This is a genomic window from Priestia megaterium (genome assembly GCF_009497655.1).
GTDB classification, from domain to species: Bacteria; Bacillota; Bacilli; order Bacillales; family Bacillaceae_H; genus Priestia; species Priestia zanthoxyli.
Genome location: NZ_CP023317.1, coordinates 645,172 through 702,842, shown reverse-complemented (window position 1 = coordinate 702,842; position 57,671 = coordinate 645,172). Strand labels below are relative to the sequence as shown.

Below are 57,671 nucleotides of genomic sequence, written 5' to 3'. Positions count from 1 at the left end.
ATTAATTTCTAAAAATACTTTCATATCTTTATGTAAGACGTGCTTTAAATTCGCCCAAATATTATCACTAAGGCCAACATACATAAATTGATCATTAATATCTACAACATATACAAATGACATGTTATCTGAGTCAACAAGCATTTGTTTTGTATCTTCCAATTGTTCAATTTCCGTCTCAATAGGGTCTGCTTTTAAATGTAATTCATTTGATTTCATCACACAGGTAGTGATGTCAATTCGATTGTGCATAAATAAACTCCTTCCAACTATACAATTCGTTACTATTTTAACACATTCCAGGAACGTTTAATAAAGGTAAAACCTAAACAATCCGTATTTCTTCATTTTCCAAGTTCCCCATATGGATATTCCTGTTAGGAAATGTAGTTTTACTGTCTCAAAAAGTGTGATAAATTAAGATGGAAAGTGCCTTACCAAAAGACCTAAATTAAAAGGATGATTTCATTGAAACAAGAAATTGAAATTGAATTTAAAAATATAGTAACGAAAGAAGAGTTTGATCGTCTCCGCTCACACTTTCAATTAACTGAAGATCAGTTTATTTCTCAAGAAAACCACTATTTTGATACACCTGCTTTCTCATTGAAAGACTGCGGAGCTGCCCTGCGAATTCGAAGCAAAAAAAATAAATCCGTTCTCACGCTAAAACAGCCTCATCAAGAGGGCCTTTTAGAAACACATGAAGCATTAACAAATGAACAAGCTAAAGAATTGCTAGATGGCAGCGCCAAGATTCCGTCAACAATTCAACAGCTTATTACTGATTTACAAGTCGATAGCCATGCGCTAACTTATTTTGGCACTTTGCGTACAAGTCGAGCAGAAATTCCATATAAGAACGGGTTACTTGTACTCGATCATAGCTTTTATCTAGGTGCTGAGGACTATGAACTCGAATACGAAGTAACCGATGCCAATGAAGGGGCAAAATATTTTGAGCAATTGCTTACGGAGCTTGATATTAAAAAGAAACCAACGGAAAACAAAATTCGACGGTTTTACAAGCGAAAGTATACGTTGATGGATGGAGAGTAAATTCATGAGCATGAATATTAACCATTACATGTCTTCCGTTCAATTTCCTGGAACTCAGCCATTTTCAGTTAACAACCAGCTGCCAACAGCTAACGTGATGCTTGGTACAACTTTACTCTCTGTATTTGCTCAGCTTTTTCAAGACTACGTCAATCAAGAGCCTCAAATGAGTACCAATCTTTACTTGCAGGCAGCGCAGATGTTTCCAGCTACAGCGGTTCAAACGCAATCCCAGCCATCTGTTTCTTCTTCAGATAAGGCAGCCGCTTCAACTGCTGCCTTACCTGCACAAAAAAACGAAATGGCAAAGGCCAGTTCTCATGATGTACAAACGATAATTAATGAAGCAGCTGCACGCTACCAGCTGGATCCTAAACTTATTCGTTCTGTTATTAAACAAGAGTCAAATTTTAATCCCTCTGCCAAAAGTTCTGTCGGAGCGGCTGGGCTTATGCAGCTAATGCCAGCAACCGCTAAAGCTCTTGGTGTAGAAGATCCGTATGACTCCAAGCAAAATGTATTTGGAGGAGCCAAATATCTTCGACAAATGTTAGATAAATACGACGGAAACGTGAAATTAGCGTTGGCAGCCTACAATGCTGGACCAGGTAATGTCGATAAATACGGCGGAGTACCTCCTTTTCAAGAAACGCAAAAATATGTAAATAAAATTATGTCTTCTTATCTCGTGTAAAAGAGTCCAATCATTCGCGACTCGACCATGGAATGACTGTAGTTTGTCGAGGTTACACTATATAAATAGAAGGAAACGTTTGTGAAAGGATTCCTTTGTTTCTCATACTAAGTGATTCGCCACAGCATCATAGACTTTTCTTATGTAAAATTCCACTTTATCTCTTTTCCAGTAGAAGAAGTAAGCGGATAGTTTGAGTTAACGAAATGACACTGCTAAAATTAAGGAAAGTAAAAAACACCAAAGAGTTAAGACGTATATTTCTTATAACAAAGGAGTTATCAACATGAGAGAAAAAATCCACTCCCCTTACGAATTATTAGGCGGTGAACATACGATTTCAAAACTTGTTGATGCTTTTTATACACGCGTTGGACAACATCCTGAGCTCGCGCCAATTTTTCCTGATGATTTAACAGAAACAGCACGAAAGCAAAAGCAATTTCTGACACAATATTTAGGAGGGCCTTCGCTATACACTGAAGAGCATGGTCACCCTATGCTGAGAGCTAGGCATCTTCCTTTTGAAATTACACCGTCAAGAGCCAAAGCCTGGCTGACGTGTATGCATGAAGCAATGGACGAAATTAATTTAGAAGGCCCTGAGAGAGATGAACTTTATCATCGTCTTATTTTAACTGCCCAACACATGATTAATTCACCGGAACAGACAGATGAGAAAGGATTTTCACATTGAGTAATCTAAACAGCCAATACCCATCCTTGCATCAGCTTTGTCAAGGTTCAAATAAAAAACCGCTTGAAATCTATGTATTTGTTGACCCTCTTTGTCCAGAGTGCTGGGCACTCGAGCCTATTCTAAAAAAGTTACAAATAGAATATGGTCAGCTGTTATCCCTCAAGCATGTGCTTGGCGGAAACTTGCAGCAATTAAATATTGGAGCACAGCAGAGATTTGAACATATTGCAAAATCGTGGGAGAAAACTGGAAGCCGCTCCGGCATGTCATGTGACGGCAACCTGTGGCTTGAAAACCCCATCGATACTCCTTACGCTGCATCAATTGCAATTAAAGCGGCCGGGCTGCAAGGAAAGAAACAGGGCATTCGCTTTTTGAGAAGACTTCAAGAAGTAGTATTTTTAGAAAAACAAAATGTTACAGAAGAATCTGTCTTAATACAATGTGCAAAACATGTGGGGCTAGATGTTAATGAATTTGTAAAAGATTTGCATTCAGATTACGCTGCGAAGGCTTTTCAATGTGATTTAAAAATCACATCGGAAATGGATGTCGATGAGATTCCAACTCTTGTGTTCTTTAACGAAAAAGTTGAAGAAGAAGGCATTAAGATATCAGGATACTATTCGTACGAAACATATGTACACATCATTAAAGAGATGTTAGAAATTGACCCAGATCCAGCTTGTCTTCCGCCTCTTCGTTCATTTTTAAGCTATTTTCAATTTGTTGCTTCAAAAGAAGTTGCAGTTGTGTATGGTTTATCATTAGAAGAGGCTGAAAAAGAATTGAAAAAACTTCAGCTTCAGCAAGTTGTTGAAAGAGTTCCTGTCAAATATGGAACCTTTTGGAGAAGTACTGAAAAGAGCTGTTAATTATTAAATGTTGATGCTTATCCTAAGCATCAACTACACAAAAAAGACTTGGCTTTCGCCAAGTCTTTTCGTTTGTCTTAAGACAACAAGGGGATGGGAGAAATTTTTCACGGTCAAACAAAGGGGTATATGTTTGTTTTGTGATAAACTTCACGATTAATACTATAGCAAATTATGTCGACTTTTGGCAACCCCTTTTTTCAATTTTATTCACTTTTTTATAAAAAAACTTCATAAACAGCCAGATTCACTCATATAGTACAACCAATTATGCTTTTAATAGAGGTGTTAACTATGAAAATTGCTGGAATTACTCTAGGGGTTGTGATTCTTTTATTTTCTTTTTTATTCTATATTTTATCTCTTATGCAGCTTGTTCCTCTCATTATCGCAGGCCCTCTCTTATTTTTAGCTATTCTTATTATTTTTACATTGCTTAACAATCACAACAAATTTCGGGGATTTAAAAAATGAAGCAGGATACAGCTCCTGCTTCATTTTAATTTTATTGATTTAATAAACGTTCCATTTCCGTTAACTTCTCTTCAAATACGGCTAGCGCTTCTTCGATAGGCTGAGATGTTGTCATGTCCACTCCTGCTTTTTTCAACACTTCAATTGGATAATCAGAGCTTCCTGACTTTAAGAAACCTACATAGCGCTCAACAGCTGCATCTCCTTCTTCAAGGATTTGCTTGCTTAATGCCGCTGCTGCACTGAATCCTGTAGCATATTGATAAACGTAGTAATTGTAGTAGAAATGCGGAATACGAGCCCATTCTAACCCAATCTCTTCGTCAATTACTAAGTTGTCTCCAAAATATTTTTTATTTAAGTCATAATATAATTTTGTTAATAATTCAGGTGTAAGCGGCTCTCCGTTTTGAGCACGCACGTGCACATCGTGCTCAAATTCAGCAAACATCGTTTGACGGAATACCGTACCGCGGAATCCTTCTAAATAATGGTTAAGCAAGTACAAACGCTGCTTTTCATCATCAATCGTTTTTAGTAAATAATCGTTTAGAAGCGCTTCATTACATGTGGAAGCTACTTCTGCCACAAAGATTGAATAATCTCCGTAAGGATATGGCTGCGTTTTTCTTGTGTAATAACTGTGTACAGAATGGCCAAATTCATGGGCTAGTGTAAACAAGTTATTTACATTATCCTGCCAGTTCATTAAGATATAAGGATTGGTGCCGTACGTTCCTGAAGAATAAGCACCGCTTCGCTTGCCTTTGTTCTCATGAACATCTACCCAACGATTTTCAAATCCTTCTTTTAACACATTAAGGTAGTCTTCACCTAGTGGTTTCAGACCTTTTAAAATATAATCTTTTGCTTCTTCATACGTTACTTCCATTTTTACGTCTTTTACTAAAGGCGTATAGAGATCATACATATGAAGCTCTTCAATTCCCAATACTTTCTTACGTAAATCAATATATCGATGCAATAAATGCAAATTATCGTTCACTGTTTTAACTAAGTTATCGTATACTTCTTCTGGGATATTATTTGTGCTAAGAGCTGAGTGACGAGCTGAATTATAGTGACGAACGCGGGCGCTAAAATTATCTTTCTTCACCGTGCCGCTTAATGTACTTGCAAACGTATTTTTAAATTTACCGTACGTTTCGTACACCGCTTTAAACGCTTCTTCTCGTACGCGGCGATCGCTGCTTTCTAAAAAACGAATATATCGTCCGTGCGTAATTTCTACTTCTTCTCCATTTTCGTCTTTAATAGAAGGAAATTCTAAATCCGCGTTGTTTAACATTCCAAACGTGTTGCTTGAAGATCCTAATACTTCAGAAGCCTGAGCCAGAAGCGCTTCTTCGCTTTCTGATAAAATGTGCGGACGCTCGCGAGTAATTTCATCTAATGCATGAGCATATAACGTTAGCTCTTTATGTTCCGCCATGTATTGTTTAATTTTTGATTCTTCAATAGACAAAATTTCTGGTGTTACATAAGATAGTGCACTTGCAATTTGAGTATAAAGTGTTTTGATGCGATCATTTAACCCTTGATAAAAAGAATTAGTGGTATCTTGATCGTAGCGCATATGAGCATATGTATAAAGTTTACTAACGCGCATTGTGAGCTCGTCTTGCTCTTGAAGAGCGTCGTATAAAGTTTGAGCGGACTCTCCAAGTTTCCCTTTGAATTTTTCCATTTTTGGAATAAGAGCTTTTACTTCTTCAAATTCTTTTTCCCATGCGTCATCTGAAGCAAAAATATCTTCTAGTTTCCACGTATCTTCTACTTTTATCTCGCTTCTACTTGGTAACTTTTTTACTTTTGATTGTTCACTCATGGTCATCCCTCCATCTTTTTCTACCTGTCTATAACTGTTCGCTTTTTCTAAGGCGAATCCTTTTTATTTCTTTCGTTATTGTATGTTGTTTTAAAAGAATTAATCAAAAGTCAGTACGCTTTTGAAAAAAGGATTCTTTCTTAAGCGTACTGATTTTCAGTGGTTATGTCACTTCTTTTGCTTGATTTAACCACTTTTTCATCATCTGTCCATCTTCTAAAAAAGCATCGGATGTTTGCTTTGGAATCGTATAAGGCCTTCTGATTTTGTATAACCCAGAAGTTATAGACGTTAGTATCCCTAACCGGCATAATACCTCTATATACTCAAACAAGGGCTGTTCCACAACAACAGGGGCCATCGGCAAAGACCGAAACACAATATGCCTCTGATGAATTCTGTAGAGCCATAGCCTGCATAACTCTTTTTCTGTAACTAAATCCCCTACCTGCTTCTGCTGCATTAAATCAAGAAGCAGCCACGTTTGCCATATAGTAGCAGACGTTTCAATCATGTATAAAGAAGGCAGCGGCATGCCCGCTTCTGCTGGAATATGAGAAGGAGGAATATTGTTTTCATAAAGAGCGTGTAAAAAAGGCTGAAGCTTCTGATTAGGATAGAGGATATAATGCGTTCTCCATGCCTTCTTTTTCTTTACCCATGAAGAGAAAAATTGAGGCTGTGTATGTGTAGAAAAAAGATCATGAAAGGTATGCTCGTGAGGAGAGAGCACGACAAGCTGTGCATAACAAATTTGAGATGAAAAAGGCATAAGATGTTCAAGTTTCAACAGCTGATTAGTAGAAGGTGAAAAATAAAGAAGTGTGGGCGTATAATCGGAAAGAGTGAGAAACTGCCACTCTTGAAAAGAAAGTTGATACATATAAGTGGATAAGCGTTTCATTCTTTTTGCCCCCATAATCCAAAGAGGCATATAATTTCCTTTCTCATAGTGAATAGAACGTTTGGTTAGCACTGAGGAAGATAAGGACGCACATTGAAATTCGATTGCATATTTTTGTGAAGGGGTACCTATAAGAAGATCTGGACGCTGCATAATGGCAGGAAGGTAACTTTCTAACTCGACTTCAAGATGAGAACTAAACCAGTGAAACAGCTTTCGCTTTCCGTCAAGATGATAATCTGTTTCACCTTCATGCTGAGCGACGCACGTTTTTTTCAGGTGAGCAAAATGAGGGATTTTTTTTGTACCTACCTTTAACTGTACAGGGGATTGACAAGAGGGACAGTAGAACTGCTTTTCTTTTTTCCACAGCTTAAGCTGTTCAAGCGAAAAGCGCTGAGCTAGTGAAATGAGGCCTTCTTCTGTTCGGGCAACTAACAATCGTACATTTCTCCTTCCTATAGTAGCGAGCTATACCCTTGTATTCGACATCTTTCTACTAAACCCTTTTCTTTCAAAAAAAAAACCACATTGCAGCATACGCAATGTGGTTTACAGCGATTATAATAGCGGTGAAAGCAAACGAGCTGTTGATTCAAACAGCCGCTGTATAAATGGCCGCTTTTCAAAGTCTTTAAAGTGAAGCTCACTCGTTTCTTCTAAATCTTGCATATATTCATATACGAGCTTTTGGGTACTAGCTGTGCGATATAAAAAAGCATTTACTTCAAAATTCAGATGAAAGCTTCTCATATCCATGTTAGCTGTTCCAATAGAGGCAATTTCTCTATCAACAATCACAATCTTGCTGTGCATAAATCCTTTTTTATACTCGTAAATTTTCACACCTGCTTCTAGCAGCTCAGGAAAATAAGAGCGTGATGCATGAAAAACAATTTTTTTATCGGGCTTCTGAGGTACAAGAAGCCTTACATCTATACCGCTTAAAGCAGCTACTTTGAGAGAAGTAAAAATATCTTCATCAGGTATGAAGTAAGGAGAAGCAATCCAAATGGACTCTTTCGCAGACGTAATCATCGAAAAAAATAAGTGTTTAATAATTTCCCACTCACGGTCTGGTCCGCCGGCAATCATTTGAACACCGCCGCACTTTTCCATATCAATGTCAATTAAATCCGGCGATAGATATGTTTGAGTAAGCATTGTCTGTCCTGTCATATAATACCAGTCTTGTAAGAAAATAAGCTGTAATGAACGGACTGCCTCACCCTTCACCATCAAATGAGTATCTCTCCAAAAGCCAAAATGCCGACTTTTTCCGAGATATTCATCACCAATGTTCAAACCTCCTACAAATCCAATTGTTCCATCAATGACTACAATTTTACGATGATTACGGAAGTTGATTTTATTATTGAGAAATGGAAGTCTCACCGGCAAGAACGGAATCATTTCTACGCCCGCGTTTCTTAACTCGTGAATATAATGCGGTGAAAGCTGAAAACTGCCCACGGCATCATACAAGAAACGTACATAAACTCCTTCTTGTACTTTCTGAATTAAAATATCTTTAATTTGTTCTCCTAAGTGATCATGTCGTACGATGTAATACTCTAAATGGATATGATGCCTTGCATGCTTTAAAGATTCCATAATTTCGTGAAATGTCTCTTTTCCATTCGTCAATGCGCGCGTATCTGAAGAAAAAGAAATGGGACTCTTGCCAAGCCTCACGGCTAGCTTCAGCATTTGCTTCCTACTGGTGCCCAACTGTTCAAAGTGATTTTCTAATATACCAGAATCTCTTTCCATCTTTAAAAGCACCTGTTCATCCAGCTTTGCTTTTTTAGCAAATAAACGCCGTTTTCGCGTATTGCGTCCAAATAACAAATAAAAAAAGAACCCTATTACTGGAAAACCGCCTAATACTACGAGCCACGTTAGCGTTTGAGTTGGATGACGGTTTTCTAATGAAATAACAAGACCGATGAAAACAACACTAATCGTAATTAAGATACTTAGCACGCCAATAAATTTACCGTCCCAATACCCTTTTGTAAAATAAAGCAAGGCAATAATACCAACAACAAAAATTAAAAGCTGTAATCTATTTTTCAACTTGTTTTCACCTATCCTAAAACCAATCTTTCATCATTCATAACAGGTCTCTATACTGTTATTATCCTCAAACTTGGTATTTTAACACTACACTTTCCCGTGTAGGAACCAGCCGCCTGCTTTTTCTACCTATACTGTTCGATATGAGCGGAGAGCTTTTCCAAAAAAGAGGACAAAACAAAGACCGATTTCATATACATGAAATCGGCTGCTATTATCGTAAAGGAAAATACTGTTTTACTTGTTCAAGTGCATTTTCACTGATTAATTCTTTTCCATATTCCATTAAACGATGAACTGTTACATTTGATTCATTTGCATATTCTAAAATGATACTTAAAATGTTATCAATTTCAGCTACAAAGTCTTCATCATCTGTAAACTCAACGTATAAATAATATTTCCCTTCAAACACGTACATGCTGTTGATGATATCATCTAACTCTAAATGGTGACTTAAGGAAATTAAATGTTCTAAGTCTTGAAAGCGTGCGACGAACTGTAGCCCTTCGTCTTCTATAATTTCTTCTTCAAAATCAGCTTTTTTATTTTGATTCGCTTGATGATCAAGCAACGCTTCAATTTTTCCATCTACAGGGATATCGATTTTATCATTTTCACCAACAGGTACTTCGAACTTTTGACCGTCTTTTGAAACTTGTGCTCTTGTTACGATAACCTCTAGCCCCTTCTCAAGCGCATGTACTTGAATCCAAAGAGGACCTTCCGCTACAAACTCTTCTTCTTGATGAATTTCGTCCATCATCTCCCAGAATAGCTCTTCACTGCGCTCACGGCTAAACCAAATTTCATTGCGATCAAATCCACGTTCTTCAATATCTACGTAAGTGACAAAGAATTTTACTGTGTTTTCATTAATGCGTTCGATTTCCATTATCATCTCTCCCTTCGGAAAAATCAGTGAAGGTAATCCGGCCATTTCGAACATTACCCCTAAACGATGAAGGGACTATTTTACCCCCGTGTTAAAGCAATATTACATGTACTTTCTCACTTTGTAAAGCATTCTAACTTGGGATATACAAGCATACACTATTTGAGTGAACCTTGTATATCTATTTTATGACAAAATGCGAAAGAAAGGAAATAAAAAATACTCTGACAACTCATAGCCACCTTACACCTTACTTTGTTATATACATAATCTCTTTACCCTATGAACGCTTTTTGTTAAAAATGAACACAGATAAAGCAATATGAGCTACTTATCCTTACATATTGGGAGGGAAGACTATTGGATTTAGAATTAATAACCTCCATTCTTCTTATTATCGGTATCGATATTGTATTAGGTGGAGACAACGCTATTGTTATTGCCTTAGCAAGCCGCAATTTACCTGAACATCAACGAAATAAAGCTATTTTTTTAGGGACTGGCTTAGCTGTGATCGTTCGCATTGTACTTACTATTTTAGCTGTTTATTTACTAACTATTCCTTACTTGCAGCTCATCGGCGGTTTTTTATTAGTGATCATTGCCTTTAAGCTGCTTGTATCAGAAGGTGACGATGCATCTTCAATTCGTGCAGGTGTGACGTTAGGCGCCGCTGTGAGAACGATTGTATTTGCTGATATTGTAATGGGACTAGATAATGTAATAGCTGTGGCAGGCGCAGCTCATGGAAATATTATCTTGGTTGTCACGGGACTACTCGTATCCGTCCCTATTATTGTTTGGGGAAGCAAGCTCATTTTGTATTTGATGGAACGGTTTCCCCTGCTTGTTTACGGCGGAGCAGCTATTTTAGCTTATACTGCTGGAAATATGATTGGACATGAAAAGAACTTACATTCATTCTTTGCAGACCATACATCTCTAGGAACATTTATTCCGTTTATAACAATTGCTGTTGTGCTGATAAGCGGCATGGCTGTTAATAGCTTTCGTTCAACTAAATGATAAAGAAAAGGCCATACTAAACATTTTTATTTAGTATGGCCTTTTCTTTAGTTTAATGAGCACAGCAGTCTTTTATTCATAAAACACTTTGTACACTTAAAAAATAATCTCTGTGAGTAAAAAAAGAATAGATGGTACGAGCAAGCAACCAAGACCTGTATAAAATGTAGCTGTCATGGCTCCGTAAGGTACAAGTTTTACATCTGTCGCAGCTAAACCAGCTGCCACACCGCTCGTCGTCCCCATAACTCCTCCATAGATCATTGCTGTACGAGGGTTGTTTAATTTGATTTTCTTAGCAAATACCGGTGTCAAAATCATAACTGAAATGGATTTAATTAATCCTACAGCTATACTTAACGCGATAATATCAGAAGAGGCTCCAATCGCAGTTCCAGAAACCGGCCCCACAATATAGGTCACGGCTCCTCCTCCGATTGTAGTCAAAGCAACGGGATCTCTATATCCAAAACAAAGAGCAATAATTACACCTAGTACAAAGGAATAGAAAACCCCAAAAAACAAGGCCGTAATCCCGCTGATTCCCGTTTTTTTGACTTCGCTAAAATTGGCACCGAACGCAGTAGCAATAATGGCAAAGTCTCGCAGCATCCCCCCGCCCATTAAGCCAATTCCTGAAAATAACTGTATATCAGAAATCCCTTTTTCTCCTCCTGTATTCACTCCACCTATATAAGCAAGAATTAATCCAAACATAATAGCAATAGCAGATCCGTGAACTCTTCCTTTTGTTAATTTATCTGATAAAAAATAGGCAATATACATGACAATCCCAATAATAGCAAATGCCGTAATCAGTCCGTTATTTTCTAACCCTTCTTTAATCATATTCATCATTTTATCTGCTCCTTAGGTAAAATAGAAAGCTCTATTTCTTGTTCCTTCACCTTCGCTTTCTCTCCTATTCTGCTGATAAATGGTATGGATAAAAAGCCTACTACGACTACTACCACCCCTGCAAGAATCGCCATGCCTCCTCCATCAAGAGCAGCTACAACATTTTGCTGTGCAGACATCGCTACCACGATAGGAATATAAATTCCTCCCCAAAAAGCAATGCCTTCTTCGGATTTTACTTGGAGCTTATTTTTCTTCTTTAAATAATCCACCGCTAGTACAAGAAGAAGCATGGATACCCCTACTCCCCCAACGTTGGCTTCTACTCCCATTAGCCCTCCTAATGCGTCCCCTACAATTACTCCTATCAACATGCAAATAGACAGCAGCGCTACACCGAAGATTATCATATTACTTCCTCCCCAACCTATCATTGAAAGCGTTTACTTTATGGTTTAAAAATAGTGTAAAGGAAAAAAGTTGAATAACCTATGCATTTTTAGTTATATACTTATATCAAAAATGACATAATGCAGTTTTCTCTACTGTTCATTTTAGATTTATTCGAAAAAGAAATAAAAATCATGACATTTAGTCATGATTCTTATATGTATTCATGAGGCATATCGGAGGGTAAATGTTTAAAATAATCAATCACAAACTGCCTGAAGATTTGTTGTAAATCCGTCACGTAGCCTCCATTGTTCCAAGCTAAAAAGATTGTACGTTCAAATGTTTCTTCTTCAATTTTTAGCAGTTTTACATCTTTTCCTGTAGAACCTCCCCACGTCACTTCAGGAATAAAACCTATTCCTTGCTTCGCTCTAATCAAACCTCTCACTGTTGCTGGATCATCGCTTTCAAACGTAATTTGAGGTACAAAATTCTGTTCCTTACAAATCGCATCCGTTATTTTTCTTAGCTCTTTCCCTTTCTTTAGCACAATGAATTTCTCATTTTTAAGTTCATTTAACTTTACACGTGATTGCTTGGCTAAATGATGATCAAGAGGGACTGCAAGCAAAATCGATTCACGAAGTAAAGGAGTATGTTCGATCTGACGGGTTGTTAATGGAAAAGCTGAAATACATAAATCAAAATCAGGCTGTGAATAGCTATTAGTCAAATGCTGCATTAGCCGAAAACGCACCTGAGGATATTGCTCACGAAACCTGCTTAATAGCTCTGGAAGTAAATGTGAACTAGCTAACACAACAAGACGAATTTCTTCACATGGATCGTTCGACATATCCTTTAGCTCATGCTTTGCGTCTTCTAATGTTTTTAAAGCACGTTCTACTTTGGAACAGAACGCTTTACCGTACCGATTTAATTTAATGTATTTACCGTTTCGATCAAACAAACGAATGCCTAGCTCTTTTTCCAACTGTGAAATCGTTTTGCTGAGCGCAGGCTGAGATACGTATAGCTCTTCAGCCGCTTTGCTGATATGTTCTAGTCTAGCAACTACTTGGAAATATTTTAGCTGTAAAAGCTCCAATCCGTTCACCACCACTTTTATATGTTTAATTACTCTCTTTCTTTATTAATTACATATATACTTCATTTTCCCTGCTATTTCGACAAAAAATAAGCAGCAGAGGCCATTTGGCTCCCTGCTGCTTATTTTTTATATACCAACTTCAAGCAAACGTTACTTGGTTGGTTTCGTATTTAAATCTTAAACAGACAAATATAAAAATTAACCATTCACAAGTCTTTGAGCTTCGCGAAGTTGGAAAGTACGCACTTTACGTGGTAAGAAACGACGGATCTCGTCTTCATTATAACCAACTTGTAGACGTTTTTCATCAATGATAATCGGACGGCGCAATAAGCCAGGATTTTGCTGAATTAATTCATACAAATCTTGTAAAGGCATAGCGTCTACCTGAACGTCTAGTTTTTGGAAAGTTTTCGAACGTGTTGAAATGATTTCATCTGTTCCATCTTCTGTCATACGTAAAATTTCTTTAATCTCATCGATTGATAACGGCTCTGAAAAGATATTACGCTCTGTATATCCAATATCATTTTCCTCTAACCAAGCTTTCGCTTTACGACAAGATGTACAACTTGGTGATGTATATAATGTAACCATTTACTCCTTCACTCCTTCTATCATAATCGGTCATAACATTCAAAACATGAACTGTAAATCATGTTGTTTTATACAAACTTCAACGAGTGTAAATATTTAATGACTGATAATGAAAATCGATACTACTTTATAATTACTTTTAAAAAATAATATCTATTTGCATTATACTATAAACTTCATCGGAATGATATACTTTTTAAAGTGAACTAGTACATTAGTTCGTTCCTTCACTGTCATTATTTTCATTACCGATTTTCTTCATTATTTATTTACCACACTACTATTACGAATAAACCTGTAGATTAGTTTCATTTTTTTTATTATTTTTTTCTTTCACAAATTCCTCGAACTTTTCAGTCACTAAAAAAGCCTTGCAGAAGAAATGACGTTTCTGCAAAGCTTTTAAGATAATCTCTTATTTATTTAATAGCTGATGTGCTTTTTCCTCGTCTCATTAAGATAGGATACAGTAAAAGCCCGATTAAAAATAAGCCAATACCTAGGAAAAATGTTTTTAAATCAGCTGTCCCTGTCTTAATCACCCATAGCGAATAAATAAGTGCTAACGAAGCAATAATTCCGTCTTTTACTCGCGATCCTTTAATCGTGTCGTACGTCTCACCCGTCACAATAAGCTTTAATTGATAAACTGTCGTCACGAAATAAGGAACTAAATAGGCGAGAGTAGCTACAACGATAGCGAAATTATAGGCTTGCGAAACTGTGCCTGAAATAGTCGCAAACAAAAACAACTGTGTTAAGCCATTTGTTAATGTTAGTGAGCGGGCTGGACTATTGTTCTGATTAGTTTTAGCAAACCACTGTGGAAACAACCCTGATTTTGCTGCTTGATAAGGAACTTCTGCACTAACAACAATCCATCCAACAGTAGAACCTAATAAAGATATAAGTGCTAAAATGGCCATTACGTAAGCACCTTTATGTCCAATAACCATTTCTAACGTATCTACCAAAGGCTTTTGAGACTGCTGAAGCTGAGCTGTCGAAAGAATCCCCATAGCTAGAAGTGTAATCCCCACATAGATAACCATTGAGATTAATAATCCAAGCAGCGTTGCTTTCTTTACTACTTTTTGTGATTTTGCACGATTAGATAACAGTACAGCTGATTCAATTCCGATAAATGCCCACAGCGTAGCAATGGCTGCTCCATTGACCTGACTTCCTAATCCTACATTTATACCCTTTGAATTAACAAATTCTGTACTGACGAGGTTGGATGCGCTAAATAGCGATAGCGCCACAACAATAAATAAACCGAATCCAATAATTTTAGCTGCCGTTGTGATAAAGTTAATATTACCGGCGCTATTGATATCTCGCTGCAAAATAGCTTGAATTCCCCATAATACAACAGAACATACTAAAAACGTAATAAATTTCCCAGCTTCTAATTGAAAATCTCCGACTGAAAATAAAATATCCTTACTCTCCATTACTGGAAAGAACGTTGTTAAATATCCCGCAAACGATATGATGACAGATGCTGTTGCAGCCCAGTTTGCTGCCCAATAACCCCAAGCCATACTATACCCAGCTACTTTACCTGCTTTAGGCGATGAAAAAAGGTTCGCTGCATAACTTTGAGGCCCTCCTTTTAATTCAGGCTTTCTCATAACTAAGTTCCCGAACACAAGAGCAATCATGAACACGCCAAGACCTGTTGCAATCCAAGCAAGTGTTGAACCAATTGGACTTGATACGTTTGCTAAATTAGAAGGAAGCATAAATACTCCGCCGCCTACCATATTACCAACTACAAAGGCTGTTAAAAACCAAAGTCCCCATTTTTTGTCTTTCATTTGCTGTGTCTCCTTTTGCTTTCTAAAAGCTTAAACTTTTGACATAGAAAGCTCGATGCTAATCTATTAAAACATAGAAATTATTTATTTCTTCATTTGTTTAACAATATAATATATTAGCACACTAAAGCAAAAAGTGAAATAATAAATCCTTCATTTTCTTTTGGAAAAAAATGCGGCTGAGACATAACTCCATTCATCTATAGATGAACAGACGGGATATATGAGCTCGTGTGGATTGCGCTTGTGACACCGCTGTTCATTTCCATGCAAGACTTCGCCTTCCGCGGGCGGGCGGTGAGCCTGTCTCGCTTTTCCCGCAGAAGTCTTCGCCTTGTCCTCCAATCAACAGCTAGAAGCCCCTACATACAGTAAACCTACGTTCACCCTACAAACAAAAAAATCCGAACGCGTTAGATTCTTAATCAAGAATTCAACGCGTTCGGATTTCCCTTCAACAAAAATAGGTTTGTCTCAGCCTTATTTTTTATCTTTTATGAAAACCTTTTGAATAGTAAATAATAACCAACAAAATAAACCATATCGGACCTACAATAAGGGCTATTCTTGTATCAGAGGAGAAACCCATCACCACTACTACCCCCGCTAAGAAAGCAAGAGCGAGATACGACGTATACGGGAAGAACGGAAGCTTATATTTTAAATCACTTACCTGCTGATCACTTAATCCTCTGCGGAAGCGAATTTGAGAAAGTAAAATAATTCCCCATGTCCAAATCGCTCCAATAGTAGCGATACTTGTCACCCACGTGAACACCTTATCAGGAACAACATAGTTTAAGCCAACTCCGAGTAGCAGTACAACAGCTGAAGCAATAACTGCTGCACCAGGCACGCCGCCTTTTGTTAAATTGGCATAGCGTTTTGGTGCTTCCCCGTGCTGAGCTAAATTAAATAACATACGGCCTGTACTAAAAATCCCACTGTTACAAGAAGATAAAGCCGCTGTTAACACTACAAAGTTTATAATCCCTGCTGCAGCGGGAATTCCAGCTTTATCAAATGTTAAAACAAATGGGCTTCCTTGTGTTCCGATTTCTGGCCAAGGATAAATAGACATAATAACAAACAAAGCTCCGATGTAAAAAATCAAAATTCTCCACAGTACATTATCAATTGCTTTTGTTAACGTCTTTTCCGGATTTTTCACCTCTCCTGCTGTTACCCCAATCATTTCAATACCGAGGTAAGCAAACATAACCATTTGAAGTGATAGAAGAACACCTTTCATACCATTCGGGAAAAAGCCACCGTGATTCCATAAATTACTGATTCCTGTTGCAATGCCGCCATTTCCAATTCCAAAGATAATCATGCCTAGACCAAGCACAATCATAAGGATAATCGTTACTACTTTAATAAGAGAAAACCAAAACTCTAGTTCACCATATGCTTTTACAGCTAAAAAGTTAACGCCTGTCATGATAACGAGCGCTGCAAGTGCCCATATCCACTGGGGCACACCCGGGAACCAAAAATCCATATATACTCCAACGGCTGTAATTTCAGCCATACATGTAATAATCCACATAAACCAGTAGTTCCAGCCTGTTAAATAACCAGCGAGTGGTCCCAAATAATCGTTAGCATACTTACTAAAAGAACCGGCTACTGGATTTTGTACTGCCATTTCACCTAACGCTCTCATAATAAAAAACATAATAAGACCACTGATTCCATACATGATAAGAATACCAGGACCTGCTAACCGAATAGCGGATGCAGAACCTAAAAACAGTCCAACTCCGATAGCTGCGCCTAAAGACATTAAGCTAATATGTCTTTCCTCAAGTCCACGGCTTAATTCTTTTTCTTGCGTGTTCCCTTGCATAATTCTCTCTCCTAACATGTCCATTTCATTTAATAGCGGCTAATTAACTTATTTTTCAAACAAATAATTCTAGGCATTGTATGTACTAAAAATCTGATATTGCAAGTTCCACACCTGCATTTTTACCGCTATCACATCTATAAAATACAATATTAAAAAAACTTCACTTTGTTCATTTTATCAAAAATCACAAAAAATGCGATAGTTTTTTGTGATTTTCACAAATAAACTTACAATAAAAATATAATAAAAACCATTTTTTACATTATATGTTCTTATTCCGCTATAATTTTCTAACTATTAAGAATAATAAATCTATTATTTTTCCTTATTTTCAATTATAGATGCTTATTTTTCCCTAAAAAGGGTAAAGATAAGATAACTGTTTAAACACTATTATGAACATCATCATGAAAAGATCAGTAGGAGGGTGCTATGAATTGGTATGAAAAACTAAGTCAATATTTTCCCATTGAAGAAATGAAATCAAAGAAGCATATCGAAACGCTTTTACAAGAACGCAGCGATATTTATCATAAAAATGAAGGACCTCATCACGTATTAATGTACGTGGAAACAGACCAATTTATCTTTATTGATTACCTCTTTGTTTCAAAAGACGCTAGAGGTCAAGGGCTTGGCGGTAAATTAATTGATGAGTTAAAACAACATAACAAACCAATTATCCTAGAAGTAGAGCCTATAGACTATAAAGATTCAGACTCAGCAAAAAGACTGCATTTTTATAAACGTGCAGACTTTAAGCATGCTCAAACAATCGGCTATAACCGCCGCTCATTAGCTACAAATGAAGTTAATCAGATGGAAATTCTATACTGGTCTCCTACCTCTGAAACAGAGGAAAGCATTTTAAATAAAATGAAAAAAACGTACGAGTTAATTCATACTTACAAAGACAAAGAAATATATGGTGCGTCTTATCAGCCGGCAGATCAAGTATTAAAAATTGACAAAAATCGTAAAGACGGCGATATCTTAGCAGATTTATAAAAAGAAGGTAGGCATACGTCTACCTTCTTTTATATTTTTGAATTATTATTCAACAAACAACATTATTAATCACTTATATTCCTTTAGTTATAAGGTTTTAACATAGATATTTTGTCTTAAATATAAAATTCTGAAAATTTTTAATAGTATTTTCTAATCCTGTATTGTATAATACCTGTAAAGCGCTAATGTCACTTGTTCTTACATGTTTTTTCCAATTTAAAGTTTAGCGTTCTTTGATAACTAAATAAAAAACGACCTCGTTGTGAGATCGTTTTTGTTAGGTTGTATATGCGGCAAACTCTGCTTGAGAACAAGACACGTAGTGACCTGGAGATACTTCTCTAAGCTCCGGTTCTTCACCGTTATAATCATGGATACTTGGATCATAAATTTTGCGCTGACGCGTTTTTTCACTGTCAGGATCGGGAAGCGGAATAGCTGAAAGCAACGCTTTTGTATATGGATGAACAGGGTTTCGATAAAGTTCATCACTTGGTGCAAGCTCTACAATCTTACCTCTGTACATAACGCCGATGCGGTCACTAATGTATTTTACCATTGACAAATCATGGGCGATAAATAAATAGGTTAGTCCACGTTCACGCTGTAACTTCTTCATTAAGTTAACAACTTGAGCTTGTATAGATACATCCAAAGCTGAGATTGGTTCATCTGCGATGATAAAATCAGGTTCTACTGCCAGTGCTCTTGCGATACCGATACGCTGACGCTGGCCGCCACTAAACTCATGTGGATAGCGATTTGCATGTTCTTTGTTGAGCCCCACTGTTTCAAGAAGCTCGTGAACCTTTGCCATACGCTCTTTTCTCGTCTTAGCTAAACCGTGGATGTCAATGCCTTCTGCTATGATATCTGCTACGGTCATACGAGGGTTAAGTGACGCATATGGATCTTGGAAAATCATTTGCATTTTACGATTGAATTTTTTAAGCTCCGAGCGAGATTTGCGACCATGTACATTTTCGCCATTAAATAGCACCTCACCGCTAGTAGCGTCATATAAACGAATAATCGTTCTGCCTGTCGTTGACTTTCCGCAACCAGATTCACCTACAAGACCTAACGTCTCTCCGCGGAAGATGTCAAACGTCAGACCATCAACCGCTTTAATTGTTCCTTTACTTGTGAAAAAATGTTGCTTTAAGCCTTTAATCTCTAATAATTTATCTGTCATGTTATTCACCATCCTTCGCTACGAGTACAGGTGTACTGTATACATTATCAACTTTACGCATGCGGCGCTGAACTGAAGCAGGCGGCTCTACTTTTGGTGCATCCGGATGTAAGAGCCATGTTTTTGCATAGTGCGTATCCGATATTTTGAACATTGGAGGTTCTTGCTCAAAATCAATTTTCATTGCGTACGGATTTCGCGCTGCAAATGCATCTCCCTTTGGAGGATTCGTTAAATCTGGCGGCGTTCCAGGAATAGCAGCCAGCTCTTCTTCCGCCTCGTTATCTAAGCTTGGCATAGAAGCTAGGAGTCCCCACGTATACGGATGTTTTGGGTCGTAAAACACTTCATCCACTGTGCCCGTTTCAACAATTTGACCAGCGTACATAACGGCTACTCGATCTGCTACATTTGCTACTACACCAAGATCATGGGTGATAAAGATAATAGATGTATCCGTTTTTTTCTGAATGTCTTTCATCAACTCTAAAATTTGAGCTTGAATTGTTACATCAAGCGCCGTTGTTGGTTCATCAGCAATCAGTAATTTCGGATTAGAAGCAAGAGCCATCGCAATGACAACACGCTGTCTCATCCCTCCGCTGAATTCATGCGGATATTGATTCACACGCTGTTCTGGAAAAGGAATGCCTACAAGCGTTAATAACTCGACTGCACGTTTTTTCGCTTCCGCTTTAGATACTTTGGAATGCTTGATTACGACTTCACCAATTTGAGCTCCAACTTTCATTGTTGGATTTAAAGAAGTCATCGGATCTTGGAAAATCATACCGATATCCTTACCGCGAATAGCTTCCATTTCTTTATCCGTTTTCTTTGCTAAATCAATGCCGTCAAACAGCATTTCACCGCTTTTAATTCGGCCAGGAGGCATCGGGATAAGGCGCATGATTGTTTGTGAAGTTACACTTTTACCAGATCCTGACTCACCAACAATTGCTAGCGTTTCACCTTTATTTAAGTGGAAGTTAACGCCGCGAACAGCTTGAACTTCTCCGCCATATGTTTTAAATGATACAGCTAAATTTTTTACTTCTAATAAACGTGACATATGAGTTCACTTCCTTACTTACGTAGTTTTGGATCTAACGCATCTCGTAATCCATCACCAATTACGTTGAACGCTAAGATTGTTAAACAGATAAACAAACCTGGGAAAAATAAGCGCCAAGGATAGTATTCCAAAGCAGGTAAGCCTTCTGAAGCCATTGTTCCCCAGCTTGCAAGCGGTGCCGGAACGCCTAGTCCCAAGTAGCTTAAAAATGCTTCTGTAAAGATTGCTGAAGGAATCGTTAGTGTCATTGTTACTAAAATTGGACCTGTTGCATTCGGAATAAGATGTTTAAATAAAATACGCTTTGTTGTTGCTCCTAATGTTTGTGAAGCCATTACGTACTCTTGGTTTTTCAACTGCAATACTTGTCCACGTACAATACGGGCCATGTTAATCCAGCCGGTAATGGTCATCGCCAAGATCATCGTGCCTAACCCTTGGCCAAGCATAACCATTAAAATAATAACCAGTAAAAGGTAAGGAACACCATATAAGATATCCGCAACACGCATCATTGTTTCATCCGTACGGCCGCCGCGGTATCCAGAGATGCTTCCCCAAACTACGCCGATGAATAAATCAATTAAAGCTGCTGCTAACCCGATAAATAATGAAATACGAGCGCCTTCCCACGTACGAGCAAACACATCGCGCCCTAATTCATCTGTGCCGAACCAGTGCTCAGAAGATGGTGCCTGATTGGCATTCAATAAATCATTGGTTGCATAATCGTATTTCACCATCAATGGACCAAATATCGCCATAAAAACAAGGAGAACCATTAGTACTACACCAAACATAGCAAGCTTATTTTTGCGAAAACGAATAAAAACATCTTGCCAGAACGAAAGACTCGGTTTTTCAATCTTTTCTGCTTGAGCATGGTCAATCCCTGCTGTTTCAAACATTTCTTTAGGAATTTTCGGAAGTTGCTGCATAGTTACTCTCCTTTCTTAGCACCTGTAAGTTTAATTCGAGGATCAATAAAGCCGTATGCAATATCTACAAGCAGGATACATACAAGTAGTAAAATACTGTAGAACACCGTTACGCCCATAATCGTTGTATAATCTCGGTTTGAGATACTGAGTACAAAGTGTGAACCTAATCCAGGGATACCAAATATTTTTTCAATAACAAAGCTACCCGTTAAAATCCCTGCTACTAAAGGTCCCATATAGGATACGACTGGAAGCATCGCATTTCGCATGGCGTGCTTAACTGTAATAACGCCTCTGCTTAAACCTTTTGCTTTCGCTGTACGAATATAATCATTGCTTAATACTTCAAGCATACTCGACCGAGTTAATCGTGCGATAAACGCCATAGGGGTTGAAGCAAGCGCGAGAGCTGGTAACACCGTGTGTGCCCAAGATTCCCAGCGTGCAACCGGAAAAATTTGTAGTTTCATAGCCAGAACGTATTGTAATACCGCTGCCATGATAAAACTTGGAACTGAGATTCCTAGAACTGCAATAACCATCGCCGTGTAATCTTGCCATTTATTATGTTTTAAAGCAGCAATAACACCTAGTACTACGCCAATAGCAATTGCTATTAAAATAGCTTCCATCCCTAGCATGAATGAAACAGGGAATCCGCCGTTAATCAAATCATTTACCGTTTGGCCTTTATATTTGAAAGATGGACCAAAATCCCACTTTAAAATTGATGTTAAGTAATCAAAGTACTGATGGTACCAAGGCTGATCTAAACCGTAATACTGATTTAGATTTTTTTGAATTTCAGGGGGAAGCTGCTTTTCTGATGTGAATGGACCTCCTGGAACAGCACGCATTAAGAAAAAGGTCGCTGTTACGATCAGCCATAATGATAGAAACATATAAATAAGTCGTTTTCCTATATATTTGAACACCCTGACACACCTCCATATTTTTACAAAATTCGCGCACAAGAAAGAAAAGTATATGGAGCACCAGGCCCCATATACCCTTTGTCATAATTGATGTTACTTACTCAAAATGAGCCCACTTAATCTGAATGTCTCCAAGACCAGACATCACAACATCTTTCAGCTGCTTGTCTTGTACCCAAGCATTTGTGTAGAAGTAGATTGGTGCCACTGGCATTTCATCCATGAAGATACCTTCTGCTTTTTTCAACATTGCCTGACGTTTTTTAGGATCTGTTTCTTTTTGAGAGTCAATTAATAACTTTTTATATTCTGGATTTTCCCAGTTTGTATCATTATTTCCGCCTTTTTTGTCACGGAATAACTCTAGGAAGTTGATTGGATCGTTAAAGTCTCCTAACCAGCCCATACGCCCAACTTGATAATCTCCTTGGTGTAACTTTTCAATGTAAACAGCCCACTCAGAGTTGTCTAACTGTACTTTAATACCAAGGTTTTTCTTCCACATATCTTGAACAGCTTGTGCAATTTTTGCATGTTTTTCATCCGTGTTGTATGACACCTTAATTGCTGGTAGTTCTGAAGCATCTTTAAGGCCCATTTCTTTCAAGCCTTTTTCTAAATATTCTTTTGCTTTTTTCACATCATTGTCTTTGAAGTAGCCTTTTTTGTTATCTTCAAACATTGTTGGTGGTACAGCCGCCATCGCTGGAACTGAACCGTCTTTTGTAATTTGTTCTGTAATACCTTTACGATCAATTGCATAAGCTAATGCTTTACGAATGTTCACATTGTCTAAAGGTTTTTGTTCTGTATTAAACTTGTACCAGTAAGTACCTGCAATCTCTTGAATGTTTAATGAACCGTCTTTCTTTAATTCAGGAAGTGCATCAGCTGGTAATTGACCGGTAGGCATACCCGCCCAGTCTAATTCACCGTTTTTGAACATTGAAAGTTCAGTGTTGTTATCATTGATCATGTACATTTCAACTTTTTTAAGTTTTACAGCATCTTTATCCCAATAGTTTTCATTAGGAACTAACTCAATTTTGTCGTTATGTTTCCAAGTTTTAAGCTTGAAAGGACCGTTTGACGTATAGTTTTCGCCTGCATTTGTGTACCATTTTTCATTTGATTCAGCAATTTTCGTATTCACTGGGAAGTACGTATAGAAAGCTGTTAATTCTAAGAAATATGGCGTTGGGTTTTCTAATGTTACCTCAAGCGTTTTATCATCTGTTGCTTTAACGGCAACATCATCTAATGAACCTTTTCCTTCATTAGCAGCCTGTGCATTTTTAACATAGTATAATTGATATGCATATTGAGATTCGTTTTTAGGATCTAACGCCCATTTCCATGCATATTCGAAATCTTTTGCTGTTACAGGGTCACCATTTGACCATTTTGCATCGTCGCGAATCGTAAACGTATATTTAGTTTGATCATCGCTGACCTTTACATCTTTCGCCATGGCATTTTCAGGTTTTCCATCTTTACCAATACGAGTTAAACCTTCAAATGTTTGTAATAATACGTTTGATGACGTTGAATCATTAGCTAAGCCTGGGTTCAGTGAGAAAGGCTCAGTTTTAATGTTTACGCGAAGCTCTTGCTCTTTTTTCTTGTCGCCGCCATCACTGCTAGCATTTTCACTGCCACCAGATTCTTTGTTAAATCCACATGCAGCTAAAAACAAGCTCATTACAAGCAGCAAACTGAAAAGAATTGACAACCTTTTCTTCATTGCGTGTTACCCCCTATTAAATTTTGTTTGTGTGGCAACCATATTTTTTTGATATGCACTAATTTCTTAATCCTCTTTCAATACAAAATAATCAGTTATTTTTTCACGTAGTAGAGTGCTAAAGACCTCACTGCAAAATTATTCTTCTACCCTATGAAACTGTCATCAATTGTTTACATGCTGTAAATCCAATGTATGCGCTTAATATGTAGAAGACTCATTCATTACAAAATTCGCTAATTGAAACAAAACATTGGCTATTTTGTTTTTTCTGAAAAATTAAGAAATTGTAATACCTTTGTAAAAAATATGTTTGTTACGCCTATTATAAATATTTTAAAAATTTATTGCAATACTATTATTTAATGGTATTTTTTTGTCATGAGGGAAAAAACCTTATCTTATAAGGATTGTGCCTACTTGTCAGACGTCTAAAATCTTTTTTGTAGTATAGGTATTACAATAGTATTACAAAGGCATTAGAAATACTAAATAAAAGATTTTTACCAAATCCTCCACCAAATTTTCATTAAGAAATGCTTTAATTAAAAGGTTCTTGTCTTTTTTTGCCGAAGAAAAATTCCAGTAAATTGTCTTATAAACCTTTTTAGCGATAAGATGTTTAAATTCCTGCTTTTTCGCGTTATAATAATGAATAACTATATAATTAAAGCTGTGAAAAAGAGTAGTATGCAGAATTTTCATTTTTAGAGAGTTTGTGGCTGGTGAGAACAAACATTGAAACCTGCAGAATGGACTTTGGAGCTTTCAAGTGCAAAGCTTGAACGTTGATCTCAACGTTACATGAATAAAGATAGTTCACAATAATGTGTGCTAATTAGGGTGGCAACGCGGTCCATTCGCCCCTAGCTTATGCTAGGAGCGGATGGGCCTTTTTATGTTGTATACGTAAACTAGCATCATATATGTGCAGATGAAAGGAAGATTTGATGAAAACAATTTTTTCAGGTATTCAACCAAGCGGTACAATCACTTTAGGCAACTACATTGGAGCGATGAAGCAATTTGTTGAACTTCAACATGACTATAACTGTCATTTTTGTATTGTAGATCAGCATGCAATTACAGCGCCTCAAGACCGTTTAGCACTTCGTAAAAACATTCGCAGCCTTGCTGCTCTGTATGTAGCAGTAGGAATTGATCCAGCAAAATCAACTTTATTTATTCAATCAGAAGTGCCCGCCCACACGGAAGCAGGATGGATGTTACAGTGCGTAGCGTATATCGGTGAACTTGAGCGTATGACTCAGTTTAAAGATAAGTCCGCTGGAAAAGAAGCAGTATCAGCAGGATTATTAACTTATCCTCCACTAATGGCAGCTGATATTCTTTTATACAACACCGATTTGGTGCCAGTTGGTGAAGATCAAAAGCAGCATTTAGAATTAACGCGTGACTTAGCTGAGCGCTTTAACAAAAAATACAATGATATCTTCACTATTCCTGAAGTACGTATTCCAAAAGTGGGCGCACGCGTCATGTCTCTTCAAGATCCTACGAAAAAAATGAGCAAGTCCGATCCAAACCAAAAAGCTTTTATTACGCTCTTGGATGACGCTAAAACGATTGAAAAGAAAATCAAAAGTGCCGTAACGGATTCAGAAGGTATTGTTCGCTACGATAAAGAAAATAAGCCAGGTATTTCAAACTTATTAAGCATTTATTCAATCCTAGCAAATAAATCAATCGAAGACATTGAAGCAATGTACGAAGGCAAAGGTTATGGTGACTTTAAAGCTGACACAGCTAAAGTAGTAGCTGAAGCACTTGCTCCAATTCAAGAAAGATATTATGAATTAGTTGATTCTAGCGAGTTAGATGATATTTTAGATCAAGGTGCCGATAAAGCAAATGCAACGGCTAATAAAATGCTTCGCAAAATGCGAAACGCAATGGGAATTGGCCGTAAACGTTAAAAAAAAACGACTGCTATGCAGTCGTTTTTTTAATTCACTTTTGGCTCTTGTTCAATTTCCCAAAGTTTTTCAAAGAAAGGTTGTCCTTTTACTAAGCGCTCGCATAATAATTTATGTTTCGGTGACCACCCTGACTTCGTTTCATCGTATAGCTGATTCCATACGTCTTGAAACGGCATCTCTTGAATGTCTTCGTATTTCGTTGGATTCCACTCTGTGTACCAGTAGCGGATTTGAGCTGTATTTTTTGTTGTATGTAGCTGATCAAGTGCCATAAATAACAGCTGTTTTAGCTGACGTTCTTTACGTGTTAGCCCTCTCATCGTTTCAGGAGACGGCGAAAGAATATGATGCTCTTTTTTAGTTAGCTCGTCTTCACTGAACTTATATTCTAGCTCTTCTTGATCCGCAATCATCTCATAAACTAACTGTTCTTGTCTTGGAATTAAGCGGCTTTTTCGAATTGGGATATGATAGCCCATCGTATCAATTGCTAAAATATTCGTTCCATCTGTAACAATAAAACAATATTCAACCTGCGTGCGCTCATGATTTTTCCGAATGTATGCTTTCTGATAGACATCTTGTAGTAGTTGTTGAGGTAGCTCGGAAAGATCATTTTCAATGTAATGAAATAAAAGCGGATTTACTTTTAATAACGGTGCTTGATCGAGCAGTTCTACACAATCGTCTTTTCTCCACTCATGGAAATGACACACATTATAACCGTTTTCTTCGCCTTCAAACCAATTAACCCATACATCATGAAGATATAGCATAATTTACCCCTCACTTACTATCTGTTTGTTATCCATCAGTATAGGCAGAGAAAGGAATTTTTATTCCAAATGATGTTATTTTTCTAAAAATTAATTGTAAAATACCTTCGTTTTTGGTTATTATGCAAATGCACTTATTTCGAAGCTCAGACATAACGCCAGTGCTAATGATTGCTACAGGCTTCATGAACTATATCCACCCCTATAAGCAGAAAAAATCCGAGTTTCTTCTATAGTAATAGGTTTGTCAGGAGGTCTGACAAACCTAAAAAAATCTATCACACTTTTGTGATAGATTTTTAACGAAGAGATTTTGGATTTAAAGCATCTTTTAATCCTTCACCAATGAAGTTGATAGCCAGGATCGTAAATGTAATAGCTAAACCTGGCGGAACCCACATCCAAGGCTTATTCTGCAGCACATCTGATTCCCTTGCTTCTGTCAGCATATTCCCCCAGCTCGGCGTATCAGCCGGCACGCCAAAACCGATAAAGCTAATCGCTGACTCAAACACGATAAGGATGGCCATCTGCAAACTGGCTTGAACCACAATCGTTGAAAACACATTTGGCAGCAAATGTTTGAAGATGATTTTAAACGGGCTGCACCCAATGGAAACAGCTGAAAGCACATATTCATTTTCTTTTTCAGCCAAGACTTTGCTTCGCACCAGCCGGGCCGTACTTCCCCAGCTTAGGAAGCTAACAACTAGGATGAGCGTCCAAACGCCTGAGATTTTTCCAATTAGAATTGTATTTAACACTACAACAAAAACAATGAGCGGAAAGTTTAAGACAAAGTCTGTAAAACGCATTAAGAATTGGTCCACTTTGCCTCCGTAATAACCCGCAATCGAACCAATAAGAGTTCCGATTAAAATAACGAGTGTTGTACAAGCAACTCCAATCAGTAACGAAGTTCTTCCTCCATACAATGTACGTGCAAATACGTCTCGACCATTTGTATCCGTTCCAAACCAATGCTCACTGGAAGGCGCTGCATTCATCGCCATATAGTCGATACGTGTAATATCTGCTTTTGTAAGCAGCGGTGCAAAAATGGCAAGAAGCGTAATCACAATCATGAAAGCTAAACTTATCATGGCTAGTTTATTTTTTACAAACTTCTTTCGCGCAATCGCCCATGGAGAAAGGTTTTTAGGAGCTTTCATATTCACTTCTGGCTGTACATCTTTTTTCGTTACAATTTCCATACTTTCTCCTCCTAATCCAAACGAATACGCGGATCTGCTACGCCGTATAACAAATCAGCAACCAGATTCCCAACCAATGTTAAAATTGAAAACAGCATTGTAAGCGACATCATAACTGAGTAGTCACGAGTTGCTACAGAGTCAACAAACAACTTTCCGATTCCTGGATACGTAAAGATTGTCTCTGTAATGATAGAACCGCTAATGATTGTTACAAGATCAAACCCTAAAAACGTAATAAGCGGAATCATTGAGTTGCGTAAGATATGAACATTATAAATTTTAGATTCTTTTGTTCCTTTTGCTCTGGCTGTGCGCACAAAATCTTTGCGACTGTTTTCAATAATATCATTACGCAAAAATTGGGTATACTGCGCGGTCGACATCAAGCCAAGAATCAGTGCAGGTAATATAACGTGATGAATTCTACTTTGAATAAATTCCCATGATCCCTCTTTTAATCCTACTTCAACAGAACCGCTAAACGGAAACCAGCCTAACTGAAAGGAAAATAAATAAATGCCTACGATCCCTGCGATAAACGATGGAACCGCTAATGCAAAGTAATTATATCCTGCAATAAAGTTATCTGCTAAGGTATACGGTTTTCTTCCTGCATACATACCTAAAATAAATGCAAACACATACGTAATCAAAAGCGAAGTCAAAGCTAAAAAGATCGTATTAGGCATACGCTCTAAAATAATATCTAATGTCGGTAACTTATGAGTTGTTGACTTTCCTAAATCTCCTTGTGCCACTCCCTTTACCCAGTTCCAATATTGAACGTAGATAGGATCGTTATATCCTAGCTTATCACGCATTTCCTCAATGTATTTTGGATCTGTATTACTGGGGTTGATTTCTCCCCCAAAAGGGTCCCCTGGCATCATTTTTGCCAGGGAAAACACAACAAAGGAGATCAGAATCAACATTGGAATCATCCCTAAAATACGTCTTAGTGAGTATTGCAGCATCGTTGACTCTCCTTTACATATAAAATACTTATTCCGTTACAGACCATTTCTCCGGATCTACAACTACCGTTGATGGATCTAGAGTTACGTTTTTCACACGCTTATTCACAGCATAAATATTGATATTTTCCCATAAAGGAAGTGCTGGCAGCTGCTCGTTAAAGAATTTTTGCCATTTTACATATACATCTTTACGGTGTTTATCATCAAATGATTTTTCACTCAAACCGTCTTTAAGCATTTCATCAGATTCCTTATTTACCCAACGGCCATAGTTCCATTCAGCATTAGAGCTCCATAATCCTGTAGGATCTGGATCTGAACCAGTGTCCCAAGAACCGAAGAACGCTTCTAACGCCTTATCGTCGTTATCTTTCATTTCATTGTACAAGTTAAATTCAACAAGTGAACCCGTTGCTAATTTTGTTTTAATACCAATATCATTCCATGCTTGCATAATAGCCTTCGCACGACCCTCGAAGTTGGCTGGACCAGCATAGTGACCAAATGAGATCGTAAATGGTTTTCCGTTTGGATCTTCTACAAAACCGTCATTATTCTTATCTTTATAACCAGCTTCAGCTAACAATTTCTTAGCTTTTTCTGGACTATACTTGTACTTTGTTAAATCTTTTTGGTCAGCAGCAATCCAGAATACAGAGGGAATAACTGTGTTAGAAACAACCGCTTTGTCGTTCATAAATGCTTTTACCATTGCTTTTCTATCTATTGCGTAAAGCAATGCTTGACGAAGTTTTAGATCTTTGAACTTATCATAATCATCTACGTTTTTACCAGCGTTTTTATCACGATGTCCAAATCGTAGACCAATATACGAATAACTAGTTGATTTCCCTTCCAAAAAGTCTAAGTTTTCTGCTTTTTCAACTTGCCCTAAATCAGCTGGGCGAACATCCATAATGTCGACATCGCCTTTTTTCAATGCTCCGGCGGAAACAGATGGATCCAGTACTTTTACAACAACGCCATCAAGATGAGGCTTACCTTTCCAATAGTCATCATTGCGTTCCATCTGAACATATTCACTTGCTACCACTTTTTTCACTTTAAATGGTCCAACACCAATAGGCTCTTTACGAACTTGTTTGGACTCTGCAAGATCTTTTACAGCAATTCCTTCATAGTACTTTTTCGGCATTGGATACGGCCATAGATTGTCTAAGTTATTTACACGAACTTCTTTAAACGTTACTTTAAATGTTTGCGGATCTACCACTTCAACTCCGGAAATAGAATCCGCTTTGCCGTCATGATATTCTTGAGCGCCTTTAATATGCTCAACGTTTACATAGCGTGGACCTGTATAGTCTTTATCAGCAATCGTTTCATACGTATATTTAAAATCATCTGCAGTTAATGGATCTCCGTTATGCCACTTAATCCCCTTTTTTAATTTAAACGTGTAAGTTAGTTTATCACCACTCACGTCCCAAGTAGCTAAGTCAGATTTAATTTTTAATTTCTTATCATAAGTAAAAAGACCTTCATTGATAAATTCTAAGATTTGGCTATCATACGCACTACCATACAATGCGTACTCAAAAAGCCCTTCCGGCGCTCCGTCAATCCCATACGTAATCGTTCCGCCATCTTTTGGCTTGTCTGTTTTTGCACCTTCAGTTTTTGCTTCTCCGCCTTCTTTATTACTAGAAGATGAAGAACTGCTTCCACCGCTGCATGCCGCTAGAAAAAGCGATAGCACAAGCAAAATGGAAACAAGTGATAAAAACGATTTCTTTTTCATCATGACGTTCCCCCTATTTAACTAATAATCTGTTCGTATGTAGCTTTTACGAGTTATATAAATGGCAAGCTACTTGATGGCCAGGTCTCACCTCCTTTAAGGCAGGTTTCGTTTGGCTGCACTCTGCCATGGCATGTATACAGCGAGGATGAAACGCACAGCCTTTTGGCGGATCAATTGGACTTGGCACATCTCCCTGTAAAATAATGCGCTGTTTTTTCTTTCGTGGATCTGGTTCAGGTATAGCCGATACAAGCGCTTGCGTATAAGGGTGCAATGGCTCTGCGTATAGGCTTTTCTTATCAGCAATTTCTACTAAACCGCCTAGGTACATAACACCGATACGGTCACTCATATGTTTAACAACACTCAAATCATGGGCAATAAATAAAAAGGTTAGGTCGAATTCTTGTTGAAGTTCTTTAAGAAGGTTTAAAACTTGTGATTGGACAGAAACGTCAAGTGCCGACACCGGTTCATCAGCAATAATAAGTTTTGGACGAAGTGCAAGTGCACGTGCAATTCCAATACGCTGACGCTGCCCACCGGAAAATTCGTGAGGATATTTATAGTATGCATCTTCCGGTAACCCTACTTTTGTAAGTAGATTCATAACTTCTGATTTTAATTGATTGGTTGATTTTCCTGTAAAATTCCGAATTGGTTCAGAAATAACATCTCCAACCATTTGCATTGGATTGAGGGAAGCATAGGGATCTTGAAAAACCATTTGGAAATCTTGTCTAATTTTACGGAGAGAAGTTCCTCTTGCTTCTGTGATATCTTTACCATCGAAAATAATTTTTCCGCTAGTTGGTTCCAACAGTCTTAGAATCGTCCTTCCTGCCGTGGATTTTCCACAGCCAGATTCTCCTACCAGACCGAGCGTTTCTCCTTTTCGAATCGCAAAGGAAATACCGTCAACTGCTTTTACATCACCAATTTTCTTTCGAAAAAATCCCCCGTGAATAGGATAATAGGTTTTTAAATGCTGAACTTCTAGCAATACATCTTTCACTGCTTTAGTCATTAGCTTGTCTTCACTCCTTTTGACGGATAGCTGTTTTCATACAGCAGACATGCGACGTCATGCCCCTGTGAATCCTCGCGAAGAACAGGCGTAACGGAACTGCAGTCTTCCATTGCATGAGGACATCGGTTAACGAAACGACAGCCTGTCCTCGGCATGTTTACAAGAGAAGGCACAATTCCTTTGATCGTATTTAATACTTCTACATCATCTTCCATGCGTGGAATTGAGTGAAGAAGCGCTTTCGTGTACGGATGTTTTGGGGCATAAAATAACGTATCAACATCTGTATGCTCAACAATTTTCCCGCCATACATGACAATCACTTCATCACACATCTCAGCAACGACTCCTAAATCATGAGTAATCATAATAATAGACATATCATTGCTTTCTTGAATTTCTTTTAACAATTCTAAAATTTGAGCTTGAACCGTAACATCCAGGGCGGTTGTCGGCTCATCCGCAATTAAAAGTTTAGGCTGACAAGCTACCGCCATGGCAATCATGACGCGCTGTCTCATTCCTCCCGATAGCTGATGCGGATATTCATCGATGAGCTTTTCGGATCTCGAAATACCAACGCTTTTTAAAAGCGCAATGCTTTTTTCACGCGCTTCCGCTTTCGATATATTCATATGGTTAAACAATACTTCCTGCAGCTGATACCCAATGGTTAAAACAGGATTGAGAGATGTCATCGGTTCTTGGAAAATCATTGAGATGTCTTTTCCCCGAACATCATTCATCTCATCTTCTGATAAGTGCGTAAGATTCTTTCCGTTAAATACAACGCTTCCGCTTCTAATTTGACTATTTACTTTAGGTAATAGCCCAATAACGGATAAAGACAATACGCTTTTTCCACAGCCAGATTCTCCTACAACTCCTACAATTCGCTTTCGTCCGACTTGAAACGACACGTCGTCCACAGCATTATGCCAGGAATCATTAATGGAAAAAGCAGTTTGTAAATTTTTCACTTCTAGTAAAGGTGTTGATTCGACGGGCTTTTTATCCATTTATAGTGCACACCTCATTTTTCTAAAAATTGTTATATTTGAATAAGATATTATTACAATTTCATTACAAAATCAATATATTTTGAAAATTAATTATATTTTTTATTTTTAAAATAATGATTTTTGAATATCTCTTCAGCACTTTAACGCATAAACCTCCTAATTTTTTGTTGAAAACAGGATAAATTTTACTATTTTTTGTTTTAGGTATATAGAACTTATTTTTTTACAGTTGGAACGCAGATTTTTTTAAGATAGTATTGGTACTAAGAGGAAGCAGCTGGGTAGTAGTTAAAGTGTGAGGCTTCATACATGAAGTAACAAGATGATAACCGATATTGTAGCCCATCATTTCTGGATACCAATTTTGGCCGAATAACAGTTGATCATATTTTTTTTCGTCAGCGCGCAGATTGTAATAAGGTTTAACATGCTTTTCCCACATTTTTTTAGCTTCTTCAATGGTATAATAATTTGTCCAAGGGGCTAAATATTTTTTACCACAATATTCCTCCACTGCTCTTTCAGCTAACCCTTCCATCATCATAGCGTCTAACAAAGTAATCGTTTCATCAGATTTGTTAATGGCTTTTAGCCTGCAAACGTGATGATATTCATGGGTAAGCACCGCTAACATTTCTTCATCGGATGTATGACTTGTCATAAACACAAATAATTTATCGGTAAAAGCGACACCTGCTCTTCCGTTAAATTCACGCTGCATTTTTCGATTTCGAGGATTGCTTGGAAGCACTAGCACCGCTACATCCGGCCCATTCCATGCTTTTTTAAGCTTTTCATAATGTGCTTTTACTTTCTTCCAAACCTGCCTTTTCTTCATTTCTTCTAATTCTTTTATAAACATTAAAGAAGGCGGACACATTCCATAGTTAAAAAGTAATTCCATATATTCTTTTTCTTTTAATTTCTTAAAATAGCGCGCAAGATAACGGCTTATTTCTTTCGGCTCCGTCCAAGTAGAAGTTGAAACAATCGGCATGTTTTCCCCTCTCTTTCTTCATCCTTTTGCTTCATGATATGTTCACAGCTACTCTTTTGGTTATTAAAAATAAAAAAAATTCTAGGCGTCAGCCTAGAATTTTTCATTATGCTTCGTATTTTTTAAAGATGATTGTTGCATTGTGACCGCCAAATCCAAGTGAGTTGCTTAGCACCGCTTTTACTTCTTGCTTACGCGCTTTGTTTGGAATGTAGTCTAAATCGCACTCTTCATCGGGTGTTTGATAGTTAATTGTTGGAGGAAGAATACCGTCTTGAATTGCTTTCACACTAAAAATAGCTTCTACTCCACCAGCAGCTCCTAGCAAGTGGCCAGTCATTGACTTTGTTGAACTAATTGCTACTTTTTGAGCGTGGTCACCAAATACTTCTTTAATAGCCATCGTTTCAAATTTATCGTTGTACCCTGTACTTGTACCGTGAGCATTGATGTAATCAATATCACTTGGCTGTAGACCTGCATCTTCAATCGCATGACGCATTGCACGAACGCCGCCTTCTCCTCCTGGAGCTGGCGCTGTGATATGATGAGCATCTCCTGTTGAACCATAGCCCACAATTTCAGCATAAATACGTGCGCCGCGTGCTAATGCATGTTCAAGCTCTTCAAGCACAATAACACCCGCACCTTCTCCCATAACGAAGCCGTCGCGGTCTTTATCAAACGGACGAGATGCTGTTGCAGGATCTGGATTTGTAGAAAGTGCTTTATTCGCACAGAAACCAGCAATAGATAAACGCGTGATTGGTGCTTCCGTACCGCCCGTCACCATCACGTCTGCATCTCCGCGTTGAATGACTTTAAATGCATCACCAATAGAGTTTGTACCTGTTGCACACGCCGTTACCGTACAAGAGTTCACGCCTTTCGCCCCTAAAGCAATAGAAACTTGTCCTGTTGCCATATCAGGAATCATCATCGGAATAAAGAATGGACTTACACGGCGGGCACCTTTTTCTAATAACGTTGAATATTGATTTTCAAACGTTTCCATACCGCCAATTCCAGATCCAATCCAAACCCCGACGTTTGGAGCAATCTCTTCCGTAATAGTCAAATTCGCATCTTTAACAGCCGCCAATGCAGCTACCATCGCATATTGAGTAAAGCGATCCATCTTACGAGCCTCTTTGCGGTCAATAAAATCTTCCACGTTAAAATCTTTTACTTCAGCCGCTACTTTAGCAGGAAATTCATCTGCATCTAGTCTTGTTAAAGGACCAACGCCAGACACGCCTGCTACTGCGTTTTTCCAAGCTGTTTCTACGTCATTTCCAATTGGTGTAAGCCCACCAAGTCCTGTTACAACTACACGTTTTTTATTCATCGTACATTCATCTCCTTCAGTTGCTTTAAAAATGTAGTGTTATTTTCCCCATCTAATGGCAATAGCTCCCCATGTTAAGCCGCCTCCGAAGCCAACCATTACAATTAAATCATCGTCTTGAATTTTCCCTGCTTCAAGCTCATGAACAATTGAAATTGGAATCGATGCTGCTGATGTATTGCCGTAGTATTGGATTGTTTTAGACATTTTTTCTTCAGGCAAGTCTAATCGCTGTCTTGCAGCTTCCATAATACGAATATTCGCTTGATGAGGTACAAGAAAATCAACATCCTCTTTTGTTAAACCTGCTTTTTCAATTACATTAACAGCAGATTCCCCCATTTGTCGAACAGCAAACTTAAATACTTCACGTCCGTTCATGACAATATGATCAAGCTCGTTTTGATACAAGTGCTTGCCTCCTGTACCGTCGGATCCTAGTTCAAAGGATAAAATACCTCGTCCTTCTGACACAGGTCCCATTACAACTGCACCTGCTCCGTCTCCGAATAAAACAGCCGTGTTACGGTCGTCCCAATCTGTAATCTTAGAAAGCTTTTCTACACCGACCACTAATATATGCTTGTAAGCATTAGTTTCAATAAATTGCTTAGCTGTAATCATGCCGTACATAAATCCTGCACATGCTGCACTCACATCGTAAGAAGCTGCTTTTTTTGCTCCCAATTTTTCTTGCAGCATACATGATACTGTAGGAAACGGTTGATCTGGCGTTACCGTAGCAACAATGATCATGTCAATATCTTCTGCCTCGACGTTAGCTTTATGTAAAGCTTCAACTGCTGCTTTATAAGCTAAATCAGATGTGTCCTCGTTATCGGCTGCAATTCGGCGCTCTTGAATACCTGTGCGCGTACGAATCCACTCATCTGATGTATCCATTACTTTTTCAAGATCTAAATTTGTTACAACTTTCTCTGGTACATAACGTCCAATTCCTAGAACACCAGCGTTCATATCAACCTCTCCTTTAAATAAAAGGCTTATATTCCTATAAAACCTATATCTGTCATTTCATTTACCGATTATATAATCAATTATTATGAGTTGGTACTAATTTTACTTCATTTTTTATTTTTTGTCTATATGGGTGTTCGTCCTACTCAGGTATCTATCATGCTACATATAGTAATCATACGGGTCCCTCTTACTCTAGTATGGGACATTAGGTAAGAACTTACCCACCATTAAAATAGTGAAAGGAATGAGTATCATGGCAAGAAGACAAAGAAATGAAGCTTTTTCTGATTTTATGTTTGGAGCTGGGCGCAGAAAATCAAGAGAAGAAAGAGAGCGAGAGGAGTGGGAAAGATTATTCAAACAAATCGATGAAATTGTACTCGCCGTTGAAGAACTAGCTCCTCTTCTTAAACAGTTTGCCCCTTTAGTCGATTTATTTTACAAACAAAAATAACAGCTCGGATTCTACCGAGCTGTTTTCTTTAGTTGTTTTCATTTTCAGCTAATGCATCTTGCTTGCCAAGCTCATAGGCGTCGTTCATTACTTTTGTCAGTAATGTCAATACCGGCTGTACGTGTTCCATTGATAACTCAACGCCTGTTTCATCTAAAATCTGCTTTGCTTCTGGCAAGTACTTCATTGCAATTTGCATGAATTGCATATTTTGCTCTTCCATAGTGAAATCTCCTTTATTAAAAACATTTATTCCTCCTTATATTAGCGAATCTATTCTATAAGTACAACTTTCTCCTTTAATGAAGAGGTAAAAAGAATGTTCTCATATGTTTTTTTTGCAGGTAAATGCCTTCTTTAGCCGTTACTTTGGAAGAAAAATGTAGCAGTTCTTTCGCTTTCCTGCTGATTTCATATTTTTCTTGAGCCGCTTCTTCCTTCACCTCCATATGAGTAATGTTTGCTCCAGCGCTCCAAGGCTGTAATTTTTCTTCAACTAAATGAACCACTTCATATGAATATGCACCAGTTTTACAGCGTCTGAGTGCACTGACGGCGTCTTCAATATAAATAATAAAATCCGTGCCTTCCATAATGGTAAAATCTTCCTCGTACCCGGCAATATTTTTAGAATAGCACATTGACAAAGGCTGCCAAGGTCCGTAAAGAGTGGGCGTTCTGACAATCATAATGGGCCATCCATCATCTTTATATTTTTCTATCATTCGCTCAAAATGAACGTATAGCCTTCCTTCACTACTGTCCGGTTCTGGAATCGTTGTTTCTTCAATCTTTCGCTGCTGGTCTCCAAATACGCGCATGGTAGAAACAAACACAAATCGAATGTTGAATTGACGGCATTTATTAAGTGCTTGAATGAGTACTTGCTGCGCTTTTTGCATTTCTTGTCTTAAAAAATCAGGATGATAAAAATCTCCTCCATCGAAATACGTGAAGTAGACAATATCCGTTTCTGAGGTAATCATATCTAATGAATCGCCTACTTCAGTCGATACATAATTAGCGTTTCGCCCTAAGAAAAATTTCATCTCTTCCTGCAAATCATCTTCTTCTTTATGAGCAGAATGTGTATATCCTTTTACTTCTGTACCTTCGTCTAAAAAAGTCATACATAAATGAAAACCAATAAAGCGGTTTGCCCCTATTACTACTACATTTCCCATATCGCTTCCTCCAATTCTTCATTCATCATTTATTAAACAAAAGCTTAAAGCCCTATAGTTATAGAGAGTACTCATTCCTTATTTCAAAGTAGTTCATCCCTAAAAACATCATGAACTCTCTTTTTCCTTTTATCTCTTATACAAAAAGCCCCTATGATATGTATAATCATAGAAGCTTTGCTTATAACACTTTTTCATGCTGTTTATAAAATTGGAGAAGGGACCGTTCAAATAAATAGTTTTTTTCAGGCAAATAAAGTGAAAGCATAATCGGAGAGTGAAGTTCTTCACGATGTAGTTCATATTTTTTACTGTGTGCAATTGGATAATGAGTAGAGGCATTAGGCGCGGTCCATATCTTCACGGGCAGCGTTGATTTTAATTCCGTAACGGAAGGGTACTCCTTAATTAGCTTTGATACTTGCTTCCGCTCCACTTTATAAGCTTGAGTCAAGTCCTTCGTGAATTGTTTATAAAAGAATTTATTGTTTTTTTCATGTTCTGCATGCGTATGAAGATCAATACACGGATTTAGTAAACCAGCTGATCGAATGAACGTATTCCCGTCATTTTCCATTAGCTGCAGCGCTAACAGAGCCCCCATTCCTTCAGCTAAAATATGAATTCGTTTATTTAAAATTTCTTGTTTCATTACTAAATGATAAAGTTGTTTTGCAAGGTGATATGCTTCAGGAGACCCCCAATGCCGGCCATATAAATTGGAATAAAATACTGTGTATCCTTCATCTTGTAAACATTGCAACAGCTGTGACCTTCCGCCGTGCTGAATCCATAAGCTAGTTGAACTTTCAACAAAATGATCTTTATCACCCAGTACTAACACACCGAAACCATTCGGTCGTTCAGGGACATGTACGACATTCCATTGCGTATCTAAGCTAAAAAAGCGTCGATGTATCATAGCTCTTCCTCCGTAACTTACTAGTTGTTCCATACAGTGTATGATAGAACCATAAAAAAGCGCACTAGAATAATGCCTATTTCTGACTTATTGCTCTTTTGTTTCTGCATGGGAGCACGCCCCTTATTTATTCATAAAAAATTCAATTTCTTATTTGACTGCTATATGCTAAAATGAAATCAAACTGTACTGTAAACGAGGTGAATAGAATGCGTGTCGTAATGGCTTTTGTTTGGGGCTTTTTACTAATGAATATGGCAGTGTACGTAATCTCTGCAATGACGGGCGGTACTTACAGTTTCGCAACCGCTTCCATCCTTGGAGTAGTTTTCACGCTAGTTGTAATTTTGATTGGAGAACTGGGTGTACCGAATAAACCAGCAAATAATCAACACTAAAAAGTGTTGGCTGTAAAGCCAGCGCTTTTTTTATTTTTTGGCATAGGTTCTTCTCAGTACTTTCTTTCCTTACCTCGTATTCAAGACATAGGACTGAGAGTGCTTTTCTCTATCTATATATAGTCGGAATCATTGATTATCCCAAACTTTAACTATATAATTTTAGAATAATCAAACTATTAACTTTAGGAGTGAATACTGCTGTGACTAAAGAAAAAATTGGTTTTATCGGAACAGGCGTTATGGGTCAAAGCATGGCCGGGCATTTAATTGACGCAGGATATGAAGTCCTTGTTTATACACGAACAAAAACTCGTGCTCAAGCACTACTTGAAAAAGGGGCCAAATGGAAAGAAACCGTTCAAGAAGTGGCCGAACAATCTGATGTTATTATCACCATGGTAGGCTATCCTCACGATGTAAAAGAGATTTATTTGGGAAAAGACGGCATTATACATAATGCAAAGAAAGGCTGCTATACAATTGATATGACGACATCAAGCCCTATACTTGCTCGTGAGATTTATCAAGCAGCAAAAGAGAAGCACATTCATGCGCTTGACGCTCCTGTTTCAGGAGGAGATATTGGGGCTCAGAAAGCAACCTTAGCGATTATGGTAGGAGGCGATTCTGAAGCATTCTCTGCCGTTACGCCTATTCTTGAAAAAATGGGGACAAATATCGTTCTTCAAGGAAGCGCCGGTGCTGGTCAACATACAAAAATGTGCAATCAAATTGCTATTGCCTCTAATATGATGGGTGTCTGCGAAGCGATACTTTATGCTGAAAAAGCCGGATTAGATCCGAATACCGTTCTAAAAAGTATTGAAACAGGCGCAGCGGGAAGCTGGTCGTTAAGCAATTTAGCTCCTCGCATGATTAAAGGAGACTTCGAACCAGGCTTTTATATTAAACACTTCATTAAAGATATGAAGATTGCCATTGAATCAGCTGAAGAAATGGAGCTGTATACACCCGGGCTAAAATTAGCAAAATCGCTTTATGAACAGCTCGAAAAACAAGGCCAGGATAATAAAGGAACACAGGCTCTGTATACCCTTTTAAAACAGCATGCCCTAACTGTATAAAGACAGGCAGCTCATTACGAGCTGCCTGTTTTTATTAATGATTTACGCTTCATTTAACGAATTCATAAAACGACTGAATGCGAGCTGCCCTTCAGCAGTTTGTTTAAACACACCTGCATGCTCTAAAATAGTCGCAAAGATCAAACCGAGCTCTTGTTGAAGAATGCTTTGGACATTTTCCACTTCAATATGCGGATATTTTTTCTTGATGTGTTCAGCCCACTTCACGTGTTTTTTCACTTGATCATGCCTGCTGGCTACTTCACTCAGGTTATTCTGAACTAACCCTTTGGCCACTAGACTCATTTCGTCTTTCAAACGACCGGGTAAAACCGCAAGCCCCATTACTTCAATTAAACCTATGTTCTCTTTTTTGATATGATGAACTTCTGCATGCGGATGATAAATGCCATCTGGATGCTTGCTGTTTGTTCGATTGTTTCGCAGTACTAAATCTAATTCGTACAAATCCCCTCTTTTCCTAGCAATAGGCGTGACCGTATTGTGAGGAGTTTGATCTGTAAAAGCTAAAATACCAGCACTTTGATCACTATATGATTTCCATTTCTTCAAAATGAAATCCGCTGCTTCCACTAATGGTGCAAGGTGCGAACTTTGAAGACGAACGACCGACATTGGCCAATGAACAATTCCAGCTTTCACGTTTGGATGCGCTTCAAGAGAGAACAATTTATTTATTCTTGCTTTAGCCATAGGAAACTCATGATAGCCTCCTTGAAAGTGATCATGCGTTAAAATAGATCCTCCTACGATGGGTAAATCTGCATTTGACCCTAAAAAATAATGTGGGAATTGTTCAACGAAGGCAAGCAGCCGCTTAAACGTTTGCTTTGAAATATGCATAGGTGTATGCTCACTCGCAAAAACAATGGCATGTTCATTATAATAAACGTAAGGTGAAAACTGCATGTACCACAGCTCTTCCTGCAATTCCACAGGGATAATCCGGTGATTTTGGCGAGCTGGGTGGTTAATGCGGCCTGCATAGCCAGCATTTTCTTTACAGAGCAGGCATAGCGGGTAGTTGCTTTCTTTCAGTGATTTGCTTGCTGCAATTGCTTTTGGATCTTTTTCCGGCTTAGATAAGTTGATAGTAATTTCAAGTTCTCCAAAGTCAGTGTTTGTTACCCATCTTTCGTTTTTAGCAATTCGATCTCTGCGAATATAGTGAATGTCTTTTGACAGCTTATAATAATAGCTTGTGGCTTTTTGAGGGTTTTGCTGATAGTGATCGTAAAAGGTTCGATTAACCTCTGAAGGCATGCTTGCAAAGCATCCCATTATTTTGGTATCGAATAAATCTCTATATGTGATAGAATTATCGGCGATTCGATTGTTTTCGGCAGCCCAATCAAGCATGTTATCTAAAATAGCAGCTGGATGTTCCAAACGTTCTTCTTTAACTTCTACCGTAATACATTCGTCGAGTTCTAACACTTCCAGCAGTTTATTTCTCACCACATCTATATCCCATTTTGTTACTAGATTCTTTTGTAAACCATATTGAATAAGTCGGGTGATTTCTTCATGAATGTTGACTGACATACACTCGTTCCTTTCTCTATCTGTTTTCTCTTATACTGCTTCTAATGTGAGTTCACGCGCTCCTTCTCCAACCGTAACCACATAAAATTCAGCTTCTAAACTCGTTTGCTTATAATAAGCGTCTTTTACTTCTTCAATAAATCTATCAACCTGTGCTTTTTTTACGATACTGATTGTACAGCCGCCAAAGCCTGCACCCGTCATGCGTGATCCAATCACACCTTCTTGCAACCAGGCTGCTTCTACAAGAGCATCTAATTCTTTTCCACTTACTTCATAGTCATCTCGCAGCGAACAGTGCGACTCATTCATCAATTGACCAAATCCTTTTAAATCGCCGTTTTGCAATTTAGCAACCGCTTCTTTTGTGCGTTCATTTTCATATACCGCATGTTTAGCGCGCTTACAATCTACTTCTTTTTGTATTAAAGATTTGTGCTTTTCAAATTGTTCTTTCGTTAAATCACCAAGCGAATCAATGGAAAGTGAAGTTTGCAAATCTGATAGTGCTCTTTCACACTCCATACGGCGCTCATTATATTTTGAATCTGCCAGCCCTCTTCGCTTATTTGTGTTAGAAATAACGAGCACAGCATCTGTTAACTGCAGCGGGCTATACTGGTATTCAAGAGTCTGGCAGTTTAACAATACGGCTTGATTTTCTTTTCCCATTCCAATTGCAAACTGATCCATAATCCCGCAGCTTACGCCGATAAATTCATTTTCAGCTTGCTGCGCCATTTTTACAAGGTCCATCATATCAATATTCAATTCAAGAATTTTATTTAAAAGTACGCATGTGACTAACTCAATTGATGCCGACGATGAAAGCCCTGCTCCGTTAGGAATGTTGCCGAAAAACAAGATATCAAAACCAAAAGGAAGATCATATCCGTGCTTTTTAAAGGTGTCCATTACTCCTTTTGGATAATTAGCCCAATCATCCTCGGTTTTGTACGTTAATTGCTCTAAAGAGGATTCAATAACGCCTGCTTCAGAGAAGTTTTTAGAGTACATACGTATTTTTCGATCATGACGTTTTTGTACTACCGCATACGTTCCTATACTCAATGAACAAGGAAAAACATGCCCTCCATTATAATCAGTATGTTCTCCAATTAAATTGACACGCCCTGGTGCAAAAAAGCAGCGAATAGCTTCTGACGAATGAAATATTTGTTTGAACTCTTCGATTAATTTTTCCAGCATTTATTATCACCTATTTTAAGTAGTTTTTTGGAAACGGATTCATATGTACATTGTAAAGTCCAATTTTCCTTGCCTCAATGGTAAAATTCCTATCGATAATCGGTACTTTTTTGCTTATCACTTTAAAAATGATTCTTTTAAATTGATGATGAACTGCTCTTGCGCCAAAAAGGTGTTATCTTCATGGGAGCCTTGACTTGCAAATTATAAGAAAATAATAGATTTAGAGACATTCACTAAAAATAATCATGATATTTTCAAAAAATTATAGAAAAATGAAAGCGATTACGTTAAAGTAAGAATTAAGTACTACTTTATTTCAAAAAGAAGGTGAAAATTTGCTCTCACATTTCCAAGCTCAAGAATATTCAACGTACGCATACAGGTTTTTAGAATCCCGCACAAACGAAGTTGCGCAGCTCTGGTCGGTTGGATGGGATGAAGTTTTCTCGCCCCTTTATAACTGGAGCGGAAATCAGCGAAAAGATGTAGGAAAATATATTTTTCAATACACGGTTTCTGGGTACGGGATGATTGAAATAGATGGACAAGAATATAAAGTGGATGCTGGAAAAGCATTCATCGTCAATATACCTGGAAATTATCGCTATTACTTACCAAAGGAAAGTGAAAACTGGGAGTTTATTTTTCTTACATTATACGGAGATGAAGTACAAAAATGCTGGGATTATATTCAGTCAACCCACTCCCCTGTAATTCGATTTCACCCTGAATCAGCACCTGTTCAGCTGCTTGCTCAGATATATAAGAGGGCAAGTGAAAAACATATAGCAGATCCATTTCATGCCTCAAGCTTATCTTACCGCTTTGTAATGGAGCTGTATCAATATATTAAAAGCATGGACAGTTTTACAGAGGATTGGCCTGAAAGTATCATTAGCTCTATTTTATTTGCCCGCAATCATTATCATGAAGAAATCGGTCCGGATGAAATGGCAGATGCAGCTCATTTATCTCGCTATCATTTTAGCCGGTTATTCAAACAAACAACAGGGATTACGCCGATTCAATATTTAACGAAGCTTCGCATTCAAAAAGCGGCCGAGCTATTGCATCAAACCAAGTATTCAATCGAAGAAATTGCTGAAAACGTCGGCTATGCAAATGCCAATTATTTAACAAAAGTATTTCGTAAAACAACCAATATGACACCCGGGCAGTATCGAAAAAGTGATGCATCCATTGATGAACACTTTGCATTACCAAAATAAAAACGACTTCCATAAAAGGAAGTCGTTTTTATTTTTTATCGGGAATTTCTACTACCACAGAACCTTTTTCGTAAATAAAAGTCAATTTTTTACCCGGGATAATCATATTTTCTAAAATATCTCGTGCAGCTTGAAGTGCAAACTCTGTCCGTTCTGCCTTTTCCTGCACTTCTTCATTTTCAGCTTGAAGATCATTTTTATCCAGCGCTCTTATTTTAGTTAATGCCTGATCTATAAAATCGTATGCTTCGTCATATATAAGCTCTATACGGTCCTTCATGTGCTCATTCATGCTCCTTTGCCCATTTTGTATTATCATAAATGAATTAGATATATTCTACAACCTAAAACTGAATAAGTTTTTACGCTTAGCTCTCACGTATTTTTTTTATTTATTTTAAAAGGGATGCTGCTCTTAATAGCAAAAAAAGACCATTCAAATTATCATGAATGGCCTTTTGAGAAAACTTATACGCTGACAACAAACTCATCATCTTTTACATCAACTGTCACTTGACTATAATCTTCAATTTGCCCTGCAATTAATTCTCTGGCAATTTTTGTTTCAATATATTTTTGAATAAACCTTTTTAAAGGGCGCGCTCCGTATACCGGATCAAACCCGGAGGCCGCAATATGATTTTTTGCTTCTTCTGTTAACATTAACGAAATATGACGATCGGATAAACGCTTTTCAAGCTGAAGCAATAGCTTATCAATAATTCCCTTTACTTCATGAACAGTTAGCGGTTTGAATAAAATCGTGTCGTCTACTCGATTTAAAAATTCTGGGCGAAAATGCTGTCTTAATTGAGCCATCACTTGCTCTCTGGCTTTTTCAGTAATCTCGCCTTCACTTGTTAAACCATCTAATAGAAATTGAGAACCAATATTTGACGTCATAATAATGACCGTATTTTTAAAATCAATGACTTTTCCTTTTGAATCTGTTGCTCTTCCATCATCTAGTATTTGAAGGAGCACGTTAAATACTTCAGGATGAGCTTTTTCAATTTCATCTAACAAAACGACTGAATAAGGCTTGCGTCTCACCGCTTCCGTTAGCTGTCCGCCTTCTTCATACCCTACATAGCCAGGAGGCGCTCCTATAAGCCTAGAGACCGCATGCTTTTCCATGTATTCAGACATATCAATACGAACCATTTGTTCTTCACTGTCAAATAACGAATGTGCCAACGTTTTGGCTAGCTCCGTTTTTCCTACTCCGGTAGGTCCTAGGAAAATAAATGATCCAATTGGGCGGTTCGGGTCTTTAATGCCTGCCCTTGCGCGAATCACAGCATCTGTAACTAAGGATACGGCTTCGTCCTGTCCAATCACACGCTGCTGTAAAATTGACTCAAGCTTCAACAGCTTTTCTCTTTCTCCTTCAACTAGTTTCGACACCGGAATTCCCGTCCATCTTCCTACAATTTCAGCAATTTCTTCTTCCGTTACTTCTTCTCTTAACAAACGGTTTTCTTGTGCTTTTTCAGCAGCTGTTTCTTCCAGCTGTTTTAGTTCTTTTTCAAGAGCTGGAATGCGTCCGTGGCGAAGTTCGGCTGCTTTATTTAAATCATATTTCCCTTCAGCTTCTTCTAGGTCTCGCTTCGCTTTTTCAAGCTGCTCCCGGACATCTTGCACCGTTTGAATCGACTGCTTTTCTTTTTCCCACTGCAGCTTCATTGTATCTGCACGTTCTTTTAAATCAGAGACTTCTTTTCGAATTGCCTCTAACCTTGTGATGCTTGCTTGATCTGTTTCTTTACTTAATGCCGCTTCTTCAATTTCAAGCTGCATGACACGTCGCGTTACTTCATCTAATTCTGATGGCATCGAATCAATTTCTGTTCGAATAGTTGCGCATGCTTCATCAATTAAATCAATTGCTTTATCAGGTAAAAAGCGATCTGAGATATAACGATCCGACATAACCGCTGCTGAAACAATCGCCCGGTCATGAATATTTACACCGTGATGAATTTCAAATCGTTCTTTTAAACCACGTAAGATAGAGATTGTATCTTCTACTGAAGGTTCTTCAACCAGCACCTGTTGAAAGCGTCTTTCAAGAGCTGGATCTTTTTCAATATACTGACGATACTCATCAAGAGTTGTAGCTCCTATACAGTGAAGTTCTCCTCTAGCAAGCATTGGTTTTAAAATATTCCCTGCATCCATCGCTCCGTCCGTACGACCTGCTCCAACGATTGTATGAAGTTCGTCAATAAATAAAAGAATTTGACCGTTGCTTTTCTTAACTTCTTGAAGAACAGCTTTTAAACGCTCTTCAAATTCGCCTCTGAACTTCGCTCCTGCTACTAAAGCTCCCATATCTAATGAGAAGATGGTTTTATCTTTTAATCCTTCAGGCACATCTCTACGAACAATTCGCTGTGCTAGACCTTCAACAATCGCTGTTTTACCAACGCCAGGTTCTCCAATCAAAACTGGATTGTTTTTTGTTTTTCGCGATAAAATGCGGATAACGCGGCGAATTTCTCCGTCTCGTCCAATGACTGGATCAATGTTCCCTGCTCGTACTTCTGCCACTAAGTCTCTTCCATATTTAGCTAACGCTTCATATGTAACTTCCGGATTTTGACTTGTAATTCGCTGATTTCCTCGAAGGCTAGTAAGCACATCTTGCAAAGCTTTTTTTGTTATACCGTGACTTGAAAATAACTTGCCATATTCACTAGAAGACGGTTCCTGTGCTAAGGCTAAAAAGATGTGCTCAACTGAAACATAATCATCTTGCAGACGAGATGCTTCTTCTTGAGCTTTGACAAACAGCTGCTGGAGTTTATTTGTAATATAAACTTTCCCTGCTTCAGCTCCACTTCCTGTAACAGCAGGTTTTTTCGCAAGCAGTTGATTTACCTGCTGCTGAAAAGATTGATGATCTATATGTAAATGATCTAATATGCGAGGAGCAATACCATCTTGCTGATGAATAAGCGTATAAAGCAAATGAGCAATATCCACTTCCTGCTGATTTCGTTTAATAGCTTCGGACTGCGCTTCCATCACGCCTTCTTGCAATTTTTGGGTCATTTTATTTATGTCCATTGAACATCCTCCTTCGATACATTTGACCTTTATTGACCTTTATTTCATTATACCCAGCAATGGGAAAACAAGTAAAGCCATTCAATTTAGAATGGCTTCTTTATTTTTTTACTATTTAAGGCTTGCGCATGTATGTCCAGTGGCGATCATCGTTTGCCGTCTCTGGAAAACGCTCTCCTGCTTTTAATTTAACCTTTTGAGGATTATTTACGTTGCTTCCTGTTTCACCAATTTCAATATACACTCCGTTATTAGGAGCTTTTTGACCCGGTGTGAAATGACGATTTTGTCCCATTGTCCTGCCTCCTCATTCCTGAAATGAAATGTTCTCCTATACTATTCCCTTAAGATTTCCGTTTCATAATGGAGATGTTTTCATATTAGGAACAGAACAGAAAAGAGCAGACCTTTAGATCTGCCCTTTTGTATCAATGAGTAAATTTAATAGCTTGTTCAATTTCAGTTTCTCCGGCTAACATTTCAAACGTTTTTCCTATCGTAGCTTCTTCGTTTAGGCATTCTACAAGCACGGTTGCTACATCTGCTCGAGGAATCGTCTGAGATTTATCTTCAATATCATTATTGATATCAATTTTTCCAGTAGCTGAATCATTCGATAAAGTTCCTGGTCGTACAATTGTATATTGCAGATTAGACTGCTTTAAGTATTCATCCGCTATCGCTTTAGCACGCAGGTAAAGTTGTAAGCCTTCTGGTCCTTGTTCAGGTGCATCTGTTCCCATTGAACTTAACATAACAAAGCGCTTCACACCTTGATTTTTTGCTTCATCAATGATATTTTTAGCACCGTTTTGATCCACAGCGATTGTTTTTTCGTCTCCCGTATGTCCTCCAGAACCTGCTGCAAATATGACAGCATCCATACCTCTTAAAGCATCTGAAACATCTTGCTCCAAGTCACCAAGTACAACGTTAGCGCCCAGCTTTTTTAAAGCGTCTGCTTGTTTTTCGTCGCGAATCATCGCATAAGCTTCATGCTGCTTGCTGTTTGCGACTTTTTCTACCACTTGTTTTCCCGTTGTTCCGTTTGCTCCAACAACTAATACTTTCATCATAAATCACCTTTCGTTCTGTTTAGTATACAACTGGTGTTCCCACAATTAATTCCCTTTAAACAAAAAAACCTTTCTGATATTCTCAGAAAGGTTTTTTTCTTAGCCTAAAATTGCTTGAAGCAAGGCCTTTTGTACATGCATACGATTTCCAGCCTGCTGGAAAACAACCGAATTTGGTCCGTCAATAATGCTTGCTGTCACTTCTTCTTCACGATGCGCAGGCAAGCAGTGGAGAAATAAATAGTCTGACTTCGCATGGGCAGCTAGCTCTTCATTGACTTGATAAGGAGCAAATATTTTCAAGCGCTGCTGTGCTTCTTCTTCCTGTCCCATACTTGTCCACACGTCTGCATAAATAGCATCGGCATTTTTTACAGCCTCTACAGGATCTTTTGTAATCGTAACCTTCGCACCCGTTTTAGCAGCTACTTCATTAACATAAGCTGTTACAAAGTCTTTTGGCTCATATCCGTCAGGGCATCCAATTGAAATATCTATTCCCATTTTTGCACATGCAATCATTAAGGAATGCGCTACATTATTTCCGTCTCCAACATAAGCTACTTTTAGCCCATCAAATGATTTCTTGTGCTCGTAAATCGTTAATAAATCAGCTAGAGCCTGACAAGGATGATAATCATCTGTCAAACCATTAATAACGGGAATGGATGCGTAATCTGCAAGCTCTTCGATCTTGCTATGTTCAAACGTACGAATCATGATAGCATCGATGAATTCAGATAGTACGCGTGCTGTATCAGCAATCGTTTCTCCGCGTCCAATTTGTAAATCCTGGCTGCTTAAAAAGAGGGCGTTTCCTCCAAGCTGCATCATTCCCGCTTCAAATGAGACTCTTGTTCTTGTTGAAGATTTTTCAAAAATGAGCCCCAGCGTTTTTCCTTTTAACGATGTGACGATTTCACCATTTTTATGCTTTTCTTTCAGCTCAATGGCGCTTTCTAAAAGTGACATAATATCGTCTGATGATAAATCTTTAAGCGTAAGCAAATCTTTTCCCTTTAAATTCGTATTTACCGATACTGTACTCATGATACTGTCACTTCCTTTTTAGTTTTTTGAAACCATTCTTGTAGTGATGAAACGTGATATTCATCGACTTGGAACGATTGGAAAAATAGCGAAGCCGTTTCTGCCTCCGTCATAACCATTAAACCGTGTTTTAATGCTGACATACGGCTTTCTTTATCTTCAGGCTGTAAACTTACATATAATAAAGCTTCTTTCGTTTTTACCCATTCACTAACTTCTTTATCTTTAACAAGAGTTAATCCCGCGCTTTGCGCAAGTTCTTCAAGGCCCTGTGCTTCTCCGTTAATATACACTTCTGCAGCACCTTTTTTACTTAACACATACTGATGGAATACTTTTTTTGCTGCTTCTTCAATCGTTGAAGAAATCGCAATTCCTTCACCAGTTGACTTCATTTCTGGTCCAACAAGCGGATCAACTCCTGATAATTTACTTGTCGAAAACACTGGAAACTTAATAGTTGTATAAGCCGGATCCGGCAATAAACCTAGCTTCTCGCTAATTTCCGACAATGATTTCCCAAGCAATATTTGAGTTGATAGCGAAACAAGCGGCGTGTTGCACACTTTGCTTACTACAGGCACTGTACGGCTGGCACGCGGATTAACTTCCAGCATGTAGACTTCATCGTTGTAAATAACATATTGGATATTCATAATCCCTTTATATTGAAGTTTGTTTACAATTTTTTGAGCGTAGCTCACCATTTTTTCTTTATGTGCTGCTTCTACTGTTTTTGCTGGTAAAAGCGCATAGCTGTCTCCTGAATGAACGCCGGCTTTTTCAATATGTTCAACGATTGTCGGAATCAACACATCTTTTCCGTCTGCTACAACATCAATTTCTGCTTCTTTTCCAGGGAAGTAAGCATCAATAAGCATTGGGAAATGAGACGCTTTAATAGCTGGTAAACAAGCCTGCAGCTCCGTTTCATTTTGAATTGTCAGCATTCCTTTTCCGCCAATGACGTAAGAAGGACGAATAAGTAATGGGAATCCCATAGCTTTTGCTTTTTGTACAAGTTCTTGCTCATCTTTCGCCATTTCACCTGGGATATGCGGAATATCACAGTCGTCTAAGAGCTTATAAAACAGGTCGCGATCTTCAAGTGCATCAATAACATCATTTGTAATCCCTAGTAAATTGACGCCAGCTTCTTCTAGCCCTTTAACAAGCGAAATAGCCGTTTGACCTCCGTATTGAACAATTACATCCGTCACATTTTCAGCATCAAGAACGTTTAGCACATCTTCTACTGTTACAGGTTCAAAATATAAGCGGTCTGCTACTTCAAAATCCGTACTTACCGTTTCTGGATTGTTGTTAATTAAAATTGTTTCGTATCCTTCTTTTTCAAGAGCTAACACACCGTGTACAGAGCTGTAGTCAAATTCTACTCCTTGGCCGATACGAATCGGTCCAGAACCGATAATCGCAACTTTTTTATTCGTTGATGGTTCAATCTCACTCTCGCCATAATAACTAGAGTAGAAATAAGCCGTAGAGGATTCGAACTCCGCTGCACATGTATCTACCATTTTGTAGCTTGGCGTAATATGTAGTGCTTTACGTTTCGCTCTTACGTCAAGCTCTGGCACGTTCCATACGCTTGCTAGATACGCATCTGTAAAACCATGCTCCTTCACTTGCTTGAAGTGTTCAGCTGTAATGGAATCAAAACGTACTTCCTTCAAAGAGGCTTCCATTTTAATCAGCTGCGTAAAGTGTGTTAAATAGAAATAATCAATTTGCGTTACTTCATGGATATACTCAGGCGTTGTACCGCGACGTAAAAGCTCAAGGATAACAAAAATACGCTCATCGCTTTGTTCGCCAAGCTTGCTTTTTAATTCATCCGTTGAAAGTTCTTGCAGTTCTTCTACTTCCAATCCTTGTAAATCAATTTCTAAAGAAGACAGTGCCTTTTGGAAGCTACGTGTAAAGTTACGGTCAATAGCCATTACTTCTCCAGTTGCTTTCATTTGCGTGCCAAGCGTTCTCTCCGCGTAGAAAAACTTGTCAAACGGCCATCTTGGAAATTTCACTACTACATAGTCAAGAGCTGGTTCGAAGCTTGCATATGTGTCTCCTGTTACAGGATTTAATAACTCATGAAGCGTGTAGCCTACTGATAGTTTTGCAGCAATTTTAGCAATCGGATAGCCCGTTGCTTTTGATGCAAGAGCAGACGAACGGCTCACACGCGGATTTACTTCAATTAAATAGTACTGCTTGCTTTTTGGATCAAGCGCAAACTGAATGTTGCAACCTCCAATAATGCCAAGCGATGAAATAATTTTAACTGAAGCCGAACGAAGCATTTGATATTCCACGTCGGTTAACGTTTGAGAAGGAGCAACAACTACCGAATCTCCAGTATGAACACCCACGGGATCAATATTTTCCATGTTACAAATTGTAATGCACGTATTGTTCTCGTCACGCATAACCTCGTACTCAACCTCTTTAAATCCAGCGATGCTTTTTTCAATTAAGCATTGAGTAATAGCACTTTCACGTAAACCTGACGCTGAAAGTTTTTCAAGTTCTTCCATAGAATGAGCAATTCCTCCGCCCGTTCCGCCTAACGTATAAGCAGGACGTACAATAACAGGAAAACCAATTTTCTCGGCAAAAGCTAATGCTTCTTCTACTTTTGTGACAACTTCACTTTCCGGCACCGGTTCATTTAGTTCATTCATTAATGCACGGAACTCTTCACGGCTTTCACCTTTTTTGATTGATTCAATCGGTGTTCCTAAAAGTTTCACATCGTATTTTGGCAAAATATTTTGTTCATGAAGCTCAAGGGCTAAGTTTAAACCCGTCTGTCCGCCTAATGTAGCTAACAAACCATCCGGCTTTTCTTTTGCAATAATTTTCTCTACGCAGTCTACTGTTAATGGTTCAAAATAGATTCGATCTGCTACGTGAGTGTCCGTCATAATCGTAGCTGGATTATTATTGATTAAGATAACTTCATAACCTTCTTCTTTTAATGACAAGCATGCCTGAGTTCCTGAATAATCAAATTCTGCTGCTTGCCCAATTACGATTGGTCCTGATCCGATTACTAAAATCTTTTTTAATGTTTGGTCTTTAGGCATATACTTTTCCGCTCCCTACTTGCTGTACTTTCGTCATAAATTCATCAAAGATATACGTGCTGTCACTTGGTCCAGGATGTGCTTCTGGATGATATTGAACCGAAATAACAGGAAGGTCTTTATGCATTAAACCTTCAACCGATCCGTCATTCACATTTTTAAATCGAACGCTTAATGGCGTAGACGTAATCGTCTGTTCATCTACGACATAGCTATGGTTTTGAGACGTCATACACACTTTGTTAGTCGTTAAATCAATTACAGGCTGATTAGCTCCTCGGTGACCGAACGCCAGCTTTTTGGTTTCTGCCCCAAAAGCAAGCCCAATTAACTGATGTCCAAAGCAAATTCCCAAAGTTGGATACGCTGAAATAATTTCTTTTAATTCATCCAGCTGACTGCTTACTTGAGTTGGATCTCCAGGTCCGTTTGATAAGACAATGCCATCCGGCTGCAGCTCTTTTACTTTTGAAGAGCTTGTAGAATAAGGAACAACCGTTACTTTGCACTCTCGATTTAGCAGCTCTTGTAAAATTGATTTTTTATAGCCAAAGTCCATTAATACAACGTGTTTTTCACCGTTTCCGTAAGTAACAGGCTCTTTTGTTGACACTTCTTTTACTACATATCCATCGCATTCAGCAGTAAATGCTGGCGGCTCAGCAGATGCCGAAAAGGCAGATTGCATCGTACCTTCTTTTCGAATTCGTTTTACGACCGCTCTCGTATCCACATGTGTAATAAGCGGAATGTTCCATTTCTTTAAATATTGTTTGAAGCTGTACATCGCTTCGTAATGGAACCCTTCATCTGAACATTCGTATACGACAACGCCTGCTACGTGAGGCTTTTTGCTTTCATAATCTTTCTCATTGATACCATAGTTCCCAATCAAAGGGTACGTAAAGACGATAATTTGATCTTTGTAAGATGGATCAGTCACAACTTCTTGATAACCAGTCATTCCAGTAAAGAAAACAATTTCTCCTTCTGCCTGGTGCGTTGCTGTATGTTCAATGTGTCCGGCGAACGAATCGCCGTTTGCTAAGTGTAAATATCCGTTCATTGTGCATCCCTCTTCGAATAATTATTTATAAAACAGAATTTTTATACAAACATATTCAAAAAAATTTGTATTATGAAGTAATTTTTGTTTGGCTAAATGCTTCTTCAATGATATGAATCGCTTGGTCTAACTCTTCTTTTGTTACAGTTAAAGGCGGCAGCAATCGTACTACATGCGGTCCTGCTCCCAGTGCTAGCAATCCTTTTTCACGCATTGCTGCAAGCAATGCCGACTGATGTTCTCCGCATTCAATTCCAATCATAAAACCTTTTCCGCGAACATCTTTTACAAATGAATAATCTGCTACGCTATTTTTCAAAGCGTTGGTAAAATAAAGGCTTTTTTCTGCAACCTCTGCTAAAAATGCTTCGTTAAAAATAATGTTTAAAGTTGCTTTAGCTGAAGCTAATGCAATTGGATTTCCTCCAAAGGTTGTTCCGTGAGTACCAGGTCCAAACGCTTCTTTGAGATAGCCTTTTCCAATCATCGCACCAACCGGCATTCCGCTTCCTAACCCTTTAGCTGCTGTAATAATATCTGGTGACACATTAAAATGCTGATAGGCAAATGGTTTTCCTGTTCTGCCGATTCCAGTTTGCACTTCATCGACTATAAACAGTGCTTCGTGCTTTTTACACAGCTCTTGAATAGTTAATAAAAATGCTTCGGTTCCTGGAACAACTCCGCCTTCTCCTTGAATGACTTCAACCATAATTGCTGCTACGCTGTCGTCCATTTCCTGTTTTAATGCTTCTTCATCATTGTATGGCACGTAAACAAACTCATTAACAAGAGGACCGAAGCCATCATGAATTTTTGCCTGCCCTGTAGCTGTCATGGTAGCAAATGTACGTCCATGAAATGATTTTGTAAAGGTAATGATTTTATGTTTTTGCGTGTACTTGCGCGCTAATTTAATCGCCGCTTCGTTGGCTTCTGCACCGCTGTTACAGAAGAATACTGCATCACCGTTTGAATGTTCCACAAGCTTACCTGCTACATCTTCTTGAATCGATTGATGAAATAAATTTGACACGTGCCACACTTTATTTAACTGCTCTTCGATCGCTTTTTGAACATCAGGATGACGATGGCCTACGTTACAGACAGCGATACCTGAAATAAAATCTAAATACTCATTTCCTTTGTTATCTATTAATTTTGTTCCTTGCGCCTCTTCCACATGGATATCAAACCGTTGATATGTTGGAAACAATGAACTCATCGCTATCTTCTCCACCTTTTCCACTATATTTAATTGCTGTACCAATCAGCTTTCCTTCCTTATCTAAAAATCCATCAGTTCCGCTAATAATATGAACTTCTTCAAGTAAAGGAGATAACGCATTTACCGCTGATGTCACTTTTGGAATCATTCCGCCGTAAATTACTTTTTCTTCAATAAGTGCATCAATCTCTGACTTTGTAAGTTCAGGAAGCAATGCTCCATCCTTTAATACACCTTTTACATCCGTCACAAACATCAGCTTTTCAGCATTTACTGCTTGTGCAACGGCTCCGGCTGCCACGTCAGCATTAATATTATAGCTATTACCTTCTTCATCGGCTCCAATGGAAGAAATAACCGGAATGTACTGACTGTCAGTTAGTTGTTTTAATAATGTATCGTTTACGCCTTTTACTTCTCCAACGTAACCTAGACGTTCAACATCGATAGCCTCTGCTTTAAGCAAAGATCCATCAATTCCTGATAGTCCTACTGCTTTTAAGTTCGCTTTTTGTAGTTCTTTTACAAGATGCTTATTAACTTTGCCTGCTAATACCATCGTCACAACTTCTAATGCTTCTTTGGACGTTTTTCGAAGCCCATCTACAAATTCCGTTTCAATGTGAAGCTTGGTAAGCGTATCTTGAATATCAGGCCCGCCTCCGTGCACAACAATGATCTGATATCCACTCGCTTTTAACTGCTGAATACTTTCAAAAAAAGCGCTTGTTAACTGATTGATAATGCTGCCTCCGCATTTTACAACGACGATTTTTTCACTGCTCATTTCACTCTCTCCTTACGTTCGATAACTGGCGTTGATTTTCACATAATCGTAAGTCAAATCGCAGCCCCACGCCTTGCCAATTCCATTTCCCTGCTGCAAGTCAACATAGACTTCAACCGTATCATTTTCTAAATAAGCTTTTGCTTCTTCTTCACTAAATGAAACAGGCTGGCTGTTTTTTAGCATTTGGATATCACCTAACGAAACGTTCACTGCTTCTGGATTAAGCGCTACGCCGCTGTAGCCAACTGAACAAATAATTCGTCCCCAATTGGCATCGGCTCCATACATGGCCGTTTTCACTAAGTTCGAGCCTACAATTTGTTTAGCAATCACATTTGCCTCTTCGTTTGTATGAGCACCAGATACGTTTACTTCAATTAGTTTTGTTGCTCCTTCACCGTCGCGTGCAATTTGTTTGGCTAAATCTTCACACGTCAAGCGCAGTGCTTCATAAAATGACGTCCATTCAGGATGATCTGGTGTAAGCGACTGGTGATCAGCTTTTCCATTTGCTAAAACAACAACCATATCATTCGTAGACGTATCACCATCTACTGTAATTTGATTAAAGCTTTTATTTGTAATAGAACCCAGCGCATCTTGTAGTACTGAAGCTTCAACCTTAGCATCCGTTGTGATAAAGCTAAGCATCGTAGCCATATTCGGGTGAATCATACCTGATCCTTTCGCTGTGCCGCCAATCGTAACCGTTTTGCCGTCAATGGCTGTTTGATAGCAAGCTGACTTCATTACGGTATCTGTTGTTAAAATAGCCGTTTGAAATTCTTCTGCTTTTTCTTTGTTCGACGAAGGACTTAATAACCCAATGCCCTTCACGATTTTTTCCATATCTAGAAGCTCTCCAATTACCCCTGTAGAAGCTACCGCTACATGATGAGGTAGAATATTAAGCTTTTCTGCACATGTATTTCGCATTTGGTATGCATCTTTTAATCCTTGTTCTCCAGTACATGCATTTGCACATGCGCTGTTCACAACGATCGCTTGCAGCTTCTGCTCTACTGCTACACTTTCTTTTGTAACAGCTAAAGGCGCTGCTTGGAAGGCATTAAGCGTGTAAACAGCTGCGCAATTAGCTGGCACATCACTTACAATAACTCCTAAATCTTTTTTAGCATAACGTAAACCAGCGTGAACGCCATCTGCTGAAAAACCTAGCGGCGTTACAATTGTACCGTTCTCTATTTTCTTTATCTTTTCTTTCGTTTGTTTAACTGTAATCACTATACGTTCCCTCCTGCTTTTATCGTGATTAGTGATGCTGTGCTTTTATGGGAAGACAGGCAGTAGTCCAATACCCGTTTGCTGTTCAAATCCCATCATGATATTGGCATTTTGAATGGCCTGACCGGCTGCCCCTTTAACTAAGTTATCAATGACAGAAACAATCGTGACACGCTTTGTTCGTTCGTCAAATGCAATACCAATATCGCAATAATTTGATGCACTTACTTCTTTAGTAGACGGAAATTCACCAGCTTTTCGAACGCGAACGAATGGGGAGTTTTGATATGTATCTACATATAGCTGATGAAGCTCTTGTACTGAGCTCTCTTCAGAAAGTTCAGCGTATATCGTACTCATAATCCCTCGCGTCATTGGAACTAAGTGCGTACTGAACGTAACATGGCCAATTTCCTCATCCCACTTTTCTAAAACAGATTCAATTTCTGGGATATGCTGATGCTGATTAACTTTGTATATTTTCATATTTTCATTGATTTCAGCATAATGAGCCATTTGCGAAAGACCACGTCCTGCTCCTGAAATTCCGGACTTTGCATCAATGATAATAGAGTTTGAGTTCACCATTTGTTTACTAACGAGAGGAGCTAGCCCAAGCAGTGTAGCTGTTGGATAACAACCCGGGTTCGCAACGAACGTACTGCTTTCAACTTCTTCTGCAAACCATTCCGCTAACCCATACACGGACTGTTGTAAAAACGCTTCGGCTGCAGCAGGCTTTTTGTACCACTTTTCATAAAGAGCTTCTGTTTTTAATCTAAAATCTCCAGATAAATCTACCACTTTTATTCCTTCTTCTATTAATTGAGGTACAAGT

53 protein-coding genes and 1 other annotated feature (2 of these 54 only partly in view) are annotated in these 57,671 nt (G+C 38.3%); of the genes, 11 read left to right on the top strand and 42 right to left on the bottom strand.

Annotated features, from left to right (window positions below):
* A protein-coding gene (locus CEQ83_RS03680) for a UPF0738 family protein (protein WP_014461567.1) crosses the window boundary here: on the bottom strand, positions 1–252 show its 5' portion. Its footprint begins 135 nt before the window's first position; 252 of the gene's 387 nt are visible here — the first part of the coding sequence; the start codon lies at positions 250–252; its stop codon lies beyond the left edge, outside the window.
* Between the two features lie 216 nt (positions 253–468).
* On the opposite strand from CEQ83_RS03680, the gene CEQ83_RS03675 reads away from it, so the two are divergent.
* The 4 genes from CEQ83_RS03675 (at position 469) to CEQ83_RS03660 (ending at position 3,328) form a co-directional block, all read left to right on the top strand.
* Positions 469–1,059, top strand: coding sequence for a CYTH domain-containing protein (locus CEQ83_RS03675; protein WP_028412352.1), 591 nt, complete (start codon positions 469–471; stop codon positions 1,057–1,059).
* A 4-nt stretch (positions 1,060–1,063) separates the two neighbouring features.
* Positions 1,064–1,753 (top strand): lytic transglycosylase domain-containing protein, encoded by a 690-nt coding sequence (locus CEQ83_RS03670; RefSeq protein WP_028412353.1) that lies wholly within the window; start codon positions 1,064–1,066, stop codon positions 1,751–1,753.
* Positions 1,754–2,039: 286 nt separating this feature from the next.
* Entirely contained in the window at positions 2,040–2,450 is a 411-nt protein-coding gene (locus CEQ83_RS03665; protein WP_013055433.1) for a globin domain-containing protein, read from the top strand.
* Positions 2,451–2,476: 26 nt separating this feature from the next.
* The gene (locus CEQ83_RS03660; protein WP_028412354.1) at positions 2,477–3,328 is read left to right on the top strand and encodes a ClpXP adapter SpxH family protein; all 852 of its coding nucleotides are present in this window, start codon (positions 2,477–2,479) and stop codon (positions 3,326–3,328) included.
* A 505-nt stretch (positions 3,329–3,833) separates the two neighbouring features.
* Here CEQ83_RS03660 and pepF read toward each other — a convergent pair.
* From pepF to mecA, 4 genes are all read right to left on the bottom strand, one after another.
* Positions 3,834–5,651, bottom strand: coding sequence for an oligoendopeptidase F (pepF, locus tag CEQ83_RS03650; protein ID WP_028412355.1), 1,818 nt, complete (start codon positions 5,649–5,651; stop codon positions 3,834–3,836).
* Positions 5,652–5,814: 163 nt separating this feature from the next.
* Positions 5,815–6,996: a competence protein CoiA gene (locus CEQ83_RS03645; protein ID WP_098999223.1), complete on the bottom strand. Its 1,182-nt coding sequence runs from the start codon at positions 6,994–6,996 to the stop codon at positions 5,815–5,817.
* A 120-nt stretch (positions 6,997–7,116) separates the two neighbouring features.
* Positions 7,117–8,634, bottom strand: a complete 1,518-nt coding sequence (gene cls / locus CEQ83_RS03640) for a cardiolipin synthase (RefSeq protein ID WP_025749882.1) — start codon at positions 8,632–8,634, stop codon at positions 7,117–7,119.
* Between the two features lie 214 nt (positions 8,635–8,848).
* The gene (mecA, locus tag CEQ83_RS03635; protein ID WP_013055427.1) at positions 8,849–9,529 is read right to left on the bottom strand and encodes an adaptor protein MecA; all 681 of its coding nucleotides are present in this window, start codon (positions 9,527–9,529) and stop codon (positions 8,849–8,851) included.
* 360 nt (positions 9,530–9,889) lie between these two features.
* Between mecA and CEQ83_RS03630 the strand changes: the two genes are divergently transcribed.
* On the top strand, positions 9,890–10,555 hold the full coding sequence (locus tag CEQ83_RS03630) for a TerC family protein (RefSeq protein WP_028412357.1): 666 nt from the start codon (positions 9,890–9,892) through the stop codon (positions 10,553–10,555).
* Positions 10,556–10,651: 96 nt separating this feature from the next.
* Here CEQ83_RS03630 and madM read toward each other — a convergent pair whose 3' ends face one another.
* The 6 genes from madM to CEQ83_RS03600 form a co-directional block, all read right to left on the bottom strand.
* Entirely contained in the window at positions 10,652–11,413 is a 762-nt protein-coding gene (madM, locus tag CEQ83_RS03625) for a malonate transporter subunit MadM (protein WP_028412358.1), read from the bottom strand.
* The gene (madL, locus tag CEQ83_RS03620; protein ID WP_028412359.1) at positions 11,410–11,823 is read right to left on the bottom strand and encodes a malonate transporter subunit MadL; all 414 of its coding nucleotides are present in this window, start codon (positions 11,821–11,823) and stop codon (positions 11,410–11,412) included. Before madL ends, madM begins: the two co-directional genes overlap by 4 nt.
* Before the next feature lie 194 nt (positions 11,824–12,017).
* Positions 12,018–12,914 carry a LysR family transcriptional regulator gene (locus CEQ83_RS03615; protein WP_028412360.1) on the bottom strand — a complete coding sequence of 299 codons (897 nt, stop codon included), beginning with the start codon at positions 12,912–12,914 and terminating at the stop codon, positions 12,018–12,020.
* 201 nt (positions 12,915–13,115) lie between these two features.
* Positions 13,116–13,514 (bottom strand): transcriptional regulator SpxA, encoded by a 399-nt coding sequence (gene spxA / locus CEQ83_RS03610; protein ID WP_013055422.1) that lies wholly within the window; start codon positions 13,512–13,514, stop codon positions 13,116–13,118.
* Positions 13,515–13,933: 419 nt separating this feature from the next.
* A complete protein-coding gene (locus CEQ83_RS03605; protein ID WP_098113538.1) occupies positions 13,934–15,337 on the bottom strand; it encodes an amino acid permease in 1,404 nt (467 codons plus the stop codon).
* A gap of 487 nt (positions 15,338–15,824) precedes the next feature.
* Positions 15,825–17,189, bottom strand: coding sequence for an amino acid permease (locus CEQ83_RS03600; RefSeq protein ID WP_028412362.1), 1,365 nt, complete (start codon positions 17,187–17,189; stop codon positions 15,825–15,827).
* A gap of 435 nt (positions 17,190–17,624) precedes the next feature.
* Here CEQ83_RS03600 and CEQ83_RS03595 point away from each other — a divergent pair, with 435 nt between their 5' ends.
* The gene (locus tag CEQ83_RS03595) at positions 17,625–18,200 is read left to right on the top strand and encodes a GNAT family N-acetyltransferase (RefSeq protein ID WP_028412363.1); all 576 of its coding nucleotides are present in this window, start codon (positions 17,625–17,627) and stop codon (positions 18,198–18,200) included.
* A 280-nt stretch (positions 18,201–18,480) separates the two neighbouring features.
* Here CEQ83_RS03595 and CEQ83_RS03590 read toward each other — a convergent pair whose 3' ends face one another.
* From CEQ83_RS03590 to CEQ83_RS03570, 5 genes are all read right to left on the bottom strand, one after another.
* Positions 18,481–19,398: an ABC transporter ATP-binding protein gene (locus CEQ83_RS03590; RefSeq protein WP_028412364.1), complete on the bottom strand. Its 918-nt coding sequence runs from the start codon at positions 19,396–19,398 to the stop codon at positions 18,481–18,483.
* A 1-nt stretch (position 19,399) separates the two neighbouring features.
* Entirely contained in the window at positions 19,400–20,470 is a 1,071-nt protein-coding gene (locus CEQ83_RS03585; RefSeq protein WP_028407470.1) for an ABC transporter ATP-binding protein, read from the bottom strand.
* A gap of 14 nt (positions 20,471–20,484) precedes the next feature.
* Positions 20,485–21,411, bottom strand: coding sequence for an ABC transporter permease (locus CEQ83_RS03580; RefSeq protein ID WP_014461585.1), 927 nt, complete (start codon positions 21,409–21,411; stop codon positions 20,485–20,487).
* A gap of 2 nt (positions 21,412–21,413) precedes the next feature.
* On the bottom strand, positions 21,414–22,349 hold the full coding sequence (locus CEQ83_RS03575; protein ID WP_028412365.1) for an ABC transporter permease: 936 nt from the start codon (positions 22,347–22,349) through the stop codon (positions 21,414–21,416).
* A 97-nt stretch (positions 22,350–22,446) separates the two neighbouring features.
* The gene (locus CEQ83_RS03570; RefSeq protein WP_014461587.1) at positions 22,447–24,093 is read right to left on the bottom strand and encodes a peptide ABC transporter substrate-binding protein; all 1,647 of its coding nucleotides are present in this window, start codon (positions 24,091–24,093) and stop codon (positions 22,447–22,449) included.
* Positions 24,094–24,759: 666 nt separating this feature from the next.
* Positions 24,760–24,964 (top strand) — a binding site (T-box leader).
* A gap of 76 nt (positions 24,965–25,040) precedes the next feature.
* Between CEQ83_RS03570 and trpS the strand changes: the two genes are divergently transcribed.
* Positions 25,041–26,030 carry a tryptophan--tRNA ligase gene (gene trpS, locus CEQ83_RS03565; RefSeq protein WP_028412367.1) on the top strand — a complete coding sequence of 330 codons (990 nt, stop codon included), beginning with the start codon at positions 25,041–25,043 and terminating at the stop codon, positions 26,028–26,030.
* Positions 26,031–26,059: 29 nt separating this feature from the next.
* On the opposite strand, the gene CEQ83_RS03560 is transcribed toward trpS, so the two are convergent.
* The 10 genes from CEQ83_RS03560 to CEQ83_RS03515 form a co-directional block, all read right to left on the bottom strand.
* Entirely contained in the window at positions 26,060–26,809 is a 750-nt protein-coding gene (locus tag CEQ83_RS03560) for a YjbA family protein (RefSeq protein WP_028412368.1), read from the bottom strand.
* Between the two features lie 28 nt (positions 26,810–26,837).
* The gene (locus CEQ83_RS03555; protein ID WP_155017005.1) at positions 26,838–26,996 is read right to left on the bottom strand and encodes a hypothetical protein; all 159 of its coding nucleotides are present in this window, start codon (positions 26,994–26,996) and stop codon (positions 26,838–26,840) included.
* 112 nt (positions 26,997–27,108) lie between these two features.
* On the bottom strand, positions 27,109–28,023 hold the full coding sequence (gene opp4C, locus CEQ83_RS03550) for an oligopeptide ABC transporter permease (protein ID WP_013081753.1): 915 nt from the start codon (positions 28,021–28,023) through the stop codon (positions 27,109–27,111).
* An 11-nt stretch (positions 28,024–28,034) separates the two neighbouring features.
* Positions 28,035–29,000 (bottom strand): oligopeptide ABC transporter permease, encoded by a 966-nt coding sequence (gene opp4B / locus CEQ83_RS03545; RefSeq protein ID WP_013055410.1) that lies wholly within the window; start codon positions 28,998–29,000, stop codon positions 28,035–28,037.
* A gap of 28 nt (positions 29,001–29,028) precedes the next feature.
* Positions 29,029–30,768 (bottom strand): oligopeptide ABC transporter substrate-binding protein, encoded by a 1,740-nt coding sequence (opp4A, locus tag CEQ83_RS03540; protein ID WP_034267675.1) that lies wholly within the window; start codon positions 30,766–30,768, stop codon positions 29,029–29,031.
* A gap of 43 nt (positions 30,769–30,811) precedes the next feature.
* Positions 30,812–31,795: an ABC transporter ATP-binding protein gene (locus tag CEQ83_RS03535; protein WP_028412371.1), complete on the bottom strand. Its 984-nt coding sequence runs from the start codon at positions 31,793–31,795 to the stop codon at positions 30,812–30,814.
* Positions 31,795–32,817: an ABC transporter ATP-binding protein gene (locus CEQ83_RS03530; RefSeq protein WP_028412372.1), complete on the bottom strand. Its 1,023-nt coding sequence runs from the start codon at positions 32,815–32,817 to the stop codon at positions 31,795–31,797. Before CEQ83_RS03530 ends, CEQ83_RS03535 begins: the two co-directional genes overlap by 1 nt.
* 226 nt (positions 32,818–33,043) lie before the next feature.
* Positions 33,044–33,817 carry a DUF2268 domain-containing putative Zn-dependent protease gene (locus tag CEQ83_RS03525; RefSeq protein WP_016763040.1) on the bottom strand — a complete coding sequence of 258 codons (774 nt, stop codon included), beginning with the start codon at positions 33,815–33,817 and terminating at the stop codon, positions 33,044–33,046.
* Between the two features lie 106 nt (positions 33,818–33,923).
* Positions 33,924–35,165: a beta-ketoacyl-ACP synthase II gene (gene fabF, locus CEQ83_RS03520; protein WP_028412374.1), complete on the bottom strand. Its 1,242-nt coding sequence runs from the start codon at positions 35,163–35,165 to the stop codon at positions 33,924–33,926.
* A 39-nt stretch (positions 35,166–35,204) separates the two neighbouring features.
* Entirely contained in the window at positions 35,205–36,143 is a 939-nt protein-coding gene (locus CEQ83_RS03515) for a beta-ketoacyl-ACP synthase III (protein WP_013081747.1), read from the bottom strand.
* Between the two features lie 256 nt (positions 36,144–36,399).
* Here CEQ83_RS03515 and CEQ83_RS03510 point away from each other — a divergent pair, with 256 nt between their 5' ends.
* The gene (locus CEQ83_RS03510) at positions 36,400–36,600 is read left to right on the top strand and encodes a hypothetical protein (protein ID WP_028412375.1); all 201 of its coding nucleotides are present in this window, start codon (positions 36,400–36,402) and stop codon (positions 36,598–36,600) included.
* A gap of 28 nt (positions 36,601–36,628) precedes the next feature.
* Here CEQ83_RS03510 and CEQ83_RS03505 read toward each other — a convergent pair whose 3' ends face one another.
* The 3 genes from CEQ83_RS03505 to CEQ83_RS03495 all read right to left on the bottom strand — a co-directional run bounded on the left by CEQ83_RS03505 (position 36,629) and on the right by CEQ83_RS03495 (position 38,706).
* Positions 36,629–36,823: a ComZ family protein gene (locus CEQ83_RS03505; protein WP_013081746.1), complete on the bottom strand. Its 195-nt coding sequence runs from the start codon at positions 36,821–36,823 to the stop codon at positions 36,629–36,631.
* A 76-nt stretch (positions 36,824–36,899) separates the two neighbouring features.
* Positions 36,900–37,784 (bottom strand): NAD-dependent epimerase/dehydratase family protein, encoded by an 885-nt coding sequence (locus tag CEQ83_RS03500; protein WP_028412376.1) that lies wholly within the window; start codon positions 37,782–37,784, stop codon positions 36,900–36,902.
* A 181-nt stretch (positions 37,785–37,965) separates the two neighbouring features.
* Positions 37,966–38,706 carry a hypothetical protein gene (locus CEQ83_RS03495; RefSeq protein ID WP_013055401.1) on the bottom strand — a complete coding sequence of 247 codons (741 nt, stop codon included), beginning with the start codon at positions 38,704–38,706 and terminating at the stop codon, positions 37,966–37,968.
* A gap of 209 nt (positions 38,707–38,915) precedes the next feature.
* Here CEQ83_RS03495 and CEQ83_RS03490 point away from each other — a divergent pair, with 209 nt between their 5' ends.
* Together CEQ83_RS03490 and CEQ83_RS03485 are read left to right on the top strand one after the other, a co-directional pair.
* Positions 38,916–39,104, top strand: a complete 189-nt coding sequence (locus CEQ83_RS03490; RefSeq protein ID WP_028412377.1) for a YjzD family protein — start codon at positions 38,916–38,918, stop codon at positions 39,102–39,104.
* A gap of 203 nt (positions 39,105–39,307) precedes the next feature.
* Positions 39,308–40,192 (top strand): NAD(P)-dependent oxidoreductase, encoded by an 885-nt coding sequence (locus CEQ83_RS03485; protein ID WP_033578041.1) that lies wholly within the window; start codon positions 39,308–39,310, stop codon positions 40,190–40,192.
* A 42-nt stretch (positions 40,193–40,234) separates the two neighbouring features.
* Here CEQ83_RS03485 and galT read toward each other — a convergent pair whose 3' ends face one another.
* Both galT and CEQ83_RS03475 read right to left on the bottom strand, forming a co-directional pair.
* Complete coding sequence (gene galT, locus CEQ83_RS03480) at positions 40,235–41,758, bottom strand: UDP-glucose--hexose-1-phosphate uridylyltransferase (RefSeq protein WP_033578040.1); 1,524 nt, start codon at positions 41,756–41,758, stop codon at positions 40,235–40,237.
* 30 nt (positions 41,759–41,788) lie between these two features.
* A complete protein-coding gene (locus CEQ83_RS03475; protein ID WP_098113541.1) occupies positions 41,789–42,967 on the bottom strand; it encodes a galactokinase in 1,179 nt (392 codons plus the stop codon).
* Positions 42,968–43,305: 338 nt separating this feature from the next.
* On the opposite strand from CEQ83_RS03475, the gene CEQ83_RS03470 reads away from it, so the two are divergent.
* Complete coding sequence (locus tag CEQ83_RS03470) at positions 43,306–44,199, top strand: helix-turn-helix domain-containing protein (RefSeq protein ID WP_013081740.1); 894 nt, start codon at positions 43,306–43,308, stop codon at positions 44,197–44,199.
* A 28-nt stretch (positions 44,200–44,227) separates the two neighbouring features.
* Here CEQ83_RS03470 and CEQ83_RS03465 read toward each other — a convergent pair whose 3' ends face one another.
* From CEQ83_RS03465 to argC, 11 genes are all read right to left on the bottom strand, one after another.
* The gene (locus CEQ83_RS03465) at positions 44,228–44,479 is read right to left on the bottom strand and encodes a hypothetical protein (protein WP_014461601.1); all 252 of its coding nucleotides are present in this window, start codon (positions 44,477–44,479) and stop codon (positions 44,228–44,230) included.
* Between the two features lie 188 nt (positions 44,480–44,667).
* The gene (gene clpB, locus CEQ83_RS03460; RefSeq protein WP_098113542.1) at positions 44,668–47,271 is read right to left on the bottom strand and encodes an ATP-dependent chaperone ClpB; all 2,604 of its coding nucleotides are present in this window, start codon (positions 47,269–47,271) and stop codon (positions 44,668–44,670) included.
* Between the two features lie 115 nt (positions 47,272–47,386).
* A complete protein-coding gene (locus tag CEQ83_RS03455; RefSeq protein ID WP_013055394.1) occupies positions 47,387–47,566 on the bottom strand; it encodes a YjzC family protein in 180 nt (59 codons plus the stop codon).
* Between the two features lie 133 nt (positions 47,567–47,699).
* Entirely contained in the window at positions 47,700–48,344 is a 645-nt protein-coding gene (locus CEQ83_RS03450) for an SDR family oxidoreductase (RefSeq protein WP_028412382.1), read from the bottom strand.
* A gap of 102 nt (positions 48,345–48,446) precedes the next feature.
* Positions 48,447–49,397, bottom strand: a complete 951-nt coding sequence (argF, locus tag CEQ83_RS03445) for an ornithine carbamoyltransferase (RefSeq protein WP_028412383.1) — start codon at positions 49,395–49,397, stop codon at positions 48,447–48,449.
* The gene (locus CEQ83_RS03440; RefSeq protein WP_098113543.1) at positions 49,394–52,504 is read right to left on the bottom strand and encodes a carbamoyl-phosphate synthase (glutamine-hydrolyzing) large subunit; all 3,111 of its coding nucleotides are present in this window, start codon (positions 52,502–52,504) and stop codon (positions 49,394–49,396) included. Before CEQ83_RS03440 ends, argF begins: the two co-directional genes overlap by 4 nt.
* On the bottom strand, positions 52,497–53,570 hold the full coding sequence (locus CEQ83_RS03435) for a carbamoyl phosphate synthase small subunit (protein WP_028412385.1): 1,074 nt from the start codon (positions 53,568–53,570) through the stop codon (positions 52,497–52,499). Before CEQ83_RS03435 ends, CEQ83_RS03440 begins: the two co-directional genes overlap by 8 nt.
* Before the next feature lie 70 nt (positions 53,571–53,640).
* The gene (locus tag CEQ83_RS03430) at positions 53,641–54,795 is read right to left on the bottom strand and encodes an acetylornithine transaminase (protein WP_028412386.1); all 1,155 of its coding nucleotides are present in this window, start codon (positions 54,793–54,795) and stop codon (positions 53,641–53,643) included.
* The gene (argB, locus tag CEQ83_RS03425) at positions 54,761–55,585 is read right to left on the bottom strand and encodes an acetylglutamate kinase (protein ID WP_033578035.1); all 825 of its coding nucleotides are present in this window, start codon (positions 55,583–55,585) and stop codon (positions 54,761–54,763) included. Before argB ends, CEQ83_RS03430 begins: the two co-directional genes overlap by 35 nt.
* 12 nt (positions 55,586–55,597) lie before the next feature.
* Complete coding sequence (argJ, locus tag CEQ83_RS03420) at positions 55,598–56,833, bottom strand: bifunctional ornithine acetyltransferase/N-acetylglutamate synthase (protein ID WP_033578034.1); 1,236 nt, start codon at positions 56,831–56,833, stop codon at positions 55,598–55,600.
* Positions 56,834–56,878: 45 nt separating this feature from the next.
* On the bottom strand, positions 56,879–57,671 hold the 3' portion of the coding sequence (gene argC, locus CEQ83_RS03415) for an N-acetyl-gamma-glutamyl-phosphate reductase (RefSeq protein ID WP_098113544.1). 251 nt of this gene lie beyond the right edge of the window; the window shows 793 of its 1,044 coding nt (coding positions 252–1,044); its start codon lies off the right edge, out of view; it ends in the stop codon at positions 56,879–56,881.

Bases quoted from the DNA above. Each gene is read 5' to 3' on its own strand.
- CEQ83_RS03595 (WP_028412363.1), top strand. From the start codon at position 17,625: ATGAATTGGTATGAAAAACTAAGTCAATATTTTCCCATTGAAGAAATG.
- CEQ83_RS03555 (WP_155017005.1), bottom strand. From the start codon at position 26,996: ATGAAGCCTGTAGCAATCATTAGCACTGGCGTTATGTCTGAGCTTCGA.
- madM (WP_028412358.1), bottom strand. From the start codon at position 11,413: ATGATGAATATGATTAAAGAAGGGTTAGAAAATAACGGACTGATTACG.
- CEQ83_RS03495 (WP_013055401.1), bottom strand. From the start codon at position 38,706: ATGATACATCGACGCTTTTTTAGCTTAGATACGCAATGGAATGTCGTA.
- CEQ83_RS03535 (WP_028412371.1), bottom strand. From the start codon at position 31,795: ATGACTAAAGCAGTGAAAGATGTATTGCTAGAAGTTCAGCATTTAAAA.
- CEQ83_RS03505 (WP_013081746.1), bottom strand. From the start codon at position 36,823: ATGGAAGAGCAAAATATGCAATTCATGCAAATTGCAATGAAGTACTTG.
- CEQ83_RS03600 (WP_028412362.1), bottom strand. From the start codon at position 17,189: ATGCAAGGGAACACGCAAGAAAAAGAATTAAGCCGTGGACTTGAGGAA.
- argB (WP_033578035.1), bottom strand. From the start codon at position 55,585: ATGAGCAGTGAAAAAATCGTCGTTGTAAAATGCGGAGGCAGCATTATC.
- CEQ83_RS03510 (WP_028412375.1), top strand. From the start codon at position 36,400: ATGGCAAGAAGACAAAGAAATGAAGCTTTTTCTGATTTTATGTTTGGA.
- CEQ83_RS03590 (WP_028412364.1), bottom strand. From the start codon at position 19,398: ATGACAGATAAATTATTAGAGATTAAAGGCTTAAAGCAACATTTTTTC.
- madL (WP_028412359.1), bottom strand. From the start codon at position 11,823: ATGATAATCTTCGGTGTAGCGCTGCTGTCTATTTGCATGTTGATAGGA.
- galT (WP_033578040.1), bottom strand. From the start codon at position 41,758: ATGTCAGTCAACATTCATGAAGAAATCACCCGACTTATTCAATATGGT.
- CEQ83_RS03490 (WP_028412377.1), top strand. From the start codon at position 38,916: ATGCGTGTCGTAATGGCTTTTGTTTGGGGCTTTTTACTAATGAATATG.
- CEQ83_RS03605 (WP_098113538.1), bottom strand. From the start codon at position 15,337: ATGAAAGACAAAAAATGGGGACTTTGGTTTTTAACAGCCTTTGTAGTT.
- CEQ83_RS03500 (WP_028412376.1), bottom strand. From the start codon at position 37,784: ATGGGAAATGTAGTAGTAATAGGGGCAAACCGCTTTATTGGTTTTCAT.
- CEQ83_RS03530 (WP_028412372.1), bottom strand. From the start codon at position 32,817: ATGGATAAAAAGCCCGTCGAATCAACACCTTTACTAGAAGTGAAAAAT.
- mecA (WP_013055427.1), bottom strand. From the start codon at position 9,529: ATGGAAATCGAACGCATTAATGAAAACACAGTAAAATTCTTTGTCACT.
- CEQ83_RS03525 (WP_016763040.1), bottom strand. From the start codon at position 33,817: ATGCCGATTGTTTCAACTTCTACTTGGACGGAGCCGAAAGAAATAAGC.
- CEQ83_RS03560 (WP_028412368.1), bottom strand. From the start codon at position 26,809: ATGCTATATCTTCATGATGTATGGGTTAATTGGTTTGAAGGCGAAGAA.
- CEQ83_RS03515 (WP_013081747.1), bottom strand. From the start codon at position 36,143: ATGAACGCTGGTGTTCTAGGAATTGGACGTTATGTACCAGAGAAAGTT.
- spxA (WP_013055422.1), bottom strand. From the start codon at position 13,514: ATGGTTACATTATATACATCACCAAGTTGTACATCTTGTCGTAAAGCG.
- opp4A (WP_034267675.1), bottom strand. From the start codon at position 30,768: ATGATGAAAAAGAAATCGTTTTTATCACTTGTTTCCATTTTGCTTGTG.
- opp4B (WP_013055410.1), bottom strand. From the start codon at position 29,000: ATGCTGCAATACTCACTAAGACGTATTTTAGGGATGATTCCAATGTTG.
- CEQ83_RS03465 (WP_014461601.1), bottom strand. From the start codon at position 44,479: ATGAAGGACCGTATAGAGCTTATATATGACGAAGCATACGATTTTATA.
- CEQ83_RS03440 (WP_098113543.1), bottom strand. From the start codon at position 52,504: ATGCCTAAAGACCAAACATTAAAAAAGATTTTAGTAATCGGATCAGGA.
- fabF (WP_028412374.1), bottom strand. From the start codon at position 35,165: ATGAATAAAAAACGTGTAGTTGTAACAGGACTTGGTGGGCTTACACCA.
- clpB (WP_098113542.1), bottom strand. From the start codon at position 47,271: ATGGACATAAATAAAATGACCCAAAAATTGCAAGAAGGCGTGATGGAA.
- argF (WP_028412383.1), bottom strand. From the start codon at position 49,397: ATGAGTACAGTATCGGTAAATACGAATTTAAAGGGAAAAGATTTGCTT.
- opp4C (WP_013081753.1), bottom strand. From the start codon at position 28,023: ATGGAAATTGTAACGAAAAAAGATGTACAGCCAGAAGTGAATATGAAA.
- CEQ83_RS03455 (WP_013055394.1), bottom strand. From the start codon at position 47,566: ATGGGACAAAATCGTCATTTCACACCGGGTCAAAAAGCTCCTAATAAC.
- CEQ83_RS03570 (WP_014461587.1), bottom strand. From the start codon at position 24,093: ATGAAGAAAAGGTTGTCAATTCTTTTCAGTTTGCTGCTTGTAATGAGC.
- pepF (WP_028412355.1), bottom strand. From the start codon at position 5,651: ATGAGTGAACAATCAAAAGTAAAAAAGTTACCAAGTAGAAGCGAGATA.
- CEQ83_RS03580 (WP_014461585.1), bottom strand. From the start codon at position 21,411: ATGCAGCAACTTCCGAAAATTCCTAAAGAAATGTTTGAAACAGCAGGG.
- CEQ83_RS03475 (WP_098113541.1), bottom strand. From the start codon at position 42,967: ATGCTGGAAAAATTAATCGAAGAGTTCAAACAAATATTTCATTCGTCA.
- CEQ83_RS03430 (WP_028412386.1), bottom strand. From the start codon at position 54,795: ATGAGTTCATTGTTTCCAACATATCAACGGTTTGATATCCATGTGGAA.
- CEQ83_RS03435 (WP_028412385.1), bottom strand. From the start codon at position 53,570: ATGAACGGATATTTACACTTAGCAAACGGCGATTCGTTCGCCGGACAC.
- CEQ83_RS03670 (WP_028412353.1), top strand. From the start codon at position 1,064: ATGAGCATGAATATTAACCATTACATGTCTTCCGTTCAATTTCCTGGA.
- CEQ83_RS03450 (WP_028412382.1), bottom strand. From the start codon at position 48,344: ATGAAAGTATTAGTTGTTGGAGCAAACGGAACAACGGGAAAACAAGTG.
- CEQ83_RS03585 (WP_028407470.1), bottom strand. From the start codon at position 20,470: ATGTCACGTTTATTAGAAGTAAAAAATTTAGCTGTATCATTTAAAACA.
- CEQ83_RS03665 (WP_013055433.1), top strand. From the start codon at position 2,040: ATGAGAGAAAAAATCCACTCCCCTTACGAATTATTAGGCGGTGAACAT.